The sequence below is a fragment of the Paenibacillus sp. BAC0078 genome, from assembly GCF_054483875.1.
Window position 1 is genome coordinate 691,232 of record NZ_JBTLRW010000001.1, and the last position, 57,427, is coordinate 748,658.

General features: G+C 46.2%; 57 protein-coding genes and 2 pseudogenes (1 of these 59 only partly in view). 21 read left to right on the forward strand and 38 right to left on the reverse strand.

The genetic code is table 11. The features are described 5' to 3' along the window. Positions 1 to 160 precede the first annotated feature (160 nt). Together ACX1DY_RS03170 and ACX1DY_RS03175 are read right to left on the reverse strand one after the other, a co-directional pair. Positions 161 to 1,633 (reverse strand): protein adenylyltransferase SelO, encoded by a 1,473-nt coding sequence (locus tag ACX1DY_RS03170; RefSeq protein WP_458962722.1) that lies wholly within the window; start codon positions 1,631 to 1,633, stop codon positions 161 to 163. A gap of 96 nt (positions 1,634 to 1,729) precedes the next feature. Next, positions 1,730 to 2,653, reverse strand: coding sequence for a DUF7638 domain-containing protein (locus ACX1DY_RS03175; protein WP_458962723.1), 924 nt, complete (start codon positions 2,651 to 2,653; stop codon positions 1,730 to 1,732). Between the two features lie 181 nt (positions 2,654 to 2,834). Between ACX1DY_RS03175 and ACX1DY_RS03180 the strand changes: the two genes are divergently transcribed. Together ACX1DY_RS03180 and ACX1DY_RS03185 are read left to right on the forward strand one after the other, a co-directional pair. Further along, on the forward strand, positions 2,835 to 3,686 hold the full coding sequence (locus ACX1DY_RS03180; RefSeq protein ID WP_458962724.1) for an AraC family ligand binding domain-containing protein: 852 nt from the start codon (positions 2,835 to 2,837) through the stop codon (positions 3,684 to 3,686). Then, positions 3,686 to 4,606: a DMT family transporter gene (locus ACX1DY_RS03185; RefSeq protein ID WP_458962830.1), complete on the forward strand. Its 921-nt coding sequence runs from the start codon at positions 3,686 to 3,688 to the stop codon at positions 4,604 to 4,606. The genes ACX1DY_RS03180 and ACX1DY_RS03185 overlap by 1 nt, the downstream gene beginning before the upstream one ends. A 53-nt stretch (positions 4,607 to 4,659) precedes the next feature. Here the strand turns inward: ACX1DY_RS03185 and ACX1DY_RS03190 are convergent, their stop codons facing one another. From ACX1DY_RS03190 to ACX1DY_RS03220, 7 genes are all read right to left on the reverse strand, one after another. Continuing rightward, positions 4,660 to 6,708 (reverse strand): beta-xylosidase family glycoside hydrolase, encoded by a 2,049-nt coding sequence (locus ACX1DY_RS03190; protein WP_458962725.1) that lies wholly within the window; start codon positions 6,706 to 6,708, stop codon positions 4,660 to 4,662. Positions 6,709 to 6,750: 42 nt separating this feature from the next. Further along, a complete protein-coding gene (locus ACX1DY_RS03195) occupies positions 6,751 to 8,652 on the reverse strand; it encodes a carbohydrate-binding protein (RefSeq protein WP_458962726.1) in 1,902 nt (633 codons plus the stop codon). Positions 8,653 to 8,875: 223 nt separating this feature from the next. Continuing rightward, on the reverse strand, positions 8,876 to 9,916 hold the full coding sequence (locus ACX1DY_RS03200) for an ABC transporter substrate-binding protein (protein ID WP_458962727.1): 1,041 nt from the start codon (positions 9,914 to 9,916) through the stop codon (positions 8,876 to 8,878). Positions 9,917 to 10,009: 93 nt separating this feature from the next. Beyond that, complete coding sequence (gene yjfF / locus ACX1DY_RS03205; protein ID WP_458962728.1) at positions 10,010 to 10,978, reverse strand: galactofuranose ABC transporter, permease protein YjfF; 969 nt, start codon at positions 10,976 to 10,978, stop codon at positions 10,010 to 10,012. After that, on the reverse strand, positions 10,968 to 12,008 hold the full coding sequence (locus tag ACX1DY_RS03210; RefSeq protein WP_458962729.1) for an ABC transporter permease: 1,041 nt from the start codon (positions 12,006 to 12,008) through the stop codon (positions 10,968 to 10,970). The genes yjfF and ACX1DY_RS03210 overlap by 11 nt, the downstream gene beginning before the upstream one ends. A gap of 7 nt (positions 12,009 to 12,015) precedes the next feature. Beyond that, the gene (locus ACX1DY_RS03215; RefSeq protein WP_458962730.1) at positions 12,016 to 13,527 is read right to left on the reverse strand and encodes a sugar ABC transporter ATP-binding protein; all 1,512 of its coding nucleotides are present in this window, start codon (positions 13,525 to 13,527) and stop codon (positions 12,016 to 12,018) included. A gap of 83 nt (positions 13,528 to 13,610) precedes the next feature. After that, positions 13,611 to 14,657, reverse strand: a complete 1,047-nt coding sequence (locus tag ACX1DY_RS03220; RefSeq protein ID WP_458962731.1) for an ABC transporter substrate-binding protein — start codon at positions 14,655 to 14,657, stop codon at positions 13,611 to 13,613. Between the two features lie 263 nt (positions 14,658 to 14,920). On the opposite strand from ACX1DY_RS03220, the gene ACX1DY_RS03225 reads away from it, so the two are divergent. From ACX1DY_RS03225 to ACX1DY_RS03265, 9 genes are all read left to right on the forward strand, one after another. Continuing rightward, a complete protein-coding gene (locus ACX1DY_RS03225) occupies positions 14,921 to 16,711 on the forward strand; it encodes a sensor histidine kinase (protein ID WP_458962732.1) in 1,791 nt (596 codons plus the stop codon). A gap of 1 nt (position 16,712) precedes the next feature. Further along, the gene (locus ACX1DY_RS03230; protein ID WP_458962733.1) at positions 16,713 to 18,311 is read left to right on the forward strand and encodes a response regulator; all 1,599 of its coding nucleotides are present in this window, start codon (positions 16,713 to 16,715) and stop codon (positions 18,309 to 18,311) included. Continuing rightward, a complete protein-coding gene (locus ACX1DY_RS03235) occupies positions 18,308 to 19,270 on the forward strand; it encodes a sugar ABC transporter substrate-binding protein (protein WP_458962734.1) in 963 nt (320 codons plus the stop codon). The genes ACX1DY_RS03230 and ACX1DY_RS03235 overlap by 4 nt, the downstream gene beginning before the upstream one ends. 278 nt (positions 19,271 to 19,548) lie before the next feature. Continuing rightward, the gene (locus ACX1DY_RS03240; protein ID WP_458962735.1) at positions 19,549 to 20,925 is read left to right on the forward strand and encodes a radical SAM protein; all 1,377 of its coding nucleotides are present in this window, start codon (positions 19,549 to 19,551) and stop codon (positions 20,923 to 20,925) included. A gap of 71 nt (positions 20,926 to 20,996) precedes the next feature. Then, positions 20,997 to 21,131 (forward strand): hypothetical protein, encoded by a 135-nt coding sequence (locus tag ACX1DY_RS03245; protein WP_458962736.1) that lies wholly within the window; start codon positions 20,997 to 20,999, stop codon positions 21,129 to 21,131. Between the two features lie 62 nt (positions 21,132 to 21,193). Next, a complete protein-coding gene (locus tag ACX1DY_RS03250) occupies positions 21,194 to 22,564 on the forward strand; it encodes a radical SAM protein (RefSeq protein WP_458962737.1) in 1,371 nt (456 codons plus the stop codon). A 28-nt stretch (positions 22,565 to 22,592) separates the two neighbouring features. Then, on the forward strand, positions 22,593 to 24,548 hold the full coding sequence (locus tag ACX1DY_RS03255) for a B12-binding domain-containing radical SAM protein (RefSeq protein ID WP_458962738.1): 1,956 nt from the start codon (positions 22,593 to 22,595) through the stop codon (positions 24,546 to 24,548). Positions 24,549 to 24,588: 40 nt separating this feature from the next. Beyond that, positions 24,589 to 25,836 (forward strand): MFS transporter, encoded by a 1,248-nt coding sequence (locus tag ACX1DY_RS03260; protein WP_458962831.1) that lies wholly within the window; start codon positions 24,589 to 24,591, stop codon positions 25,834 to 25,836. A 147-nt stretch (positions 25,837 to 25,983) separates the two neighbouring features. Next, positions 25,984 to 26,406, forward strand: coding sequence for a CDP-alcohol phosphatidyltransferase family protein (locus tag ACX1DY_RS03265; RefSeq protein ID WP_458962739.1), 423 nt, complete (start codon positions 25,984 to 25,986; stop codon positions 26,404 to 26,406). A 97-nt stretch (positions 26,407 to 26,503) separates the two neighbouring features. Here the strand turns inward: ACX1DY_RS03265 and ACX1DY_RS03270 are convergent, their stop codons facing one another. The 7 genes from ACX1DY_RS03270 to ACX1DY_RS03300 form a co-directional block, all read right to left on the reverse strand. After that, positions 26,504 to 27,532 (reverse strand): hypothetical protein, encoded by a 1,029-nt coding sequence (locus ACX1DY_RS03270; RefSeq protein ID WP_458962740.1) that lies wholly within the window; start codon positions 27,530 to 27,532, stop codon positions 26,504 to 26,506. A gap of 99 nt (positions 27,533 to 27,631) precedes the next feature. Further along, the gene (locus ACX1DY_RS03275; protein ID WP_458962741.1) at positions 27,632 to 28,189 is read right to left on the reverse strand and encodes a cysteine hydrolase family protein; all 558 of its coding nucleotides are present in this window, start codon (positions 28,187 to 28,189) and stop codon (positions 27,632 to 27,634) included. A gap of 19 nt (positions 28,190 to 28,208) precedes the next feature. Further along, a complete protein-coding gene (locus ACX1DY_RS03280) occupies positions 28,209 to 29,321 on the reverse strand; it encodes a copper amine oxidase N-terminal domain-containing protein (protein WP_458962742.1) in 1,113 nt (370 codons plus the stop codon). A 119-nt stretch (positions 29,322 to 29,440) separates the two neighbouring features. Next, on the reverse strand, positions 29,441 to 29,971 hold the full coding sequence (locus ACX1DY_RS03285; RefSeq protein ID WP_458962743.1) for a DinB family protein: 531 nt from the start codon (positions 29,969 to 29,971) through the stop codon (positions 29,441 to 29,443). Then, complete coding sequence (locus ACX1DY_RS03290) at positions 29,972 to 30,817, reverse strand: class I SAM-dependent methyltransferase (RefSeq protein WP_458962744.1); 846 nt, start codon at positions 30,815 to 30,817, stop codon at positions 29,972 to 29,974. A gap of 26 nt (positions 30,818 to 30,843) precedes the next feature. Continuing rightward, positions 30,844 to 31,323, reverse strand: coding sequence for a DinB family protein (locus ACX1DY_RS03295; protein ID WP_458962745.1), 480 nt, complete (start codon positions 31,321 to 31,323; stop codon positions 30,844 to 30,846). 274 nt (positions 31,324 to 31,597) lie between these two features. Next, entirely contained in the window at positions 31,598 to 32,443 is an 846-nt protein-coding gene (locus ACX1DY_RS03300; protein ID WP_458962746.1) for a LysR family transcriptional regulator, read from the reverse strand. Between the two features lie 137 nt (positions 32,444 to 32,580). On the opposite strand from ACX1DY_RS03300, the gene ACX1DY_RS03305 reads away from it, so the two are divergent. Further along, on the forward strand, positions 32,581 to 33,675 hold the full coding sequence (locus tag ACX1DY_RS03305) for a Gfo/Idh/MocA family protein (protein WP_458962747.1): 1,095 nt from the start codon (positions 32,581 to 32,583) through the stop codon (positions 33,673 to 33,675). 277 nt (positions 33,676 to 33,952) lie between these two features. Here ACX1DY_RS03305 and ACX1DY_RS03310 read toward each other — a convergent pair whose 3' ends face one another. Continuing rightward, complete coding sequence (locus ACX1DY_RS03310; RefSeq protein WP_458962748.1) at positions 33,953 to 34,999, reverse strand: SDR family oxidoreductase; 1,047 nt, start codon at positions 34,997 to 34,999, stop codon at positions 33,953 to 33,955. A gap of 115 nt (positions 35,000 to 35,114) precedes the next feature. Here ACX1DY_RS03310 and ACX1DY_RS03315 point away from each other — a divergent pair, with 115 nt between their 5' ends. Beyond that, positions 35,115 to 35,648: a TetR/AcrR family transcriptional regulator gene (locus ACX1DY_RS03315; RefSeq protein WP_458962749.1), complete on the forward strand. Its 534-nt coding sequence runs from the start codon at positions 35,115 to 35,117 to the stop codon at positions 35,646 to 35,648. 349 nt (positions 35,649 to 35,997) lie between these two features. On the opposite strand, the gene ACX1DY_RS03320 is transcribed toward ACX1DY_RS03315, so the two are convergent. The 3 genes from ACX1DY_RS03320 to ACX1DY_RS03330 form a co-directional block, all read right to left on the reverse strand. After that, positions 35,998 to 36,561: an RBBP9/YdeN family alpha/beta hydrolase gene (locus ACX1DY_RS03320; protein ID WP_458962750.1), complete on the reverse strand. Its 564-nt coding sequence runs from the start codon at positions 36,559 to 36,561 to the stop codon at positions 35,998 to 36,000. 235 nt (positions 36,562 to 36,796) lie between these two features. Next, on the reverse strand, positions 36,797 to 38,341 hold the full coding sequence (locus ACX1DY_RS03325) for an MFS transporter (RefSeq protein ID WP_458962751.1): 1,545 nt from the start codon (positions 38,339 to 38,341) through the stop codon (positions 36,797 to 36,799). Next, positions 38,338 to 38,475: a hypothetical protein gene (locus tag ACX1DY_RS03330; protein ID WP_458962752.1), complete on the reverse strand. Its 138-nt coding sequence runs from the start codon at positions 38,473 to 38,475 to the stop codon at positions 38,338 to 38,340. The genes ACX1DY_RS03325 and ACX1DY_RS03330 overlap by 4 nt, the downstream gene beginning before the upstream one ends. A gap of 177 nt (positions 38,476 to 38,652) precedes the next feature. Between ACX1DY_RS03330 and ACX1DY_RS03335 the strand changes: the two genes are divergently transcribed. Together ACX1DY_RS03335 and ACX1DY_RS03340 are read left to right on the forward strand one after the other, a co-directional pair. Then, positions 38,653 to 39,105: an Lrp/AsnC family transcriptional regulator gene (locus ACX1DY_RS03335; RefSeq protein WP_458962753.1), complete on the forward strand. Its 453-nt coding sequence runs from the start codon at positions 38,653 to 38,655 to the stop codon at positions 39,103 to 39,105. A 391-nt stretch (positions 39,106 to 39,496) separates the two neighbouring features. After that, positions 39,497 to 39,937, forward strand: coding sequence for a RidA family protein (locus ACX1DY_RS03340; RefSeq protein WP_458962754.1), 441 nt, complete (start codon positions 39,497 to 39,499; stop codon positions 39,935 to 39,937). A 169-nt stretch (positions 39,938 to 40,106) separates the two neighbouring features. Here the strand turns inward: ACX1DY_RS03340 and ACX1DY_RS03345 are convergent, their stop codons facing one another. From ACX1DY_RS03345 to ACX1DY_RS03370, 6 genes are all read right to left on the reverse strand, one after another. Beyond that, on the reverse strand, positions 40,107 to 40,715 hold the full coding sequence (locus ACX1DY_RS03345) for a chloramphenicol phosphotransferase CPT family protein (RefSeq protein WP_458962755.1): 609 nt from the start codon (positions 40,713 to 40,715) through the stop codon (positions 40,107 to 40,109). A gap of 105 nt (positions 40,716 to 40,820) precedes the next feature. After that, positions 40,821 to 41,180 (reverse strand): histidine phosphatase family protein, encoded by a 360-nt coding sequence (locus ACX1DY_RS03350; RefSeq protein ID WP_458962756.1) that lies wholly within the window; start codon positions 41,178 to 41,180, stop codon positions 40,821 to 40,823. 168 nt (positions 41,181 to 41,348) lie between these two features. Further along, positions 41,349 to 41,744: a VOC family protein gene (locus ACX1DY_RS03355; RefSeq protein ID WP_458962757.1), complete on the reverse strand. Its 396-nt coding sequence runs from the start codon at positions 41,742 to 41,744 to the stop codon at positions 41,349 to 41,351. 378 nt (positions 41,745 to 42,122) lie between these two features. Continuing rightward, complete coding sequence (locus ACX1DY_RS03360; protein ID WP_458962758.1) at positions 42,123 to 42,773, reverse strand: MBL fold metallo-hydrolase; 651 nt, start codon at positions 42,771 to 42,773, stop codon at positions 42,123 to 42,125. Positions 42,774 to 42,795: 22 nt separating this feature from the next. After that, positions 42,796 to 43,998 (reverse strand): multidrug efflux MFS transporter, encoded by a 1,203-nt coding sequence (locus ACX1DY_RS03365; RefSeq protein ID WP_458962759.1) that lies wholly within the window; start codon positions 43,996 to 43,998, stop codon positions 42,796 to 42,798. A gap of 16 nt (positions 43,999 to 44,014) precedes the next feature. Further along, a complete protein-coding gene (locus tag ACX1DY_RS03370; protein ID WP_458962760.1) occupies positions 44,015 to 44,581 on the reverse strand; it encodes a cysteine hydrolase family protein in 567 nt (188 codons plus the stop codon). 123 nt (positions 44,582 to 44,704) lie between these two features. On the opposite strand from ACX1DY_RS03370, the gene ACX1DY_RS03375 reads away from it, so the two are divergent. Further along, on the forward strand, positions 44,705 to 45,307 hold the full coding sequence (locus ACX1DY_RS03375; protein WP_458962761.1) for a TetR/AcrR family transcriptional regulator: 603 nt from the start codon (positions 44,705 to 44,707) through the stop codon (positions 45,305 to 45,307). Positions 45,308 to 45,472: 165 nt separating this feature from the next. Here the strand turns inward: ACX1DY_RS03375 and ACX1DY_RS03380 are convergent. From ACX1DY_RS03380 to ACX1DY_RS03415, 8 genes and pseudogenes are all read right to left on the reverse strand, one after another. Further along, positions 45,473 to 45,610 (reverse strand): annotated as a pseudogene (locus ACX1DY_RS03380) (DUF6262 family protein); the annotation flags it as partial. Further along, positions 45,610 to 46,042, reverse strand: a pseudogene (locus ACX1DY_RS03385) (tyrosine-type recombinase/integrase); the annotation flags it as partial. The pseudogenes ACX1DY_RS03385 and ACX1DY_RS03380, both read right to left, overlap by 1 nt. Before the next feature lie 11 nt (positions 46,043 to 46,053). Continuing rightward, on the reverse strand, positions 46,054 to 46,941 hold the full coding sequence (locus tag ACX1DY_RS03390) for an alpha/beta fold hydrolase (RefSeq protein ID WP_458962762.1): 888 nt from the start codon (positions 46,939 to 46,941) through the stop codon (positions 46,054 to 46,056). Between the two features lie 144 nt (positions 46,942 to 47,085). After that, positions 47,086 to 47,472 carry a hypothetical protein gene (locus ACX1DY_RS03395; RefSeq protein ID WP_458962763.1) on the reverse strand — a complete coding sequence of 129 codons (387 nt, stop codon included), beginning with the start codon at positions 47,470 to 47,472 and terminating at the stop codon, positions 47,086 to 47,088. A 30-nt stretch (positions 47,473 to 47,502) separates the two neighbouring features. After that, positions 47,503 to 47,835: a hypothetical protein gene (locus tag ACX1DY_RS03400; RefSeq protein ID WP_458962764.1), complete on the reverse strand. Its 333-nt coding sequence runs from the start codon at positions 47,833 to 47,835 to the stop codon at positions 47,503 to 47,505. 157 nt (positions 47,836 to 47,992) lie between these two features. Further along, positions 47,993 to 48,805, reverse strand: coding sequence for an ABC transporter permease (locus ACX1DY_RS03405; protein ID WP_458962765.1), 813 nt, complete (start codon positions 48,803 to 48,805; stop codon positions 47,993 to 47,995). Beyond that, a complete protein-coding gene (locus ACX1DY_RS03410) occupies positions 48,802 to 49,827 on the reverse strand; it encodes an ATP-binding cassette domain-containing protein (protein ID WP_458962766.1) in 1,026 nt (341 codons plus the stop codon). The genes ACX1DY_RS03405 and ACX1DY_RS03410 overlap by 4 nt, the downstream gene beginning before the upstream one ends. 239 nt (positions 49,828 to 50,066) lie before the next feature. Then, a complete protein-coding gene (locus ACX1DY_RS03415; protein WP_458962767.1) occupies positions 50,067 to 51,632 on the reverse strand; it encodes a DNA-binding protein in 1,566 nt (521 codons plus the stop codon). A gap of 247 nt (positions 51,633 to 51,879) precedes the next feature. On the opposite strand from ACX1DY_RS03415, the gene ACX1DY_RS03420 reads away from it, so the two are divergent. From ACX1DY_RS03420 to ACX1DY_RS03430, 3 genes are all read left to right on the forward strand, one after another. After that, positions 51,880 to 52,704, forward strand: a complete 825-nt coding sequence (locus ACX1DY_RS03420) for a lipase family protein (protein ID WP_458962768.1) — start codon at positions 51,880 to 51,882, stop codon at positions 52,702 to 52,704. 138 nt (positions 52,705 to 52,842) lie between these two features. Further along, positions 52,843 to 53,316, forward strand: coding sequence for a MarR family transcriptional regulator (locus ACX1DY_RS03425; RefSeq protein WP_458962769.1), 474 nt, complete (start codon positions 52,843 to 52,845; stop codon positions 53,314 to 53,316). 7 nt (positions 53,317 to 53,323) lie between these two features. After that, complete coding sequence (locus tag ACX1DY_RS03430; RefSeq protein ID WP_458962770.1) at positions 53,324 to 54,157, forward strand: DUF6544 family protein; 834 nt, start codon at positions 53,324 to 53,326, stop codon at positions 54,155 to 54,157. On the opposite strand, the gene ACX1DY_RS03435 is transcribed toward ACX1DY_RS03430, so the two are convergent. Next, a complete protein-coding gene (locus ACX1DY_RS03435) occupies positions 54,151 to 54,558 on the reverse strand; it encodes a hypothetical protein (protein WP_458962771.1) in 408 nt (135 codons plus the stop codon). The two genes, ACX1DY_RS03430 and ACX1DY_RS03435, sit on opposite strands and share 7 nt — an antisense overlap. Positions 54,559 to 54,742: 184 nt before the next feature. Between ACX1DY_RS03435 and ACX1DY_RS03440 the strand changes: the two genes are divergently transcribed. Continuing rightward, positions 54,743 to 55,195 (forward strand): VOC family protein, encoded by a 453-nt coding sequence (locus ACX1DY_RS03440; protein ID WP_458962772.1) that lies wholly within the window; start codon positions 54,743 to 54,745, stop codon positions 55,193 to 55,195. 542 nt (positions 55,196 to 55,737) lie between these two features. On the opposite strand, the gene ACX1DY_RS03445 is transcribed toward ACX1DY_RS03440, so the two are convergent. Beyond that, positions 55,738 to 55,995 (reverse strand): hypothetical protein, encoded by a 258-nt coding sequence (locus tag ACX1DY_RS03445; protein ID WP_458962773.1) that lies wholly within the window; start codon positions 55,993 to 55,995, stop codon positions 55,738 to 55,740. A 36-nt stretch (positions 55,996 to 56,031) separates the two neighbouring features. Then, a complete protein-coding gene (locus tag ACX1DY_RS03450) occupies positions 56,032 to 56,319 on the reverse strand; it encodes a DUF6809 family protein (protein WP_458962774.1) in 288 nt (95 codons plus the stop codon). Positions 56,320 to 56,431: 112 nt separating this feature from the next. On the opposite strand from ACX1DY_RS03450, the gene ACX1DY_RS03455 reads away from it, so the two are divergent. After that, positions 56,432 to 56,650: a helix-turn-helix domain-containing protein gene (locus ACX1DY_RS03455; protein WP_458962775.1), complete on the forward strand. Its 219-nt coding sequence runs from the start codon at positions 56,432 to 56,434 to the stop codon at positions 56,648 to 56,650. A 323-nt stretch (positions 56,651 to 56,973) separates the two neighbouring features. On the opposite strand, the gene ACX1DY_RS03460 is transcribed toward ACX1DY_RS03455, so the two are convergent. After that, a protein-coding gene (locus ACX1DY_RS03460; protein ID WP_458962776.1) for a DUF5071 domain-containing protein crosses the window boundary here: on the reverse strand, positions 56,974 to 57,427 show its 3' portion. The gene runs 185 nt beyond the window's last position; 454 of the gene's 639 nt are visible here — the last part of the coding sequence; the start codon falls outside the window, past its right edge; the stop codon is at positions 56,974 to 56,976.

The window sequence follows — 57,427 nt, forward strand, 5'->3', positions numbered from 1 at the left end:
CTTATTGTACAGCTCTGAATTTTCTTTTTTCTTAACTGAATCTTACAATTACCTTAAGTTGTTCTTCATGAAAAAAAACACCTTAAGGGGAAGGTCCCCGAAAGATGTTCATTAGAAATTACGAATATAACATAGCACGGTAACCAATTATATAATCAAATCACGTACCGCAAAAGGTTCGATACGGACTGTCACATGCCTCAGGCAGTGTCGAATACTCAGCTTGTTCCACAGAGTACGCATAAGGATTCGAAAGAACTCCAAGCAGCCGTTCCATCACGCTGTAGTCTCCTTGCTTCACCGCGGCCTCCAGTGCTTCTTCAACCCGGTGGTTGCGCGGAATGACCGCAGGATTGCTGCTGCGCATCAGTTGCCGTGAAGCGTCTTGTGATTCCTCTTGTCTGCCCAGTCTCGCCCGCCATAGCTCCTGCCACTGGGTAAATTCCTCAGTACCAGACAGGACCGTATCTTCCGGCTTGCCCAAAGTTAAGGCACGGAAGGTATTGGTGTAGTCCGCACGATGCTTGTGCATCATGTCAAGAAGTCCTTCAATAAGAGCTTCATCCTCCAGTTCTTCGTTAAAAATCCCGAGCTTCGCCCTCATTCCCGTGAGCCAATTGCGTTGAAACATCACTCCAAACTCTGAAATTGCATCCTCGGCCAGCTTGATGGCCTGCGGCTCGTTATCATGCAGCAGCGGCAGCAGGGTCTCAGCAAACCTCGCGAGATTCCAAGCGGCAATACGCGGCTGGTTGCCAAAGGCATAACGGCCCTGACGGTCAATCGAACTAAATACCGTCTCAAGATCATAAGTGTCCATAAAGGCGCATGGGCCGTAATCAATGGTTTCTCCGCTAATGGCCATATTGTCGGTGTTCATCACCCCGTGAATAAAACCGACGAGCTGCCATTTAGCAATCAGGTCTGCCTGACGTTTAATTACTTCCTGAAGCAGGAAAAGATAACGGTTCCCGTCAGCATCCGCTTCGGGATAATGTCTGTGTAACGTATAATCTGCCAAAGCCCGGAGATCCTCTTTTATCCCCCTTGCTGCAACATATTGAAAGGTCCCGACGCGCAGATGACTGGCAGCCACACGGGTCAGAATGGCACCCGGCTGCTCAGTCTCCCGGATAATCGGCTCACCGGTTGAAACTACCGCCAAACTGCGGGTTGTGGCAATTCCCAGCCCATGCATGGCTTCGCTGATGATGTATTCGCGGAGCATCGGCCCAAGCGCCGCCCGGCCATCGCCCCCGCGAGAATAAGGCGTTCTGCCTGATCCCTTAAGCTGAATATCAACCCGCTCACCCTGCGGAGTGATCTGCTCGCCAATCAGCACTGCCCGGCCGTCACCTAACATGGTAAAATTCCCGAATTGATGCCCTGCATATGCTTGAGCAAGCGGCTCAGCACCTTCAGGCACCGCATTGCCTGCAAGAACCGCTGCCCCCTCATCGCTTCGCAGCGCCGGGCCGTTCAACCCTAGAGAGGCTGCCAATGGATCATTAAAAATGACCAGCTTCGGCAAGCGGACAGGAGTTGGCTTGAGCCCTGTAAACAATGCTTCCGGCAAATTAGCATAACTATTGTCGAAGTTCCAGCCTGTATGTATTCCTTTTTGCTCGGTCATAAGGTCTCCTTTTTTGGGGTGCAGCTTGGGTTTCCATGTAGTGTCTGCTGTTGTTTATTTATTTATCCGCTTTATAGCGCAGTTACATTAAGATACCTAAACTTCCCGTTTCTCATTGGGTCTGTATATTATTCGCTGGTAATCCCAGTCTTTCGAATCCATGTCGCCTAAATACATTCTTTCATGCTCAGGCACAAGCTCATATTTCGTTTTTAAGTTCTTTCGATAGAAATCGTTTGGATTTTCTAAATATAAATAATAGGCGGCTCTGCATTCCTCCAGGGTTGATTTTCCCCCGTTCAGTTTCTTGTGAATATCGTAGAGTTCTTTGAGCTTCTCTTCCACTTCGGATGAATAGACGGGTTGGGATAATGATACATCACCTAAATCCATAATACGGATCGGCATGCTAGCATCAAAAGCAGTAAAAAACGTCCCGTTCACAAATAATTCGCTGACTTCTTTCAATTTGGATTCTATTTCATTAGGCAAGTTATATATTACTACTCGGCCATCCTTGTAAACCATAACATTCACTAAATAATTCTCACCTTCGTATTTCATGAATATTGGGAAGCCATTGCCCTCGACTGTCTGATAAAACAATTCTTTTGCGACATAATAATCACTAGATTTAGAGTTATGCTTTACTTTTCTTGCTGTCTGCAGCTCGTACTCCTGATTTGAAATTTCGTATATATTCAAGAATTCAGGATTAAGTAATCTAATAGTCTTCTCAATATGCTCATAATAGCTTTTTTCATTAAATTCCCAGCTAGCTTCCTCTACTATATAGGCGCCTAATCCATGAATGGAAAGCTGATTCCCAACCGGGACCTTCGGAGATAACCAAGTGGATTCAAGTTTTGATTTCAAACCCTGTAGATCTACCAACTCCCAACAATTCGTCATTCCATCTTCATATACATCTACATTAATGTAGAAGTAGTGACCACCGTTATTGATAATCCCGGGAATGGAAGCACCCTCAATTGTTCGTGTTCTGCGAATCGCCTTCATCTGGAACCTCCCGCTATAGACTCAATTACACTCTGGCACCATTATAGCTGACCAGTATATATAAGTATAACACTATGATTATTCCATACCCTCATACACCCTATTAAGCAACATTATCCAAGAATCCTCCGACTGTTCATATTATAATAACCATACATTACTGAAAAAGAAGGTGCAGGCGGTGGCTCGTGAAGTTCGGACGGTCGTTTTTGATGCGGACTTGAGGCTTGAGGCGTATCGGTTTGAAGGGATTATGCAGAAGTTCCCGAACCATTTCCATGACTACTATGTCATTGGTTTTATTGAACAAGGCAAGAGAAATCTCGTATGTAATCTTAAAGAGTATATCCTGAGCAGCGGAGATGTGGTCATCTTTAATCCGCAGGACCCCCACGCTTGTGAAGCGGTAGACGGGAGAGCCCTTGACTATCGGTGCATCAATATACAGCCTGAGGTTATGCGGGAGTATGTGCAGGAAATTACGGGAAGCAATGATTTGCCGCGATTCACACAACCCGTTCTCTACCAGAGTGAGCTGGCGTTGTCCTTGCATGAGCTGCACCTGATGATTTTGGAGAGTCAGTCCGATTTTCAAAAAGAAGAATTGTTCATGTTCCTCCTGGAGCAGCTTCTGAGAGAATATACAGACACAGAACCTCCATGTCCCACCCGGGAGCTTACTGCTGAAATAAAAATCATCTGTGAATATATAGAGTCTCATTATGCGGACAGCATTACGCTGAATCAGTTAAGTGAGCTGGCAGGCATAAGCAAATATCACCTGCTGCGTTTATTTACTAAGCAAAAAGGAATATCGCCGTATTGTTACCTGGAAACCATAAGGATTAACCATGCCAAAAAGCTTTTAGAACAAGGAGCGCCTCCTATCGAAGTGGCCTCTCAGACCGGGTTCAGTGACCAGAGCCATTTTACCAATTTCTTCAAAAGACTGATCGGCTTAACCCCTAAGCAATATATGCGTATATTTATTCAGCCACCGGAACTGAAGCCGTCCGCAGAGGCCACATCATGATGGATCAGCGTAAAGTTACCACTGGACACCTCCTCGCGTTCATTACGATTGTGATCTGGGGAACCACCTTTATCTCCACCAAAATACTGTTAACAGACTTTACCCCCGTTGAAATTCTGTTATTCCGCTTCCTCATAGGGTACGTTGTGCTGTTTCTAATCTATCCGCGTCCCATCCGGACGGCATCGTTTCAAGAGGAAATGCTGTTTATTGCGGCTGGGCTGTGCGGGGTGACTTTATATTTTCTGATCGAGAATATAGCCCTTGTCTATACGCTGGCTTCCAACGTAGGGGTGATTGTGTCCATTGCTCCATTTCTCACGGCGGTGTTAGCTCATTTTTTTTTAGAGGAAGAGAAGTTGAATGTTCAATTTGTTGCCGGATTTGTGATTGCGCTGGCAGGAATTCTATTCATCGGGCTGAACGGCAGTTTCGTCTTACATCTGAACCCTGTCGGAGACTTGCTTGCCTTGCTCGCCCCCTTTGTCTGGGCCATTTATTCTGTTCTGATGCGAAAAATAAGCAAACTCAAGGTTCACCCCATTGGGGCTACGCGCAGAGTGTTCTTTTATGGACTGGTGGGCATGCTGCCTGCTCCATTTCTGTTTGAATTTCATTTTGGCCTGGACAGATTCAGTAAAATCTCTAATATAGCAAATCTTCTATATTTAGGTCTGGGAGCTTCTGCATTGTGTTTTGTGACCTGGAACCTTGTGGTAGGCATCTTGGGAGCGGTAAAAACAAGCGTGTACATCTACATTGTTCCTGTAGTTACTGTCGCGGCCTCTGCCCTTATTTTGCATGAAAGGATCACTTGGGCAACCGTTGTAGGAACTTTCCTCACTCTGACGGGTTCCTATATTTCCGAACGCAAAATCAAAACGATCCCCAAGAAGGGGATCGCTGTGAGAAGGCAGTAGGTATAAGAAATAGTAATTCTGAATATCGGGCTTCGCTTGGCCCCCTCAACTCATCACTCCAAGCGTAAATAATCAAAATCAACATATCCACCCGGTGATTTGGTAGCATAATTGAACAAAGCAAAACGGTAGCCCATAAAGTGAGGCAAGGTGTAGGACATCTGAAGCGTATTGCCTATAGCCGTCCAATTAATGCCGTCAAGACTGTAGGAGAAGTAGGCTTTATCTGTCTGATTGGTGAAGTCGCAGAGAAGCTTAAGGTATACTCTGTTCTGGGTGACAGGAATGCTGGCCGCTTCCGTCATTGTGCCTGAGGTGGCGTTCACCATCACGATGGATTTGGAGGTGCCGGACATTTTTACGCCCACAAATCCATATTTCGCCTGGAAGGCGGCCAGACCGGCATAATCGCCGTCCTTCATTCCGCTAGTTTCCATAGCAATGGTTCCGGTGCTTTTCGGTCCGAAGGTTCTTTGGGTCAGCGTATTTCTGGCATCCAGAATACTTGTGCTCACTTTGCCTGTAGTCAGTCTCATAAATCCGGGACGCTGCGTGAGGGACCAATTCGTATTGTCTGGATTGTGGTTCCACTGCCACACCTTAGCAAGAGCCGCTCCCGACGACGATGAAGCTCCTGCAAACGAAACATCATCCACATAGAAATTCATCAAATCATTGGTCGCGTCTGGAGTAGAACTGTAGGGTGTCTCTATAAAAAGAAACGTTTGAGAGAGATCGGCGCTTGCCGGGAGTGTATACGTACCTTGGATAGTACCCCATTGGCCCTTGGTCAAGGTAGCGGACCCAAGAATTGAGATCCCTGTGTAGCTTGGGCCATTCTGGATGTCGAAATTGAATGTCTTGGTGGCTGGACCTGTGGTGTATTTCACTTTTGCAGAAAAAGCATACGTTCCGCCGTTAGTCACTTTTCCGGTAATGACCTGTTTGAGACCTGCCGCGGTTTGTTGTCTGCCGCTTACAAGCAGGCTTTTGAAGCCGCTGAAATATTCCGAAGTGGTTGCTGCAACCGTTGCGGTGTTATTGTTCGTCCACAGGCTTAGGGTGGAATCCTCCATTCCTCCGTTCACAATAAGCTCGCTGGAGGCTTGAGCAGATGTGAACTCATCGGACGCATACACCTTCTTAACCGGATTGCCTTCCACGGGAATATTCATCGTGAGCGGGGCTTTACCGCCCACGCCGAATACCGGCCAATTGTTGGACCATGTCACCGGAACCAGATACGGCAGACGCCCGATGGCTCCGCTGTCCTTGAACAGCATGCCATACCAGGAGCCCGAAGCCGTATCGACAATGCCTCCCTGGGCAATACCTGAATCTTTAAGTGCAACCTGTCCTGTATACAGCCCTGTCAAGCTGCTGGCACGGTAAGTCAATTGTGTGCGTCCGCTTCCCGATGGCCAGACGATAAGGAACACATAGTAGTAACCGTTGATCTTCTGGATATGCGCGCCTTCGGCCTTGACGATGAAGCTTGTACCGGCGATATTGCTGGAATTCGGGATAATTACCTGACTCAGTCCGCCGGATTTGATCGCTTTTGCATCGGCCGTAAGCTCGATAATGCTGATGTTATCACTGCCATAGACCAGGAATACACGTCCATTGTCGAACAGTAGCGAAGCGTCATGATAGTAGCTTCCAAGCACTGAGTACGTCCATGGGCCTGTTTCGATATTGCTCGTTTGATAGATATAGGTTTTGCCAGTCGAATTGGAACCGAAGGACACATAATAGATGCCGTTATTGTATCTGAGGCTGCTTGCCCATGATCCCCTCCCATATTCGTTCTGCCCGTTGTTCAGATTCTGCGCGTCATTGCTTGCATAGGTATCGTAAACATAATTGACGATCTCCCAATTTACAAGATCATAGGATTTCATGATTGGAACTCCGGGGTTCATATGCATGGTCGTGCTGGACATATAATATGCATTGCCTACCCGGATCACATCGTTGTCTGGAACATCAGCATAGATAAACGGATTTGTAAAAGTAGTAGCTGCAAACGCCGGAAGACTGGACAGCGTGCTCATTAATAATGCGAAAATCAATGATAGTAAACCTATTCTCTTCCGCATAATCATTTTGCTCCTATTCCTCAAGCTTCAAATCATCAGCCGTTAATTAATTTCGATATAATCCACATAGGCATCCCAACTCCCGTTATCCGTGGTTACGAGCAATTTGACCTCCTGATCTCCGGTTGCATGAGTGATGCCTGACAAGGTCTGGACAGTCGGCGTTGTTCCGGTGAAGTTAAAGGAACCGACTGTCGTCCCGCCAATCTGCAAATCTACTCTGGCAGTGCCGGAATTGTTCGAGGAGCCCCGGACAGAAAAAGTATGGGTAGCGTTGGCAAAATATTGATTGTACGCCGCATAGTCATTGTTCGCGTATAAAGCGACTCCACTGAAAGGAGAACTGATCTTCCCGGCGTATGAACCGCCAAGCGTCATGTTCTCAGCTTCAACCCTGGTTCCAGTGGAAGCCGAATTTGAGCTGAACTGCCAGTAATCTAAATTGAACAAGTTGCTGGTTCCTGTTCCGGTAAATACCAAGAACACATTGTGAACCCCTGTAGCATTGCTTACAGCCGTTTCAATTCCCTTCCAGGTTTGCGCGCCTCCAGTAGAGCTGACATTAAGCGTTCCAACAAGAGGACCTGTTGCGCTGTCGAGCCGTATTTCTATTTTGCCGCCCACCGTTGAGGCTACATTCGCTTTGAACGTCTTGGCTCCGCCTGAACCAAAGTCAGCATTGCCTACAGCAATCCAGTCACCATTATTGATATTGGTCACATTCATATTACTGGTCGGTCCGCCTGTTGCTTGCGTAGCCTCGGTTGCAATGCCCGCATTCCATCCTATGGTTTCCGCCTCTGTTCTAATGTATGGATTGAGATTGGCAATCTGGGCGATTCCCGCCATATTTCCCTGAACCTCTTGTATGGTTCCATCGGCATTATGCACAAGCTTGTTGATATGCGGGGAACGGTAGCCTTTTCCATCTCCTAACATGGCTTTGCTGACAGTCTGGGCATGGTACACTACATACCACTGGTTATTGAAGTTAAACACCGCATGATGGTTGTTTCCGCCCACTCCGAAGAAGGTATATGGATTTTTCAGAAAATGCCCTGTGTAAGTAAAAGGTCCCATAGGGCTGTTGCTCACCATGTACCCGATTTCACCTGCAGGATAAGCTGACGGATGTGTGCCGGAGAAATTGATGCAATAAGAGTAATAGTATTTGCCGTTGTACTTATGAATTGCGGAATCTTCGAACATATAAGGGGCATCAATCGTTGAAGCGCTTCCAATAATACTGGTCATATCTGCGCCCAGCTTTAACACTCTGGCTGTTTTGGGATTGGCGACAGACGCCGGATCTGAGGTATTGGGTATCCCCCCGCCGGAATACAGATATCCGGTACCATCATCATCCACCAGTACTGCCGGGTCAAACAGCCATGTAACTCCGGACATTCCAGGGGTGCTGAGGGTGACGAGAGCTTTTCCTAGCGGATCTGTCCACGGACCAATCGGAGAATCCGCCGTTAGCACACCGATTCCAGAGGCTCCGTTCGCGAAATACAGGAAAAATTTATCCTTACCGTTAATTTTTTTGGTTGCCACTGAAGGAGCCCATGAGAGTGAGGCCCATTTGGCAATCCCCGCTCCATTATTGGCATTATTCGCCCCTGCGACCGGAATGGCACCGTGGTCTGTCCAGTTCACCATATCCGCAGATGAGATGACGTTTATTTTATTAAGCGCACTGAAATCATTGTCTTTAATTGATCCGTCACTGTTGTATACATACGCATCGCTCGACATATACACATAGACTCTGCCATTATAGACCAGCGCAAAGGGATCGGCTCCCAGCTTGTGGTCCATCAGAGGATTAGAGTTGCCTGGAAGCTTGGCAAGCGGACTGTTGGCCGCAAGAGCAGACCGCATGGGTAAACAGCTCAGCAATAATGTAAAAGCTAATGCGAACACCGCGAACTTTTTAAGCATGTACAGATTACCTCCCATTTTGATTTGATTGTATTCCGAGTTTGTGATACCGCTTTCAAATCATGAGATTGCCAGCATAATGAAATTAACCTTCCCTCCCCTCGTTTTATATTAGTTTCCAAATTTTGATAATATTCGCTAACATGACCCATTTTATTATACTAACACCCCTAGTACAATGTAATTTTTTATTCGAAAGGTTTAATTTTTTTCGTATTTTCATTTAGTATTTGCGATTCTCCACTTCCATGCCTGCCAGCTCCTGAGTGAAAATGTCTTCAGGCGTCACCATTCGCTTCGGCAGTGTCCGGCCGGCCATGATTTCTTTTACCGCCTGCATCAGCAGTGGCCCAAGCAGTGGATTGCACTCAACTACGGCATTAATATTACCCGCCGCCATTTGCTCGAACGCTCGCCGTGTACCGTCCACTGAGACAATAATAATATCACTGCCCGGCTTGAGGCCCGCCTCCTTGATCGCCTCTACCGCACCGATTGCCATATCGTCATTGTGGGAAAACAGCACCTCAGGCCACTTTTCCTTGGGCTGCTGTAAAAATTCCTTCATAACCTCACGCCCGCCGCTTTGTGTGAAATTTGCAGGCTTGCTCTGTGTAATCTGGAGATTCGGTTTATTCTGGAGCATCTTCCGGAACCCCCGCCCCCGGTCAATCGACGGCGTCGAGCCCACTGTACCCTGCAGCTCAGCAATGGTAATGTCTTCGGACTGATGGCGCATTTTATCAATCACGTATTTGGCCGCCTTCACGCCTTCTTCATAAAAGTCAGAGCCGATAAAAGTAACGTAAAGCGAGCTGTCCTCTATGTTAACGGAACGGTCCAATATAATAACCGGAATACCCGCCTGCTTGATTTCCCGAAGGATGGATTCCCATCCGGTCTCTACCACGGGAGCAATCGCAATAATATCAACCTTACTGCGGATAAAGGAGCGAATAGCCTCGAACTGCTTCTGTTGGTCTTGCTCGGCGTTCTTCATTATGAGGGTGATTCCGGCCTCAATAGCGGCTTCCCGGATCGAAGCGGTGTTCGCCTCCCGCCAGGTACTCTCCGAACCAAGCTGGGAGAAGCCCAGCACCACCGGCTTTACCGCATCGGGATCTGCGGGGGGCAGCAAACCGGTCACCACAGGACCCTCCTGCTGCATGATCGGAGCCTGCGTATTGTCGTTTCCGCCGCCTGAGCAGCCGCTGATTAGCAGCAGCACCACCAGCAGCACCAGACACCATTTGACCATTCTCATCCCTATCCCTCCCCGCAATGTTAACGTTTACAATTATATAACAAAAGCATTGGGAAACAAGAAAATTTTGTCTCCCAATGCAGGCTGTTGCAGTTATTGTTTTAGCGTGGGGCGCCCCGAGCTTAACACCCGCTGCAGCAGGATAAATACGAACAGCAGCAGGCCGATGACAATCTTGGTCCACCATGAGCTCAGCGTGTCCTCGAAGCTGATAATCGTCTGAATCACTCCCTGAATGAGTACCCCAAAGAAGGTACCCAGTACATAACCTACACCTCCGGTCAGCAGTGTGCCGCCGATAACGACCGCCGCGATGGTATCGAGTTCAAAGCCGACGGCATGAAGCCCGTACCCCGACAGCATGTAAAAGGTGAAGACCACACCCGCGAGCGCCGAGCAAAATCCGCTTAGTGTATAGACCAGCACTTTGGTCCGTGCCACCGGGAGCCCCATGAGCAGAGCGGAGTGCTCGCTGCCCCCAAGCGCATACACATTGCGCCCGAACCGGGTGTAATGGGCAGTGAAAATAGCGCCGGCGACGACGATCAGAGCAATAACGGCGCTGATGGACAAGAAGCTTCCGCCCGGAAGTGCGAGCTTGGTCTGGGCAACGGCCGTGTAGAAGGAATTATCAATTGTAATGGTATCAATGCTGATCACATAACACAGACCCCTAGCCAGGAACATTCCTGCCAGCGTCACAATGAATGGCTGAATTTTGAAATAATGAATAATGGCCCCCATCGCACTCCCGAAAGCGGCGCCCATCAGGAGCACCAGCGGGATCACCACCGCAGGCGGCCAGCCATGCTGCTGCACCAGACTGGCGGAGATCATCGTGGACAAGGCAATGATGGAGCCGACAGACAAATCAATCCCGCCCGACAGAATCACAAACGACATGCCTACAGCCGTTATCAGCAGGAAGGCATTATCGACCAGCAGATTCATTAGCACCTGGAGCGAGAAAAATCCGGTATACCGGAAGGAACCGGCAGCGAACATAAAGAGGAACAATAGAATCGTGACGACAATCGGAATGTACTTGCGGTTAAGAGACATGACGGGCGCTCTCCTTCTCTGCAGGGTAATGCCGCGTTCTCCAGCGCGAGGCAATGGCGGCACGGAAGGTATCCGATTGAATCAGGCAGACCGCCAGGACAACGAAGGCTTTGACAACCAGCGTGATTTCCGGCGGAACACCTATCATGTAGATGGTTGTGGTCAGTGTCTGGATAATCAGGGCTCCGATCACCGTACCCGTAAGATAAAAACGTCCGCCATTCAAAGAGGTTCCGCCGATGACAACCGCCAGAATAGCGTCAAGTTCATACCACAGGCCAGCGTTATTGCCATCTGCGCTGGACACGTTGGAGCTAAGCAGCAGTCCGGCAATGCCCGCGCATAAGCCGCAGAATAAATAGACAGCCAGAATGACCCCATTTGAGCGGATGCCTGTCATCCGGCTGGCTGTCGGATTGCAGCCGACTGCCTCAATAAAGAGGCCCAAGGCTGTTTTTCGGGTTAACAGCAGAGCAATGCCCAGAACCAGGGCTACAACAAAAATCGAAAACGGCAGCGTAGCAAGGGAGCCGGAGCCGATATAGGCATATTTGGCGCTGGTTACGGTAATAATCTGACCGCCGGTAATCAGTTGGGCGATTCCCCGTCCGGCGACCATCAGGATCAGTGTGGCGATAATCGGCTGTATACCGGCTCTGGAGACCAGCATGCCGTTCCATGCGCCCAGTACGAGCGATACACCGGCCGCAAGCAGCACGGAGGTCAAGATTAGTCCCAGCGCATTTTGATCTGAGCCTTTGCTGATGCTAAGGCAGGCAATGGCTCCTGATATCGCGACAATGGAGCCGACGGACAAGTCAATGCCCTTGGTAGCCACCACCAGTGTCATCCCGATGGCCACCAGAATAAGCGGCGCGCCGAAGTTGAGAATATCAATCAGGCTGCCGTACAAATGCCCTTCATGCATCGTGATCGAGAAGAAATCCGGGGAGTAGAACAAATTGAACAGCAGCAATGCGGCCAGCACGCACAGCGGCCAGAATAAATGATGTTGGGCTATTTTTCTCATAATTGTTTCAGCCTCCTGCAATGGCCTGCATAATTTGCTGCTGACCCATGTCCTGCTCCGAAATTTCCTTCACCTTGCGGCGGTCGCGCAGGATGGCTATCCGGTCACTCACCCGGAGCACTTCCTCAAGCTCGGAGGAGATGAAGAGGAAGGACATCCCCTGCCGCGAGAGCGACAGCACCAGCTTTTGAATTTCCGCCTTTGCGCCAATGTCGATGCCCCGTGTCGGCTCATCGAGAATGAATAGCTGCGGCTCAGTCAGGAGCCAGCGGGCGAGCAGCACCTTTTGCTGGTTGCCGCCGCTTAGATTCTTGATCAGATGGTCGGGGCTGGGAGGATTGATGTTCAGCATGCGGATGTATGTCTCGGCCATCTCCTCCTGCCGCTTACGGGAAATGGACCTAAATGTCCCGTACTTCGCCTGCAGGGCAAGAATAATATTCTCCCTTACCGTCAGATCGCCAATGATGCCTTCCGTCTTGCGGTTCTCAGAGCAGAAGGCGATTCGCTGGCTGATGGCTTCACGGGGAGTATGCACTGCTCCTTGCGATTCAGAGAGAATCAGTTTCCCCGAGTCCGCTTTGTCGGCTCCGAAGAACAACCGCGCTGCCTCCGTCCGTCCTGAGCCTAGCAGCCCGGCCAGGCCCACTACCTCGCCTTTGCGGATGGAAAGATCAAACGGCTCGATTCCGCCTTTGCGTCCAAGACCTTCAGCCCTAATCAGCTCATCGCCTATAAGCACCTTGTATTCTTCCGCCAGACTGGGCAGTTCCTCCAGCAGATTAAGATCCTTTCCGATCATTTTCAGCACCAGATCCAGCCGGGTCAGCTCCTTGGTCAAATATTCACCGACACATTCACCGTTGCGGAGGATAGTCACCCGGTCGGAGATCTCGTACATCTGATCGAGGAAATGTGTAACGAACAATATCGACAAGCCATCGCTTCTCAGCTTCCTCATAATCCGGAACAGCTGCCCGACTTCATTCTGGTCCAGACTTGAGGTCGGCTCATCCAGAATCAGCACCTTGGCTGAAATATTCAGCGCTCTGGCGATTGCGATTAGCTGCTGCACAGCTACCGAATACATATGCAGCGGCTGGGTAACGTCGATCTGCAAATTCATCCGCTCCGAAAGCAGCTCGGCCGCAAGCCGGTTCATCTCCCTCCATAGAATCCGTCCGAAGCGCCGCGGCTCTCTTCCAATGAAGATATTCTCGGCCACCGTCAGGTTAGAGCATAGATTGACCTCCTGGTACACTGTACTGATTCCCGCATTCTGCGATTCCAGCGGGCTGTGTACCGAGATTGGAGTTCCCTCCATTTCCACGCTGCCCTCATCAATCGAATACACACCGGTCAGCACTTTGATTAGCGTTGACTTCCCGGCGCCATTCTCCCCCATCAAGGCATGCACCTCGCCCGGGAACAACCTAAGGTCCACATCGCTCAGCGCCTTGACGCCCGGAAACCGTTTATGAATTTTCGTCATTTGCAGTATGGGGCTCTGCGTGCTCATTATCGCATTCACTCCTCATTGTTCAGAAGCCACTCCCCCGGCAAGTTGCCTTCGGCAGAGTGGCGTTGCGGATTTCCTTGCAATTAATACTGGCGGCTAGGCAGGGCCTCCTTCGCCTGCTCGGACGTGAAGGTTGTTTCTTCGGTCACAATCCGGGCCTCTACGGACTTGCCGTCCACGACATTCTGCACGACCTGCATCAACTGTGGCCCAAGCAGCGGATTGCACTCTACGATGAAGTTGATTTTGCCTTCACTGGCCGCCTGTATTCCGTCTTTGACGGCATCGACGGAGATAATTTTAATATCCTGGCCGGGTTTAAGTCCTGCGGCTTCAATCGCCTGAATCGCACCAAGCGCCATATCATCGTTATGGGCATACAGGACATCGATATCTTTATTCGCTTTCAGGAACGCCTGCATAACTTCTTTGCCTTTGGCCCGGGTGAAGTCACCTGTCTGTGAAGCGATCACCTTGAGATGCGGATTGCCCTTGATTACTTCGGCAAACCCCGCCATACGGTCATTGGCCGGTGCAGAGCCAGTAGTTCCCTGCAGCTCCACAATATTAACGTCCTCTGTGGCATCTTTGTACTGCTCCGACAGCCACTGCCCAGCCTTCCGGCCTTCCTCCACGAAATCGGAGCCGAGGAAGGTGACGTACAGCGACGTGTCCTTGGAATCTACAGCACGGTCGGTCAGAACCACCGGAATTCCCGCGTCCTTGGCCTCCTTGAGCACGGTATCCCAGCCGGATTCCACAACTGGAGAGAATGCAATAACATCAACCTTTTGCTGGATAAAGGACCGGAGTGCCTTGATCTGATTTTCCTGCTTCTGCTGCGCATCTGAGAATTTCAGCGTATAGCCGGCTTCTTTTGCAGAATCCTGAATGGATTTGGTATTCGCACTGCGCCAGCCGCTCTCAGCGCCGACCTGTGAGAAGCCCAGCGTTATATCCTTTGCCTCCGTCTTGCTTCCGCTGCTTGCGGCCGGCGCTTCCGTAGCCGTCTTTCCGCTGTTCCCCCCATTTGCCGCCGTGTTCCCCCCATTATTGCTGCCGCATGCTCCAAGCATGACCATGGATAAGGTGAGTGCAAGTACTGCCCCTATTTTTCTGGATTTTTTCATTACCATCTTCCTCCCCTTTTTCATTCACCATCGTTTGGTGTTGGAATGATTATAGAACGCTTTCAAATTTCTTATATACGGGCAGCCTTTGGCGTTTGTTTTCTATTTTTTTGTTTTTTCAGTATCCGGGATGATTTTGTGTAATTTTTTATTTAAAAAGTGTGAATTTTGATTGTATTTTCTTTTTTGTATCTTGCATACCTTTTTTGTTATAAACTATAAATTGAAGCCAAATATATGCTATTTGTGAAAGGGTACTACCGATGATACGGATCATACGATGGATCTCCTCCAGCCTGAGGGCAAAATTGCTGGCTTTGTTTATTGTGCTGTCCACGACACCGCTGATGGCTGTTGGTCTCATTTCATATCAGAAATCCTATCATTCGATTTCCAGTCACAGCAAAGCTTCAAGCATGCTCCAGGCAGACCTGCTGGGGACGAACATTGATAACCTGTTCAAAGACACCGAGCGGCTTCTGGAACTCAGCAATAATCCCCAGGTCATTCACTTTCTCTTCTCACAATCTGAAACCTATCAGGAAGCTAAGAATATTCTTCAGACCTTCGCCCTTTACCGGGAGACCTACAAATATGATAATGTACTGAACATCAGCCTGATTAATCTATACGGCAAAGGCATTAGTGAACGCAGAGGTATCTTTCAATCCAATATCAATCCGCTGCGCAATCCGCATTTCCAGACGCTGGCCCAAGACCCGGATATCATCCTCCGCATTCCTCCATCTACTATCTCCGGCTATGACCGGGTCGACGGTTTTACTTACAAGGATCAGGGTGTGATCTCGATCATGACCGCAGTCAAGCAGCGGATCACGCACGAGGTGATCGGATTTGTCATTGTGGACCTGGACGATTCGTTCATTAAGGAGTTCTGCGATAAGGTGACTATCGGTAAAACAGGGTTCTTCTACATTCTGGATCAGCAGAACAACCCGATCTATGTCCCTCCCGTCAGTGAGACAGATCTGGCATTAATCCAAGAAGTCTCCGGTCTGAAGGGAAGCGACAGCTTTGTGCTGCAAACCGCTGGTCCGCCCCGTTTCATTGTTCATACTTCCTCTGTCTCGACGGGCTGGACGATTATTGGAATGGCACCTCTGCAGGAGATCGTTGCCGAAGCGAACCGGATCAGGCAGCTAATTATCGTCAGCGTATTGCTGAGCATCGTTTTTGTGATCACTCTCCACTTTCTGCTTACGAAGCGGCTGACCCGGCCCATTCAGCTTCTGCAGCACAAGATGCGGCTGACCGCAAGCGGCTATCTGGAAGCCAAGGTCAAGCCGGAAGGAACTGATGAAATCGCCGACCTCGGTCAAAGCTTCAATATTATGGTGGAGAAGATCAAAGAGCTGCTGGAGCAAAGCATCCAAGAGCAGCAACAGCTGCAAAAAGCGGAGCTGCGGACATTGCAGGCGCAGATTAATCCTCATTTTTTGTACAACACCCTCGATTCTATTGTATGGATGGCTGAAGCGGGTAAAAACGATGGTGTCATCCGTATTGTGAAAGCGCTATCTGACTTCTTCCGGCTCAGCCTGAATAAAGGACGCGACTGGGTACAGATCCGCTCAGAGCTTGCTCATGCGCAAAGCTACCTGATCATCCAACAGATGCGTTACCGTGACATTCTTGAGTACAGGATTGAGGTTGCCGAGGAGCTGCAGGAATACCCGATTCTGAATATGACGCTACAGCCCTTGATAGAGAATGCTCTATATCACGGAATTAAAAATAAACGAGGCAAGGGGATCATCAGCATTGGCGGTTATGCGGACGGGAACTCAGTTGTGCTTACCGTATCCGACAATGGAATTGGCATTCCCGGGGAACGGCTTGGGCTTCTCAGGGAGCAAATACAGCATCCGATTCAATCGGAGGGCGCTGATACCGCTCAAAGCGGATTTGGCCTCCAGAATGTGCATCAGCGGCTGCAGTTGTATTTCGGGGAAGAGTATGGCATCCGGTTAGACAGTACGGAAGGCATTGGTACGCAAATTAGGGTTCGCATACCCAAGAATAGGGGGACCTGACATGAAAAAGGTAATGCTTGTAGACGATGAGATTTTGATCCGTGAAAGTATACGGGAATGTGTGGATTGGGAGAAGGAAGGTTTTATCTATTGCGGCGACGCTCCCGATGGCGAGCTGGCGCTCCCGATCATCGGCGAACAGCTCCCGGATATCCTCATTACCGATATCAAAATGCCTTTCATGAACGGACTGGAGCTTAGCTCGGTTGTCCGCCAAAGATTCCCGAATATCAAAATCATCATTTTGAGCGGTCACGATGATTTCCAGTATGCCCGGACAGCGCTGCGGCTTGGGGTTGAGGATTATTGCCTGAAACCGTTCAGCTCTGCCGATCTGCTGCAGCTGCTCCGTAGTGTCAGCGCCAGAATTGATGAAGAACTGCGCCTGAAGCGCAACTATGCCCGCACGCCCGAGAAGCTGTTCGCTGATCTGTGCGGAGGTCTGATCAGCACCGCTGCCGCCATCGAATCGGCGGAACAGCTTGTTCTGCCGCTAATGGCCCCTTATTATGCAACTGCCATATTCACGTTAATTCCTTCAGGAAGTGAAGAAATCAAGGATAGTCCCTCTCCTGTGACTAATTCTGAAGAACTGCTCGCAAGCATGCTAAAAGAGTTGACGGATGCCTTCGCCTATAAGCGCAGCCGAACTGAAACTGTTCTGATCATTAAAGGCAACGATCCGGAGCAAATGAGCAGAAGCTTGAAAGATACTTGCGAGACATTCATGCAAAAGCTGAGAAAGGCCTGCGGCTGTGAGCTGTCCGTCAGTCTGGGCGATGTGCGGGAACGCCTTCAGGGAATTCATCTTTCCTACCTTGAAGCCGAAAACGACCGGATGTTTAAAAAAATGTCCCGCCAGCATTCTGAGACGCTGCTCGATGCTTATTTTGATCCATCAACCGATGGTGTTCTGCTCGACCGGAACCGGCTGATCCAGTTTCTGAAGCTAGGGGATAGCAGGCAAGCTTCCGCATTTCTGCTGCAGCTCTCTGCGGACCTCGAAACGATGAATTGGAGTTCAGTGTACGCCTACTACCTGATGAACGACATCACCCTTGAGCTGGTGCAGACGGCCAAGAGCTGTTTTCGTGCGTCCGCCAATCCTGCGGAGATCATCAAAGAACTGCAGCAGCAGTTAAAGTATGTTTCCAATACCGGCGAATGCCTCGATTATTTGAAAAGGCTGTTTGAGCGGCTTTGGGAGTGGCGGTCAGAAGGTTCGGATAAATACCGGGAGCTGATTGATAAAGTACAACATTACATCCGGGAGCAGTATGACAACGAGCAACTCTCTCTTAACGACATTTCCAGGCAGGTCGGAGTCAGCCCCAGCCATCTAAGCAAGATATTCAGCCAGGAAACCAGACAGACGATTACTGAATTTCTAACCGCCACACGAATGGATAAAGCCAAGGAGCTTCTCAAGACGACGGGACATAAAACGTTTGAGATTGCATATAACGTAGGCTACAACGATCAGCATTATTTCTCCAATCTGTTCAAAAAAGTAACCGGGATGACCCCCATGGAATATCGGAAGCACGGAAATCTGGAGGATCGGCTTAACCCCATTCAAAAAGGGGCGGGGTATCTGTGAACTCTTTCAGAACGCAGACGGGGCTTTTCCCGATCATGCTGCTGATAGCAGGCCTTCTTCTCAGCGGCTGCTTCCATTCGGACGAAGCGATGAACTTGCCAGCACAGAAAGCAGGAGTCGCTTTGTCTTCCCAAGGCGAGGATCAACCCCTGACCTTCGGCATTATCTATCCAATGGTGAATGCCACCTACGAGATGATTACGGAGAAGGCCGAAGCAGCAGCAAAAGAACATAACATTCAATTGCTGGTTCAAGCGCCCGATGAAGCAAATCTGGAGCAGCAGGTTCGGATTATGGAGATGATGATCAAGCGGGGAGTTGATGGAATCGCCATTGCCCCGGTGGATTCTGACGCTCTAGTTGACGTTATTAATAAAGCGGTGGCCCAAGGTATTCCCGTGGTCTGTTTTGAATCGGATTCGCCTGGCAGCAGAAGAGAAGCATTTATCGGTGCTGACAATAGACAGACCGGTGCTGTGATTGGTCAGACTGTGGATCGCCTGTTAGGCGGAAGAGGGATGATCCTCGTTGAATCCGGGATGTCCCGCATGCTTGGACTTGAGGAACGCCTGCTGGGACTCCAGGAATATCTAGGCGGGCATACGCAGATTGATGTGCTGGAAATCCGCCATAATGACGGCAGCGAGAACAGTGCTGCATTACAACTGGAGCAAATGATATCCAACCATCCCCATTTCAGCGCCTTGGTAAGTCTGGATTTCGTCTCCAGCTCAAGCTCTGTGCTTGTCTGGAAAGCCAAGGGCCTGAAGCGTTACAATATCGCGCTTGGCCTCACCCCGCCCTTGCAGCAAGCGATGGACAACGGACAGATCACACGTGTAATCTCACAGAACGAGCAGAGCTGGGGAGAGAATATTATAAATGCGCTGCTGCTAAAAGCCAAACACAAAGAGGTTGTGAAATGGATCGATACGAAAATTACGATTATCGGTGACTAGCTCATCCAGCTCATCCCGCATTAACCGCATAAATAAGCGCTCAAAGTATGGCAGCACATGCTTTGGGCGCTTATTTTATCTGATAGTCTGCCCACTTTAACTTTAACCGGTAATTAAGGATTCTATAAGCTAAGATTTCCGTGATATGACACATTATTTCATTTATTATTACATTTTCTATTTTATGACTTTTTTCATAGTTATTAATTGGAAATAGATTTACTTTATTTACAAGCTAGTTGAATACAACTCTATCAGTCCTGGGGAGGACGAGGCGTATGAGATTATCTAAGTATATCTATAAACACAGATTAAATGATGATGTTCTGCTGATTATGAATACTTTAACCGGTGCTGTGGACTTGGTTGAGCATAAGGTAGCCCGTATTTTTTTTAACAAAAGGCTGCTTCCAATGGACGACTTGGATCTTGAGACCAGAACACTGCTAACGAGCAGAGGTTATCTTACGGAAATGAAAGAAGAAGAATATGTACGTGAATCGCTGGAAACATACTACACCTCGCATCCGACCTTACACTTCACGATTTGCCCAACCTATAAATGCAACCTCTCCTGCCCTTACTGTTTTCAATCGGGTATTCATCAGGACTCACCGACACTAGAGCTTACACAGATCAATGAAATGTTTCAGGCTATGGATCAAATGGTTCAGAAGCAGCCCAATGCGGCTATCCAATTCGAGCTTTTTGGCGGCGAGCCCTTCCTGGCCCGCAATCAATCTCAGGTTGAATACATATTGCAGCAGGCGATTCACAGAAATTGGCCTATTCTCTCCATCACGAACGGAACAGAATTGAACGCTTACTTCTCTTTTCTCCAGGAGCATTCCGAGCATTTCCATCATATGCAGATTACTCTTGACGGCCCCAAAGAGATTCATGACCAGCTGCGAAAATATATGGACAACAGCGGCAGCTTCGATCAAATCTGCAATAATGTTAATTTCCTTCTTGAACATCATATTCCGGTAACGATCCGAATCAACACAGGCAGAGATAATGTCCGATATTTACCGGAAATGTTCGATTTGTTCGAACGGCTTCAGTGGACAAGCTCACCTGATTTCTCCTGCCAGATCACCCCGATTAACGATAATTTCAATACGGGGAATGTAGCCGGTTTTCAGCCCGAATATGAACTGCTAGTGCAGCTTCATGCTATCTTTCCGGATTGGGAAGCAACCCGCGACAGGTATACGGCCAGCTTGGGCTATTTCATGGAGAAGAAGCTGCGGATTCTCCGCAAAGCCATTTTTGATAAAGACGATGATCAATATTACTTCGATTTATCCGGCTGCAGTGCTTCCAAGCTTCATAATCTCGTATTTGGTGCAGACGGGCTACTGTATCCTTGTGTGGAAACGGTTGGATTCCCGGATTATTCGATTGGGAGCTATCTTCAAGGGCTGCAATTGAATGAAGAGAAATGGCAGAGATGGAACCGGGATATCGTAGTGAATGAGAAATGCAGCCGGTGCAATCTCGCTCCTTTATGCGGGGGCGGTTGTGTTCTGAAAGGAAGCAGCGATGGTGAATTGAAGGACTTTGAATCGAATTGCAGCTTTACGAGGCAATGCCTTCAGACCTATCTCGAGCTTCACCGGGATCGTCTGCTTAAAAGCTACTACCAGTGAGCTCCATTAACACCTGATGCCAAGGTATCCGCCTTGTCATAAATATCTTTATATGAGAGGAGGAAATGTAAATGAAATCATTGACTAAGGATAGCGATCTCTGGACTAATCTCTCAGCCAAAGAACTCAAAGAAATTCCGGTTCCCTCAGCCTGTTGTCTAAAAGATGTACACCAAATCAGCAACCCTAACAAAAAGGTCAGCTAATGTAATAGCGGGAAGAGCATCGCTTATGCCTTCCCGCTATTCTTACTATGGGAGGGTAAACCATGTATATTTCGAAGTATATCTTTACATATAGATTAAGAAACGGACAACATCTGATCTTTAATTCTTTATCAGGAGCAATGGACATTGTTGAGGAACACATCAGCCATTTCCTCACAAATGTTCAACCTCCTGCACCCTCTCTTTTGGATGAAGAACAACAATTTTTGTTGTCCAGAGGCTATCTTTTTAGGGAACCTAAAGAGGAGCAGAGTCTTATCGACCGGTATAAAGAATACCTGGATCATCATGGCTCAAGTGAAATTTCATTTGTGTTCTGTCCATCCATGACCTGCAATTTAAAATGCGTCTACTGCTTCGAGTCTCAAGAAATCCGCTCCAGCAATGAACGGATGACCGAAGATCAGGTTCATGCCGCCTTCCTGGCAATGGATCAGATCATACTGGACCACCGTTCCTCCAGTCATCATTTCTCTATTTTTGGCGGGGAACCTCTCCTTCCCCAGAATCTCGCTATTGTCGGACTTATTCTGAAAAAAGCCAAAGAACGGGAGATTTCCGGCACCATTATATCGAATGGTGTGTTTCTGTCTCACTACCAGGATTTGCTGGAGCCCTATAAGGATATGATAAAAATCCAGCTAACCATCGATGGCCCTCAAGCGATTCATGATCAACGCCGTATCACCCAAGCCAACCAAGGAACGTTTCTGAAAATAACAAATCAGATTGACTGGTTTTTAGAGCATCAATTTGATATCGCCATTCGTGTCAATCTGGATGGTGAGAACATAGAGCATCTGAATGAGCTTCTGGATTTTTTCGAGGGTAGTAAATGGAATAAACACTCTAATTTCTCAGTTGCACTATCTCCCGTTGAAAATTATGCAGGCAATGCCGCTCCGGGCCTGCTTCCAAATTATCAGATCACAGAATCTATCAAAAAGAATGTGCCGAACGAAAAATTAAGAAGGATGAATACTACTTTAAACAGTGATTTAACCAGGCTCTCCTTGCCGTTTGAAAAGGTGTTAAATACCGGCATCGCCACGAATAACTATTTCCCCAATTTTTATTTTTGTGAGGCTGCCGGAGGGAAAACGTTCACCTTCTCACCGGATCATCAGGTCTACCCATGCTCCAGCATTATAGGCGACAAAAAGTGGAGTCTCGGAACGTATTATCCGCAGCTTGAGCTAGATGAACAGAAGCTGGCATTATGGAATGGGCGTCATGTCTTAAATCAGCCGGAGTGCAAATCATGCAATATAGCTTTTCTATGCTCAGGGAATTGCCCTGTTCAAGCCGACAGAAAAACAGGTTCTATATTAGGCTCCTACTGCGGAAATGTGAAGCGTGATCTTGGCGATCATCTTGAACTTTTGAATTCTTCTTTCGTTGCCTTAAGTTAAATTCTTCTCTTACGTGAGGTGATTGGAAATGATCCAATTGATATGTCCGCCCTATAATGCAGCCGTGGATACCGTTGATCCCCCGCTCAACCTTCTTGTTCTGGGTGCTGCTCTCATCGACGCGGGTTACGAAGCTTGCCTCACTGATCTGGCTTTACTTTATTCAGGCACCAGCCAGTTTGATGCAGCAGCCCTTGCCGATATCGCACAATTAATCATCAGTAAGCCATCCAGGTATCTCGGTTTGACGGCGATGTGCTGCAATTATTCCATAGCTCTGAGGATTGCAGAGGAGTGCAAGCGGCTGGACCCGGACAAAATCATTATCTTTGGCGGTCCCCATGCGAGCTTTGTAGCCGAAGAAACTTTAGCCCACTTCCCGTCTGTTGATTATATCGTTATTGGGGAAGGTGAGCTTACGCTGCCGGAGCTAATTACAGCCTTGGAGTCTGAACATCCTGTTACAGGGGTTGAAGGGCTGTCCTACCGGGCGGAGGGAGAGATTTGCACAAATCCGCCACGGCCGATCCTGAAAAATCTGGACGAAACTCCGTTTCCCGCTTTCCATTTAATTGATGACATTAATGCCTATTTCACAAGCTCAGAGCCTAAATATTTTCCGATTGAAGCTGGCCGCGGCTGCCCCTTTAATTGCAGCTTTTGCAGCACATCGGTATTTTTTTCAAGAAGATACAGAACAAAGAGTCCCGCGCGGATTATTGCTGAGATGAGATACGTCCGGGATCAATGGGATATTACCCATTTCAGCTTAACGCATGACAATTTCACCGTGAATCACCAGTTTGTCAGACAATTCTGCCAGGAGCTTATAAAGTGCAACGAGTCCTTCACCTGGAGCTGTTCCTCCCGAACCGACCACGTAAATAAAGAACTGTTCGAACATATGATGCAGGCCGGATGTAATGGCGTCTTTTTCGGGATTGAGAGCGGCAGCCAGTCCATTCAAAAGGCTATTGGCAAAAAACTCGATTTGAATCAAGCCTATGAACTGCTCCGGGAACTTCATCAGCTTGGTCTTTCGTGTACAGTCTCATTTATTACGGGATTTCCTGAAGAAACGAAGGACGATATCAATCAGACCCTGGATTTGATTGTCCGATTAATCTCCATTGGGATCGTTGATGTGCAATTGCATCACTTATCGCCTTTTCCCGGAACCAAATTATATGATACAGAAAAGGACAGCCTGGTGCTTGCCGATCAATTCTGGAGCACAAACGATATGAACAGTGATTTCAAGCTATCCGGGATCGAAAAGGAATGGATCGCCAGATACCCGCAAATTTTCAGTAACTATTACTCAATGCGGTCTGTGGATACTCCCATCCTGCACCGGATTAGAAAACTCTATTATCCGCTAGCACACTCTTTCTTTCGCACCTTGTATTATCTGAATCATCTCGGTGCAGTTTCATACACCAATACGATTGATTTTGTCTCCGCTAGGTTAGTTTTGAACGCAGCTCCCCCGCAGGAAGCCATTGTGGCCCTAATAATTGAGGAGCTTATCCAAAGTCTTGAGCCGGATGCAGGACGCATTATCAAGGATTTCTTTTCTTATGAACAGGCTGTAATGGAATTAATGCAACAGGCTGCAAGACCGCTTAACAGGGACAGCATCAAGCCGGCAAAAATCCTCCAGCCGCATTATTCGATCCTTGAGCTGAATCTGCATAACCCTTTGCCTGCGGAAATTCAGCTTCTGGAAGGAAATGAGGAATGCATTTTACTCGTACTGGAGAGTGCTTCAGCTCTTGAGGGTCATAAACGTTTCGTCCGGGTCATGAGCATGGACGATTTGAGCCTTTCGATTATTCAGCGGATGGATAACGGAAGCGACTTCCACACGGTTGTACATAACCTGTCACTAGAGAACCCGTTTGTCTCCAGCGAGGAAGAACGGCAGGATTGGATTGGTTATGTGTACGATCATTTCTATAATCATCAATTGCTAACTTCCTAGATGAAAATACCGATAGAGAGGTGGCCTTTTCTTGTGGAGTATGCTGAGAAACAGAGTCTTTCGCCGATTATGGTTCACTCAGACATTATCCTCTGTAGGAGATGAAATCAGAAATTGGGCCATCCTATTCTGGGTATTTGCGGAGGCGGATCAAGCTGTCTTTTATCGGACGGCTCTTTTGTTCGCTGAAATGCTTCCAGTATTTATAATGGCTCCCCTGGCCGGGACATGGGTAGACAGAAGAAATCCAAAGAAAGTGCTGCAAGCGACTCTCGTCATTCGGGCGTTGATGTCGTTTGTTCTTGCAGGACTAATTTGGTTTGAGCAAGTTCCACTTTTGTTAATTATGCTGGCCTTTACTTGTACAGTTCAACAATTTTTCCAGCCCGCCATCAGTAAGTTAACTGTCGCTGCCGTGGACAATGAGGATTATGGAACAGCCCGTTCTTCTGTGCGGACTGTGGATACGCTGATAAGTCTTGCAGGGCCAGCTATTGGAGCTTTTGTCTACCAATGGTGGGGGGCATCTACTTCTTTGATTGTAGACGGATTTTGCTTTTTCTTTGGCTTCTTGCTTATTTTGAAAATAAGTATTGCACAGGCGCCGCTGGCAGCTCTCTCCGATTCTGATCCGGCGCCATCTTTTTGGAAGGATGTTCTGGAAGGATTTCGATTTATACTCTCTTCCCATCTCACCAAACGGTTATTTGTCTTATTAGCGATTATGGGGATGAGCACAGGGGCCATCAACTTGTTAAACATTTATTTTGTGGTTAATGAGCTTCATTTAGACCAGAATTTCTTAGCTTGGGCAAGTACCGCTGGCGGGATCGGCATGTTCGTGGGGGCGCTCGGTCTGAACGTGCTTGGAGCAAGATTCAAGAATTACATTAAAATCAACATTTGGGGTGCAGCGATCATGACCCTTGGGCTGTTGCTGCTTACGCTCTCCTTTAGTTCTATTTCCATGCTGTTTAGCCGGGTAATTATTGGGATCGGGGTATCTCTTCTAAGCATAACGCTGTCTACATTATTAATGACCTATGTTCCAGAGAACTTGCTTGGCCGCGTCGGTTCCGTGTTTGAAGGGGGGCCGCTGGCAACCAATATGCTGTCCTATGTTTTTTTCGGGTGGCTATATGTGTATACCGGGGCCAGGTTTATCTTTGGCATCTCCTTTATCCTGTTCTGTATCGCTTTCCTTCTGGCTATAAGCCTTCAGTCTTTAACATCACCCTCCAAGAAATTTCATTCAGACCAAAAAGAGTTCATCAGCCACTCCCAATAACAGCATAAAAAAGCGCTCAAAGTATGGCAGTACATGTTGAGCGCTTCTTTCTTTTATCATCGACAGCTTGATGTTTTATGTTACATTCATCTTATTCATCACAATAGTATACTAATAATATATCCCTGCACAAAGGCGGTGCCCTCGATGAAGGCGGTACCTAACTGTATAACGCTTGGCAGAATCGGTATGGCACTCATACTGTTATTCCTCGAACCGCTAGGCCCAGCTTTTCTTGCTGTCTATATTTTGTGCGCATTCACCGATCTGTTGGATGGGCATATTGCGAGAAAGACGGGTACAACAAGCCGGTTTGGGGCAAAGCTGGACTCCGTTGCCGACACTTTAATGGTTGGGGTCTCATTATTTACACTATATCCGTTTCTGGGACTTACCCGTGGAATCATCCTATGGATCTTAATCATCGCGATCATCCGTACAGCATCGGTCATGACAGCCCTGTACAAATTCAAAACCTACGCGAGTATTCATACATACGGCAATAAGCTCACCGGCATTATTCTTTTCATCACTCCCCTGTGCCTTCCCTGCATCTATACTTCCATTTAGACAACTGTTGTCTGTGCGATTGCAACCTTATCCGCTGTAGAGGAATTAATCATACAAACAACATCAAGTGAGTTGCAGCTTAACCGAAAAGGTTTGTTTATAAAATAGGAAAAGTATAATTAGAATTTCCATGTCTCAAACAACCAAACAAGTAGCACTTGGTTTCGGTTTGAGGTGTAACCGTGATGCTTGGGCGATAATTAGAGGTCATGATTTTTTCGAATCCTTTTAAGAAGGCTTGCTTATCAGCCTCTATTTCCTTCATGCACCTTTGGCGGTCTTCTAAAGTAAATTCTTCATCGTCATCCTGCTCACAATCCTGTATCCGCTCAGCAATATGCAACAAAACCTTATCCCTTAGCTCATTCGACTTCCCCAGATAATTACATTGAATTAAGGAATAAAAGTAGGGAAGCACCCAATCCGGGCTATACCATAATTTTGTATCTTCATACGCAGCTACAACCTTTGAGAACTGATTCATTTCATAATAGATATTAGCTAACCTGTCTTTATCTACTGCTGTGAATTTATTACCCAGAGCATCTTCCAGCTCCAGTATTTCTTGTTCAGGAAAACCGCCTAATTTTATTTGGCATGTTACGTAATAATACAGAGCAACATAATCGTAGTTATCACTTTTTAATAAATGAACCCTCCAAAAAAGTTTTGAAGCTTTATCCAACTGTCCGAGCTGGTACAATACCGAGCCCAGATTATATAAATTCTCAAGTGTGGGTTTAACCTGAATTGATAGCTCCAAGGCTCTTTTTGCCTCTGTCCATCTCCCGGTATCGGCTAAAATCTCTCCAAGCAAAGCACTTGGAATCTCAGTAGCCGGACTTAGCAATAAAGTCTTTTCCAGGAGTCTAATTGCTTCTTCTTCGCGATTAATCCATCTACCATTTTTATTATCTGGCTCCCCCTCAGCAAAATAAAAGTAAGCCATATTTGTTAATGACTCAACACAAGGGTTAAGTTCTGAATTCATCTGAAAGAGTCTAAAAGCTTCATAGTAATCATTTATCTCCATGCAGGCGATAGCCAATTGATTTATTACATGTGTATTTGTTCTATCTTGCTCAAATTCAAGTTGTAGCTGATGATGAATAGCCTTATAATCCAACATATTTCCCCTTTCTATGGTTTACTGATAATGATAGGCTACTAACCCCACAAGCATTTATACCTAAGGCATTTAGCTCTACCTGCAGCACCTTTCCTATTATCTGTAAGAGTCATGTGTTGGATCAAAGAGTGATTCATCAGACCCTCTGACCACCGAAAAGTGTTCGACATTGTAGTGTCCATGTAATGCACTGTTATGATGCTTGATGATTTGTTCTGCACTTAACACATCGTTGTCCGTTGTAGAATGTCCATCACCGACTAAGGTAACATCCATATTGCTAACGGTAGCAGTTCTGACTGCGGTATCGATACAATACTGTGTTTTACAGCCCATAATAACCACATGCTCAACCTGTTGATCTTTCAAATATTGCAGCAGTCCGGTCCCGTGAAAAGAATTAGTTGCCAGCTTGTCAAAAACTTTGGCCTCCGCAGGCACATTGATTTCATTGTGCACTTGAAAGCCAGCACCTTGTCCTTCAGCTACATCGAGATCCCTTACAAACACAACTTCGACATCGGCCTCTTGTGCTTTTCGAATCACTTTATTAATATTCTTGATAAGCTGTTCCTTGTTAAATACCGCACTTTCCTCCTGGTTCCCATCTATCAATTCTTGCTGCGCATCAATGATAATTAACGCTTGATTCAAATGGTTTGCCCCTTTCCTTCTACTTCAAAATATATTTATAAATCTTACCGTCCCGCACATACTCATTCGTAAAAAGCAGCGCATCCCCATCACGCTTCACGAATTTCAGATTGTCTCCATAGAACGGGAGGTCATTCGTTTCTGCATACTCTTGCTGCTCGGCGTCGAGGAGCTTTTGATACAATAGTGTCTGTTTTCCTGTCTTGCGTTCGATCAGCTTGAGGATGCCCTTCTGATTCGGACGAATCAGCAGAAAATCATCATCCATTCCTTCGATCAAATACGTATCGGCATCGCCGCCAAGCTTGACTAAGTCAAGCGTCTCCGTCACCTTTCCCGTTCCGTCTTCAATCAGCCGGAGTTTTTTGCCATCTGTAAGCACCAGGGTATTGCTGTACATTTTCACATTATCTCCATAACGCATCCAGTATTTGACGCTATCCTGGCGGATCACCATTCCATCCTTGAGGATCAGCGTATACCAGGCGTTGTTGATGTGCGGCTCTCCATAAACATCCGTAATTGTCAGATAGATCAGGCCCTTTGAGGTCTTTTTGAAATCAAACTGAATCATATCATAAAGCTTAGGCCCAAGCTTCGTGAGTAATTTGGGCTTCCCCGATGGATCGGTGACATAAAGGTTCCCGGTTTGTTTATCAACGGTATACTGGGTTCCAGCATAGGTTGCACTTGCGCTGTCAAATGTCTTAAGCCCTTGTGCAGTATAGACGCCCTGCGCTGCATCCCAGCTCACTGTAGTGCCGCCCAGGGAACGAACCAGGAAACGGGCTGGTACATACAATTGTTCACCATATACAAAAGGAATACCTCCAAGATCAACGATAGCACCGTCGAGAACCCCCTTTGTACTCCCTAGACGAACACCAATCTTTTTGTTCCAGCCTATAAACTGCGCCTTTTGGTGGGCTTTATCCCATGTGACCCGAAGCCCTAACGACTCATAGTGACTGGTTGGTACATAGGTAACTCCATTCTTAAGCAGCGCCGAACTGGTACTCTCACCCCCACCCTCCAAAGTGTACTTGAAATAAGCAGTTGAAGCAGCATCTGTAATTGGGGCTAGAAGCAATGAAGCGGCAAGCATTGGGGCGATCAGCCATTTTTTAACCATTATCGTCCGTCCTCTCCGGTTGTAGATATCGAAGCCTTATTCCTGTGATGTATAGACGCAAATTTCTCCGATAGGTTTCATATTTTTTCCATTTCACTAAAAAAGCAGCCCATCGGCTGCTATATATGATCACATCTTTTTCGGAGGATTCGAATCTGTCCTCTGTGGTTAATCTCATCTTCAAAAACATGAAACCACATAAAATAGTGATTCGCCGGCTGGTTGCCCCAGAAAGGTTCCTCCGCATATAACCACTCGTCATCCACAGTCTGGAACCATTCAAGCGTCTTGCGTCTGACTGTATCCAGCTCCTCCAGATAGTAGCTCAAATCATTGCCCTTGATCTTCGCCCGTCCTTCTTCACCTAAGTTCAAGGCTGCTCCCCATCTGACCATTTCTTCTTCCGTTAATTCTCTCTTCTCAAAGGTTTCCACTTGATAGGCATATTCTACAGCGGCAAAATGTAGTAATAACGCCCCGATTGAATTGCTCCCCGGATCAAGCAGAAAATCCAATTTCTGGGTGGATAGACCCTTAACCGATTCAAGAGTTGTATATCTTGCGTAATTCATCATAGAGAGCAAACGGCTGATTTGTGGTGAATATCCTGGAATATCAGTGATCAGAAAGAGCTTATCCATGTTTACCATTTATGATCCTCCCTTTCTTGCCAGAACGCACATCGTCTCATGCTCCTCGGTATAAGGTGCACCGGAAAAATCGTTATAAAACTCCATACCGACAAAACCAATTTTCGCTAAGATGGGGCTAATTTCAGCTTTTGTATAGGTTTTATCCCATAGGTTGTATATTTCAAAATCATTCATTTCATCTACAATAATATATTGGCTCAAATGAACACCTGCGTCTTCGTACCAATAGCTCGAACTCAAATTGATATGGGGGTTAGGTCTCCAAAAGCCTCCGCCCGATACATCCCAGGTTTGTGTTTCTGTATAATCCTTATAGTAATTTGGACGGAATACATCAAACACAAATACCCCGCCGGGTCTTAAAGTTTCATATATCTTCCCAAGTAACACATCTCTGCTCATCTCGGGTAAAACTCCAAAATCACAGTAAATCATAAAAATGGTGTCATATTGTTCCTGGAAATGATACGTTACATAGTTCTCATTTAAATAAGTAACCGCCAAGTCTGAAGCATCTGCTTGTTGCTTGGCATATTCAACCGATCTTTTCGAGAAGTCAATACCTGTTACAGTGTAGCCTAATTTGGCTAACCGCTGCGTGTAGAGGCCCGGACCACACCCTAAATCAAGAATTTCTTTGGAACGAGTGTTCTGACACACATAATTATCGAGCCAATGAACCGTCCTGTCGATCACTTCCGGTCTCCGGCTTGCTGCATCCGACATTGGATCAAGATGAGATGCTAATAGCTGCCCAGATATGTAATCATCCGTCCACATTTGGGAGCTTCCCTCTTGAAAAATGCCAGGCTTGCCACATTCCTGTATCAGTTTGCTTATCACTATAGCAACTCCTCACGTAATTTGCTTCAGAAGCTTCTCCGGCTCTTCTGCAGTTTACGAATGTAAACGATCTGGCCAATATGATAGGCGTTGTGGGTCGCTACATTCGCTATTACCTGCCACCACCTGCTATCTGCAGGAAATCCCTTTACCGCCGTATCAAGCTGCTCCTGTGTCAGCAGCTGCTCCCACCGAAGAAGAACCTCTGTCAGCCGGGTGATCAGTTCATTCCAAGACAGGCCGTGAGGTACGGTAAAAGTATCCGCGTTGTCGCTCACAGCCGGCACGGCTGCAACATCTGCTGCTGTATACCGGGTCTGCCACGTTTCATTCCAGTACAGCAGATGGTGAACAAGCCCGGCAATACTGCTGCTGTCTTCGCTTGCTGTCCACGTTGCTTCTTCTTCGCTCAGATCTTTTACCGCTTCCGCAAAAGGCATATACCAGCTCGGGTCATTCGCATTCGCAAGCAGTTGGTCAGTTAGCACTTCATAGGCGTCAGCCACTTATTCTCCCCATTTCACAATGTGTATTTAATACTAAATTATCATATGGAAGCGGGGAGTGGTCAGGAAAGAATAATTATAAGTAAGGATTACATTTATGCACTATGTGTCCAAAGAAAATAAAGTTACAGACTGCCGCTGTGTTGTTCAGCTAACGTTTCCCGTTAGTTCAATGAGTGGTTTTACCGCTCCCAGCAGATCCTATGATATGTATTTTTCTTAGGGCAAAATTGTATAATTCGACCATTCAATCTAGCCTCCATGCAGATATGAACTATAAGCTCTGGCTAATTTTGAAAAACTGCCGCTCCAAAGGCGACAACTCGTAATTTGTTCGAGTAACTAAAAATTTATCAATGTACCGATATTCCTGCGGAAGCTCCATGAAATCGGTAACTCCAAATTCTCTGGCATTGGTCTTGGAAATAAGAGCGACGCCCATGCCTAGGCTTGCAAGACGAAGCAGCGTTTCCAATACACCGACCTCTGTTTTAGAAGCCAGATGAATGCCGTGAGCCGAGTAAATGCGCTGCAGAATCGAGGCGTACAAGCAATTTTTGGACAGGATAAGCATGGTTTCGCTTTGCAAACATTGGGCCAGACTTGCTGCAGTCTTGGCTCTTTTGCCGACCAGAACCAGTTCTTCACTGCCAATTGGCCAGTAATGGAGCTGCTGCAAGTCCGATTTGCCAAAGGTATAGGCCAGGTCAATATTGCCTTCGATCAACTCACCCTCCATTTTTTCGGTGGACCCGGTTATGAGCGTAACCGACATGTCAGGGTACTTTTCGTATAAACTGGAGAACGCTTTTGTGATGTTTTCGCTGATTATGGATTGCATGATGCCTAAACGCAGTTTTAACTCCCGGTGATTCATTTCCTGCTCGGTCTCTTCCCACAGCAGCAGCATTTTTTTATACTGCCTGTACAGCTTTTCTCCCTCAGGCGTCAATTCCATTCCGCGGGAGCTTCGGAAGAACAGTTGCTGCCGGTAATGGTTTTCGATCTTTTTTATTTTGGACGTCATGTTGGACTGCAAATGATTCATGCTCACAGCTGCTGCGGAGACACTTTTCAGCTCGGCAACGGTAACGAAGGCAAGCATATTTTCAATATCCACGAACATCCCCCTATTTAAAAAAATGATATCTCCATCTCAAATATACATTATTCTTGATGAGAATTCTCCTCTATACTTGCATAGGCAGGCGGGTTACATTGCCGCTTTTATGAAGATCAGAACAGGAGGAGTACGGGATGAACGGTTCCATTATTAAGACTGGAATTATCGGAGCGTCGTTGAACAATCATTGGGCAAGTCAAACACACGTTCCTGCACTCCAGATGAGCGCCAAGCACCGCATAACGGCGGTTGCAACCTCCAAAATGGCAAGTGCTCTGGAAAGCGCTGCCGCCTTGGGCGGGGCTCAAGCTTTTATAAACCTAAACGAATTATGCGAAAGCCCGGAGGTGGACCTGGTTGTCGTCAGCATCAAGGTGCCTTTTCATTATGAGGCTGTCAAAGCAGCTATTGGAGCGGGCAAACACATTTACTGCGAATGGCCGCTGACAGTAACTGCGGCTCAAGCCGAAGAATTGGCGGTGCTTGCCGATCAAGCCGGCATTCATCATGCCGTCGGTCTTCAGGCTAGACAATCCGCTGTCATCCAAGACATCAAGCAGCGGATCGAATCCGGTGAGCTTGGCAGGGTTTTATCCTGCAATATGCGCTTATCGACCACCAGGGGGAGTGTTACGAGCCGTGACAGTGCCTATCTGTTAATGGAGGAAAACGGCGCAACGCTCCTATCCATCAACGGTGGACACTCGCTGGATGTGCTTTGCCGCCTGCTTGGAGACTTTAAGGAGCTGTCTGCTATCATGATCTGTAATTACAATGAGGCTGCGGTGTTGGAAACAGGTGAAAAGGTTGCCAAAGACGCAGCCGACCAGATCATGGTTGAGGGGATGTTAAGCAGCGGTGCCTCCGCGTCAATCCATATTCAGGGCGGAACTTATCCCGGATTTCAATTGGATATTTACGGAGAAAAAGGTATGCTTCAATTGAAGCAGTTTCATTCTGTCGGCCATGTACAGTTTGGCAACCTGCAGGTGTACCAAGCATTGTATGCTTCCGGCATCCCGGCAGCGCATGACGACAAGCACTTCACGGCACTTCCTGCAGAGGAAGAATCAGCGAAGTCTCTTGTTTCGAAGGCACACGAGCGTCTCGCAGCAGATATTCTTGACGATACTTTTCATTCACCTAGCTTCCATGACGCGGCCCGTTTGCATCGGCTGCTGGAGACCATCAAGCTCGCGGCTGCTACAGGCATTAGACAGAAGCTATAAGCTTCGAAACGGCTGGCCATTGAGGAAGCCATCCGAGTAAGACTAGGGGAAGAGAGATATCACCTTCCCCTTTCATTCCTGAATACCATACTGCCCAACATCTTCCTTAGCGACTCTTACACCTAATTTTTCTACGTCACTTGTGATAAGGTTCGGCTTAACCGTCATATCGGCGAATAGTAAAAAGGCACCCGATCGGGAGCCTTTTGGTGATTCATAAACGCCTCTTAAATGATTACTACTTCATAAGTTTCGAGAAGCTTTATTCATTATATTTTTACGACTTCTTCTGCTCTTTAATGATCTTTATCATGCTCTTACCCGTTTCAGCTATGGCTTCTTCCGCCGAACGCGGTGTCCATCCAAGTAAACGTTTGGCCTTTTGATTGCTAGTTGACATATCTTGTCCCAGGAGCGTTGCTATCATTCTTAATTGTGGTTTGAAGATCGCGATCGCACGAACCAAAATATTTGGAAGTTCACCTTTTGGCGCGTTTTTAGCGTCTTCGCCCAAATGTTTTCTTAAAATATTCGCAATATCCAACATTGACAATGTCTCTGCGCTAGAGGCGATAAAACGCTCTCCATTTGCTTCGGGACGCAACATGGCCAATAGATGCAAACTGGCAACATCACGGACATCTACATAATCGGAATAAATTTTAGGGACATACTTTTGATTGCTTTCCAGCATCTGTCGAATGCTACTGTTTGAATGAGAATAATCATTACCTAAGATCGGCCCCATCACGCCAACGGGATTTACCGTTGCCAGTTCTAAACCGTTTCCTTCCTGGCGAATAAATTCCCAGGCGGCCTTTTCGGCAATGGTTTTGGATTTTTGATAGGGATGAATGTTCGCGTCCGTTTTCGACCAATCTTTTTCGGTGAAAGGTCCTTTATGATTCTTGTGGCCCACGCCGATCGCTCCGAAAGCGGAGGTTAAAACAACTCGTTTGACTCCCGCGTCACGCGCGGCTCTTAGCACGCGCAAAACGCCATCGCGTGCGGGTTGAATCATTTCATTCTCGTCTTTATACACTTTATTGGGCGTCGGGGAAGCAACATGAATGACATATTCCGCTCCTTTAACAGCATCGCCCCAATTATGATCATTAGATAAATCCGCTTGAATAAACGACAGGCCTTCAAAACAGGTAACTCCGCCTGATCTTAGCATATCTCTTACTTCATCTTGTCTACTCATGGTACGAAGCGATGCCCGAACACTGTAACCTTGCTCGAGTAATTTCAACATAATATGAACCGCGATAAATCCTGAACCGCCGGTCACAAGCACTAAGGGCTTGTTACTCTCCGCCATCGTGAATGCTCCTCTCATTGACGTTACACTTGTAACAGTTGTACACTATTTTAAAGCTGAATATTCTCTAAAACAAGTGGAAGACAGACATCTGTGACAAAATGGAGGAAGTGTAATGGCAGCGACGGAACACGCCCAAAACATAAAAAAAGACACTAAAGAATGGATTGCTTTTGCATTGCTGGAGCTTTTAAAGACCAATCGACTGTCAAAACTAACCGTTTCAGAAGTCGTCAAAAAAGCCGGCGTCAGTCGAATGGGATTCTATAGAAATTACGAAAACCTTGAACAAGTATTGAAGGAATACTACGAACCTAAATTCGCGGATATATTTAATAAAATCGCCTTTAAAAAAAGCCATGAACAGAAAATAGCCGATCTAACGAGCTTTTTTCTTGACCTATCCAAGGATTTTCACATGGCGATCGAAAGCGATTATATCGGGCTGTTTTATCAAATTTTTAAATCCCACGTTGCTCAGCTTTACGATGAGATTATTCCCTTTCCGGACTGGACGGGAGCGAAACGAAACTATTGGATCGACTTTATGAGTGCGGGCGTTTTTGAAATTTGGGTGATGTGGATTAAAAATGGGCAAAAAGAATCCATTGTAGAAATCTCGACGCTTATTCGGTTATTTCATAAATAAAATTTAGGAAAAACCCATCATGATCGAAACCGATCATGCGAAACATTGGCTTTCTTGATAGCCCAAAAATCCCCCTTGAGATTATCTCTTGAGGGATAAACATACTTCTATGACACCTTTCTTCAAACTTATGAAGGCCTCCTCCCTTCTTGTCACTCCTTCTATCGGCCCCTTCTCTAATTTCTCCATCCTCCAGGTAAACCTCAATCTTTTGGTTCTTTTGTAAAGCAGGGAAAAACTTAATAAACTCTCAATATCAGAAGAAAATAAAAAATTAACCATGAGCCGCTTTTTTACGAATAGCCTGTTTTATTATTTAGTACCCTTTAGTACAACAACCTTGCCAAGTTCATAATGTAACTTGCTTGTTCATGCATACATCAAGAATCCATGGCCACGGACCGTAGCCCGCTTCTACGTTGATGTGTCCCATTTTAGGCAACATAACGCAAGGCACCCCTAAAACCAAATAAAATGAAGCATCTTCCACTGAGCAATAATGATCTGTTGAGGATAAAACAAACAAAGTTTTTTCGGCAACATTCGCGATCTCATCTATATTTTCTGGTACAGGAAAAAACGTCATCACTGGCTCATATTCCAAAAATGGCGAGGGTGGAGCTACAAGAATGGCTCTCTGAATTTTTCGTTTCGGAGTTGAAGCCGCATAGTGAAACCACATGATACACGCTAGACTATGGGCCACGACGATGACATCTTCATCGTGTGGAATTTCTTCAAAAACACTAGATAAATGGTCGAGCCAAACATTCTTGTCAGGTTGATCCTTGTCTGGAAAGTCGGGAAATCGGACTGTTTCACCTCGTTTTACCAGCTCTTGATGTAACCAAGTTTGCCAATGATCGGGGCTACTGCCGCCGACTCCATACAATATTAGAAAACTTCTGCTCATATTGAGGACACCTCGACTATGGTAATTGCAAATGCATGTATGCCACTTATAATTCACTCTCTACTATTTTCAAAAAAGAAAGTACAGCAGCTTTCATCTGCTCTAACCCCGGCTGTTCAATCGGAAAATGACCAGCACATAAGTACCCTTTATTGTAACACAGTGTTTATTGAGAATTTTATTATTTCTCTGACCAACAAAAAAATACATTATCTAATGATGGCTTTTTTATGGGTTACATTGCCTTGAAATCTTCTCTAGCTGCTCTCTTGGATCCAAAAATCATAAAACTGATCGCGGCCAAAACCCACACGCCAATGCCACCATAGAGCATCACCAAGCCAAAGCCGTGCACAAGTGCAGCATGGACGACGGCTCCGGAGGCATCCAGAGAGGATAGTTCTGGCAAACCCTGCTTGAGAGATGTAGTGTTTCCAGCGGCTATTTTCTCGGCCAAAGTCCGCAATTGCGTTATATCGAGAGTCCCAGGAAGGAACCGCTTCAAATAAGACAGGATGCCTTCCTGTAAAATGAAGCCCATCACGGCGATGTTGATGGCTAGACTGATCAATCTGGCGCTCGTGTCTATGCCGGAAGCCATGCCTGCACGGGTACTCGGAACCGAGCCGGTGGTCGTATTGGTCACAGGCGTGTTGGTTAAGCCAAGCCCAATACCAGCCAACAGGGAACCGGGGAGCATGGTCAACCAGTTGGCGTGATCGCCGCCGCTGCCAAATTTCATCAAAATGAAGCCTATGCCGATGATGAACAGACCCGATGGGATGACTATGCGCGGCTGATAGCGGAGCGAAAGGCGCTCTGCCAGAGGCGGAATCACCAGGGTGGGCAGCGTATAAGCCAAGAGAGACAGCCCAGCTGCCACGGTGCCGTAACCAAGACCGCTCTGGAAATAGATCGGCAGATAGATCATGAACGGCCAGAAACTGAAATTCATGCCGATGGAGCCAAAGAGCGCGCCGGAAAAATTACGTATCCTGAACACGGAAAAGTCGAACATCGGATGGGTGCTGAGCTTTTCCGCAAACAGAAAAATAATGAAACATGCTGCCGTTGCAACAATGGTGCTGATGGCGGCTATGCTGGTAAAGCCGAGTTCCGGCCCTTGCGTGATAAAGTATACCAGCCCAAAAACCGTCAACGAAAGCATGACAATGCCGATAATGTCCAGCTTTTTCGCCTGCGGATCGCTGGACTCCTCCACGCTGCCTAAAACAAAGATCAAAGTGAGGAAGGTCAGCGGGACGTGGACTAGGAAAACCCAATGCCAGTTCGAAACGGCCACAATCATGCCGCCGATGATGGGTCCAAAACCGAGGCCGATACCGAACACGATCCCCCATGCGCTAAAGGCTTTACTTCGTTCTTTTCCTTCCTGAAACTGATGCGAAAGAATTGCTATCTGGCAAATCAGCATCGCGCCAGCACCCACGCCTTGAAGAAACCGGCTGACGATCAGAACTGACGTGCTTTGTGCCAAGCCACAAATCAAGGATGTAATGCCGAACAAGACGAGGCTGATAATAAAAATACGCCTCCTTCCAAACCGGTCAGCCAGCGTTCCAACAGCCATTAGAACTGTCGTACTAGCAATGGTGTAGGCGTTCATAATCCATTGCATATCCTTGAGATCGCCATGCAATACCTTTTCCAGGGGTGGAAGTATTACTGGCACACTGGAAATTTCGAGGCCGAACATTAGCGCGGACAAACATATCGCGGCCAATGCTATTATATTTTTGCTGGAATGGGAGAGAGTCATTGAAAGTACCCTCCAAACTTAGATTGGATAAAAGCACCAGCCAGCTTTTTTTCGTCAATTGTACAATCAACGACCTCATCAATACGTGCCTGTAAATCTTCTGTACCTGCCTTATTTAAATCGTATTTGCTCATTACTTCCCCTTCCTCTCTGACTTCTTATGTGTGAATCGCCCTTATTCACGTGAGTCATATTATATAATTAAAATCTTTCATTTTACATAACACATCAAATCAAATATGATGATTATACAAAGAAATAAAAGTTATTTGTTTAAAATACCTTTAATTTAAAGGAGGATAACACTCAAAGTGGATCATGTAGACAAACAAATCCTCTTCTATCTTCAAAACCAGGCAAGGATTTCAATGACTGAACTGGGTAAAAGCGTGGGATTGTCCCAACCCGCTGTAACGGAACGAGTTAAGAGAATGGAAGAAAAGGGAATAATCGAAGAGTATCGTACCGTCATTTCTCCTGAAAAAATTGGGAAGCATACGGCAGCCTATATGTTGTTTCGGACTAGAGACTGCTTGGCGTTTCTTGATTTTGTCCATGCATCTCCTCATGTTGCCGAGTGCCACCGCATAAGCGGAGAACACAGTTATTTATTAAAAGTAGTGACGGAATCCACACGCACGCTCGAAGCGTTTGGCAATCAGTGCGATAAATATGGAACCTATACAATCCTGATTGTCATGTCTTCACCGATCGATCATAATCTTCTAATTCATTCTCCCAAAGAAGCAAATGGAGTTGACTAATGCTATCACGATGGAAGGCCCCTAGAGATCGACAACAACCGCAGCGAACGAGCGATTAAACCGTTTGTCATTGGCTGAAAGATGGCTGTGTTTAAGGCTGACTAAAAGCATAAATAGCCCTCATCTTGATTACAAGGTGTGGGCTATTTGATGCTTACCTAATTCACTGACGCCTTTGTTCATGTTGTATTGATTTGCAAGGAGATTAATTGTTCCAAATCTCTTAATACTAGCAAAAATTTATGCAGTCAAAATAAGCCCCCGAGATGTATCTGTACCGATACAGATGTATGTTTCTTATATTGTAGTACATGGCTTGATCGCAATCGAAATTGCACCAGACGGATTCAAACCGTAAATTCCAGATTTCAAAAAGGAGGCTTTATTTAAAATGAAAAAAACGATTGTTTTGCCTGGTTACGTTGACGATATGCCATTTTCATTAGGTTATGAAGTGAAGCATGGAGCAACAACCTTATACCTCTCGGGTGCTACGGCCTATCCTCTGTATTACAGTCACCCCTCTTTTGGTTGGGTTCCAAAGTCCGAGAGAAGTGATACGGGTATGTCCCTGCCGAGCTCGATTAAAGAACAGACGCAAATTGTTCTTGAAAATCTCAAAATTGTCGTGGAAGCAGCCGGAGGTACGATCAACGATATTGTTAAGACAACCATCTTTAATAAACGTATGGATCTGCAAAATGAAGTAAACGAAGTCTATAACGCCTTTTTCAATGGACATAGACCGGCTCGTTCTCACATCGGAGTGTCTGAACTTGTCAGTCCTGATCTTTTAATCGAGATCGAAGCGATCGCCATCTTGGAAAAATAAGTTTTAGACTGATCCAATAAAAGAAGCAGCGGCAGCCCAAGACTTTATAAATAAAGTCTTAGACTGCTGCTGTTGTTGTAAACTAACGTTTCCCGTTAGCTTAACAGGACCGAGAGCCGAATGGCCGGAACGTGAATATGATGTTAGTTGATGATACGCCTTCTTTGAACTACTTACTTCCACTTTTCCCCTTAATCAACTTCTTAAAAGCAGTGTATTCTTTATTTGATCTTATAAAATTTAATATCTCATTGGCACACTCACTCGATCTCATTATTTCAGTATTGAATTCAAGATCATATTCATTAAAGCAATACACGTTATCGTATTGTGAACTTGCTAAACCAATCTGCCTGTCTCCTCTAAGTTGTTCTCTTCTAGCAAGTTCTTCCTTTGAACATTTAACTTCTACGAATATGACAGGGTGATCTGATAATAATTCAATACAACTATTGAACCATTTATCATTACCTATAACAGAATCTACAACTACGTTATTTCCCATCAATGAAAATAGTTTTATTGTCGAGTAGTATAATGAAATCAACGGATCTGCAAGAATTTGATTTACTAATTGTCCATCCTCTGCACCATTTGTTTCAATATTCGGATATGTACTGTTAATGAATTCTTTATAACTATGAAATAGCCCATTAATAAAATTATCAATTGATAAATGTTGAAATGGGATATCAGTTTGAGTTAATAATTTATTAGAAATGCTTGTCTTTCCAGAACTTGAAGTACCATTAAGAAGAACTATAATCCCTGGCTTCAATGGAATCCGCCTTTCATCATTTTATTTTTTGCGCATCTTTCACGAACATTATCCATTTTAATATTAGCGAAGTTATGGAACAATCCTGCCCGTTAACTTAAAGCGCTATGCCCTTTTTTTATAATAATCGATAATTGAAGCAAGTGGAATCTCGCCAACTTCCCCTACCAAGGTACGAAAAGCCATTCCGTGTCCAGTAATGATCACCTTTTGAAATTCGGAATATTTGTCTATTACATTCTCCATGCGGTTTTTCAACAGCTCTTTAGACTGCCAAAGCTTGGTTACTCCAGGAGGATAGGCTCCATGATTAGCATCATAATCCCTTAAATCGAATTCAACCATTATTTCTAAACCAAGTTCCTTTGATAAAATAGCAGCCGTTTGAAGTGCTCTTGGGTAAGGAGAAGAGACAATAATTTCAGCTTCTTTTAAACGCTCAGCTTTTGCTATCGAATATACCATGGCGGATAAGATAAAACTGAGTCATTGAAATCCCCCATACAATCATTTTCAGATTAATCCATTCGCTTCTTGTACTCCGCTATTGAACATGTTTTGCCAGCAACAAGCGTATTCTCGAAATAACCATCAATTTCAAATTAAAGTTTTCCGATAGTTTAGATTGTTCTATTAAAAGATTAACTCACAATCTTTATGCTCCCATACATCAAATAAGTTTCCATCTAGGTCCTCAAAAACGAAAAACTTGCCGTATATGCCTTCATTACTTATTTGTCTAGTGTTAACTCCTTCTGATGTTAGTCTCGTGTATAATGATTCAATATCATCTGTAAAAAATGTTATAACCCACCTTGACCGTCCGTTTACTTCAAAGATCGCTCTTGTGTCATTATCAGATTCAATTAAATCAATAATTGGACGGTTATCCCTGAATAAACTTATATAATTACTTCTATCGTTTCGGATGTTAAAACCAAAGTGACTGACAAACCATTCTGCAGATTTTTTCGCATCTTTTACCGGAATTACATTATAGGCAATACCTAAGATTCTCCCATTGACCATACTGCTCAGCCCCTGTCATAAATGTATATCTAATACTTATTTCAAGGTAGCTTCCATATTATCCTGCCCGTTAGCTTAATGAAGCGCCGCCAGTCTAATATTTTATTTTCTCAGTCTACTACTTTATTATCCGAGTTTATCAAGACCTAATTTTAGGAAAGTCAGATATAATAAAGGGTTCCACATATTATACATGACTAATATGTGGAACCCTTTATGTTTAACTATCGTATCCGTTAGTGTAACAAAATACTTCACACTCATTTTGAGCGGTTAAGGCAAAAAAATCGCCCTACTTATGGTACGGTTCACCGTATCCTTTTTAGGGCGAATTCAAAAGGGCCCCCATTTGTCTGGGCACCCTTCTCTCTTACTCTTCTATTCATACTGCATAGTAACGACGCCTGCATATTGGTCAAGGCTTTCCTTGGACACGTTCAATGTCTTCACGTCTGTCGTCCGTGTCCCGGCAGCCTCGAGGAATTTGTTCACCTTAGCGAAGATTATCCTTCCGAGAATTCCTAATGCCTTCGTACTATAATGCATCGGAATCGCTACAGTCGCTTGCAATTGACGCATCACTTGAACGGCCTCTGTCCCATCGAGCGTCGTCCTTCCTCCTACGGGCACGATGAGAACGTCAACTTTGCCGATTGCATTGACTTGTTCCTCTGTAAGCAGATGCCCCAGATCCCCGCAGTGACAGATCGTCAGTCCGTCAATCCGGAAGCGGAAAATAATATTGGATCCTCTTTTCTTGCCGTTCACCTTATCGTGGAAAGTCTTGAACCCGTTAATGCTCACATCGCCGCGGCTGTATTCTTTCGGCTCGTTTACAAGCAAGTAATCGCCCGAGGCGGCGTTAACTTTATTGTGATCGCCATGATTATGTGTAACCACGACAACATCCGATTCAACCGGAACCGGCATGCGGTAGCCAAGAAACTTAAAGTAGGGATCGATGAGAATCCTCATTCCAGCATCCGAAGTCAGCAGAAAAGAAGAATGGCCATACCATTTAATCTGCAAAGTAACATACTCCCTTCAGTTATTAAAATGACAGCCGTTTGCCCTCCAGTTTCTTAAACACTTTAAAATAAACCCACGCCGCATTGATCAGCAGCAGCGCGCCCGTAACTATAAATACGTATCTGTTGCCTAGCAAGGCCGCCACCTGCCCGCCTAAGACGGAACCTCCAAATACGCCTAAATACCCTGCCGACATGGTAAAACCAAAAACTCGTCCTGTAATAGCAGACGGCGTAATCTTTTTGATCAAGATATTGACTGATGGGGTCAAACCAGCCGCTGTTAGCCCCAATAAGAATCGAAGGATCATTAACTGCCACGGATTATTCACGAAGGCTTGCGGTATGAAAATGATTCCTGCTGCGACAAGGGAAATCAACATCACCTTATGCGCCCCTATTCTGTCAGACAACTTTCCCAGCCTTGGAGCTGAAACGATATTGGCCAGTCCCGAGGCCGAGAACGTGATTCCCGCAATTAGAGCAATATGACTGAGATGATGGGACAACTGGGTAATATAGACGGTAAGGATCGGCTCAACCGAATATAGCGCCACAGATAATACAAAGAAGGTCACAAATAGGGTTATCGTCAAACTCTTCTCCGGAATAAGAGTCCAGATCACTTTGGCGCTCTGCATCTGTTTATCTTCGCGCGTGAATGTTTCTTTTACGAATAAGGCAGTTGTAAGGAAAGCGATCAGCAGCAGCGCGCCTGTTACAAAAAATACATTTTGCATGCCGAAATTCTCTTCCACAAACCCGCCAATCATGGGTCCAAGCAAGGAACCTGCAATGCTTGCCGTTGACAGTGTACCTAGTGCGTAGCCCGCGTGTTCCTTATCCGTCTGAGTTGCAATTAATGTCGTACAGGCTGTGCCATACCCAGTTATTACTCCCTGCAATAGTCTAAGACCGATCAATACGTACACATGATGCGCAAAGCCCATGCAGCCAATCACGATAGCCATGCCCAGGCTTGCTCGCAATAACATGGGCTTACGCCCGAATCTATCGGCAGCCGCACCCCAAATGGGGGAGAATATAGCTGAGATGATGAAGGTAATACCAAAAGCAATTCCGGAAAATCGGGCGACTGCACCTGAATCATTAACGCCAAGATGTTGGATAAAAAGCGGCAATACAGGCGCAATCTGACTCATTCCCACTCCGGTTACAAACATCCCGAACCAGCAAACGATTAAATTTCTTTTCCAAATCGGCATTACGTATGCGCCTTCTTCACCTCAAAGTATCGATCCATGCGTCTACCGTCACCACATCCGCCCGCTTGGTGAACACCTTCTCGATCAGGACGCGATGTAGTTCCGGATCGGGATCGAAGCAAGCATCGGATAGAACCATAAGCTGATAATCCTTGTCCGCCGCTTCCGTCAACGTAGACAGCATTACGCCGCCCGTGGAAATGCCGCTCAGAATGAGCTTGTTAATGCCCTTGGCACGAAGAATCATCTCCAAATCGCTGCCGGCAAAGGCGCTGACGCGCTTCTTGGTGACCAGCGGCTCCCCCGGCTGAGGTGCCAGAACCGGATGAATCTGCGTCGCCTCGTCCGTAAGCGTCATGCCGCCGTGTTGGGCCGCAGCAGCGAATGCTTTGTTCAACGGGCTAATCTCAGGGTAGCCTTCACGAAAGGCGACTCGTACAAAGATGACTGGGATCTCGTGTTTGCGCGCGGCCTCCACTGCCTTCCTGTATGGGAGCAGCGCTTTCTCGCTGTCGCCAAGATGCTTGGCGATACCGTTCTGCAAGTCCATGACGAGCAGAGCGGGGTTGTTCTGAATGGTCATTGATTGTACACTCCTTAATCTTATGATAGTATAAGAAGCGGATACATCTCCACTTAATACTAAACGGAGATATCTCCGTTTGTCAATAACAGTTCGCTAACGAATTGGAGGAAGTGATAACCCTTGAAGGATACAGATGTCTCCCCCGCCCGTTCCGAACGCCGAGATGCGGCGGAGAATCGTCAACGTATATTGGATGCGGCGCTTCGGCTATTCGAACAGAATGGCGTCGAACAAGTCAGCATGAACCAAATTGCCGCGGAGGCGCAGATCGGTCCAGGAACGCTTTATCGCCGCTATCGCAATAAAAGCGAACTATGTCTGGATTTAATGAAAGAAAACATCGTTCTCCACTTCGAGAATATCGAGGAGTACTTGAAACAAAACCGGACATCTCCGCCAAGCCAACGATTGAGAGGACTTCTCGACTTATTTATCCGTTTTAGGGAAAAAAAGTCCCAGTTGCTTGCAGGAGTCGAGGAATCCGCGTCAACCAATCGATCTAGATCTCGAACGCAGAGCCCTCTGTATGTCGAACTGCATCAGCTGTTGGTCGAACTATTCGACGAAATGACAGTATCCGGGCAGCCCCAACCGAACTGCGTCTTCAAGGCGGATATGCTATTGATGGCTTTAAGCAACGATTCCTACTCCTTTCAAAAAAACGAGCGCGGCTATTCCCCCGAGATGTTTTTGGAACAGATTTGTTTAACATTTCGTTTGTAACCGTGAGTATGCATGCTCGTTTATTGTTCGTTAAACATTATGTTTGTGACTGACGCTTGCTCTCAAAAAAGCGGCAGACTTGAACGAAAAAGTCCAAGGCTGCCGCTTTTTTATGGTCTCGCTAAATCTCGCAGCATCAAGTTTCGCCCTATTTGTGGTAAGGAACTTAAGTTGTTCTCGCAACTTTTTATTTTCTTCTTCGAGCTTCTTCATCTTTCGTTTTAACGACGCAATGATGGCGTCCTTGTTGTTTTCATCCATTTCTCGCTTAATTTGTTTTGGTGTCGGCACTTGAGCTTGCTGCCTTTCTTGATCGTCTCATAGATGCTGGTCAGACGATCAAGGTTCTTTTGGTTTTTCTCCGCAATTTCGTCGCGGCCGTATTGTTTGGCAACTTCTATCATTTTTGAGGTGGATTGAATATGAATTTCGTACTTAGGTACGTCCATATCAGAGAGACCTGCAGCTAAGTCTTTACAAGGGCTGCCGCCGTTACAAGTTAAACAGGGGGGCTTCCGCGTATGGACAATTACCATTTACACGGGCCCGACAGGAGCCGCAGGGATTATCGATCGCATTTAGCTTCTGATCACGCAAGAGCGTTTCCAGGATATCGTATGGGATTTCCTCATCCTTATGGATCTCATGGATTTTCCCATTCATATCAAAGCTAAATACGCCTTGTTTGACAACTGTTTCAAAGGCTTTGCGCTTAGTATTATCCAGAAGTTTGGCAGTCTAAAACTTTATTTTCTTCTGATACTTTGCTTACCTATAAATCGCTTGGCTGCTTCACCCGCTGCTACCGGAAGCAGCAGCCAGACATAGGCATGGATAGAATTTTCTATAAGTTCAATTTCGTGTTCATCTACTAGACTAGCGAATGCATGCATGCTGCGATTAATTTTCTCGTCCGCCCACTCTTCTGCGCTGGGAAGAAATAGAACAGGGCATTGAACCTTTGAGTAATATTGTTCGAACTTTAGATCCCAATATTTTTGAACATACTCTGTCCTAACGCGGTTTAAGAAGCAATATGTATACTCACCGCTTGGCAACTGCTGCAGACTATTTTCAAAGAAGGCTAAGAAGTTATCATTCCATAACCCTTCCTGGGTCAGCTCCGCCCGTTCCTCTTCGACATACTCTTCTTTCGTTGTAAATACACGCTCCACCCTTTCAGCCAGTCGAATTCGTTCTTCTTCTTTGCGGTGCTCGATTTCTTCTGTGGTTCCATTGAAAATCCCATATTCTCCGAACTCATTGTAGAGTGCCCCCTCACAGATAAAGGAACGCACAAGCCCCGGATGTGTCGCGGCTAGACTTAGTCCAACCTCAGCCCCCATCGAGCTGCCTACAATATGGCATTGTTCTACGTTTAACCGCTGCAGCAGTAAGTAAATGTCGTTCGCCATATCATCAATATGATATCCCGTTAAGGGTTTGCCGGATTTACCGTGTCCGCGAATATCCGGAGCGATAATGCTGTATTCCTGTTCAAAAAGCGGGATAATCCCGTCCCACATATGCAAATTCCCGCCGCTAAAATGCAGAAATAAAACAACCGGCTTGTGATTTAGTGCATACCGCACATTAATTCCAATATGTTCTAGATCAACGATTTCCTCAATCATTTTGTGCCTCCTGGTGCTTGGTTGGATTTATTTGTTTAAGCCTTATTTTGTTACAAAAGTATCAATAACTCTGTGAGATTATGTATGGTGGATAAAAAAAGGTCAATCATGGCGGTACCTACCATAATCGACCTGTATTAATGCTTACTGTATAATGGTTTTTGTTATACCGCTTTCTCTATCCCAAAACACATAAAATATAGCATCATGATCAACCCTACCTGTATTGTATTTTATCTCTAATTGTCCAACAAATGTCATAGGCCTGCTATTATTAAATTGCCATTCAGGATCTTGAATCCATTCAGGCTTTTTATCTACTGCTTCAAAATCTTTGGAAACAACAGACTTCAACAAATCCTTTAGTTCATTATCATTATTGCCTTGATATTTTTCTAGTAGCTTTATAAAGTATTTTTCACTCTCAATAGAAGAAAGGGGGTCAAAAGAAAACTCCTTTCCTAATTGTAATAAAATTCGCATCTTATCCAAAGGTATCTCTGATGTAAAATCATCTACATATTCACTCATTTTTTCGCCTCCGTTATCGTCAATAGAATTCTATTTAAATCTAATAAAATCATAATTTAATCTTCTCCCTGGTGGTAGAAGATTTTCATGTTCCCAAGGCCATACTTCTCGAAGATTTACCGGCTCATCAAATCCAGGAATACCACGATTTCCATTTGCATGATGAAGTTCTTTGCTAACAAGTTTTTCATAGATTTCCCCCGTGTTCCTATCCTTTACTATAACCCTTGCTTTAGGTGCTAATCCTTCCTTCATTCTTCCTTTATTTTGAGGGCTAAAGCTACTTGGATCTAGTTCAGCTCTACTCTTCCAATATCTTTCACGAATTATATCCCACGATGGATATTTTCCCTCAGGTGTCATCTTAGTGATTGAATCTCCCAGTTTCCAGAATGGTAAATTTAGGGGCGAATTCACAGCCAAGGTGGGATATTTTTATATTTAAAAATCAATCAGCTAAGCTATATAGCAAAAAAAAGGCAACCCCCGTCAACAAGGGTTACCTGATGATTTCTTGCTATTACGTCCGGCGCATGTATGCACGCACAGTGATAGGTGCAAAGATCGCTACGATAGCTGCGGCACCAACGAGGGAATAGACAATATCTGAGCCCATCGTTCCTGCGTTAACAAGATTCCGGACAGCCGAGACCAGATGCGAAATAGGGTTCATGTTGACGAACCACTGAAGCCAGTCCGGCATTGTATCAACCGGCACAAAGGCATTCGAGAGAAAGGTCAGCGGGAACAGCACAAGCATGGATATTCCCTGTACACTGGAAGCGGTACGCGCGATTACACCGAAGAAGGCGAAGATCCAGCTTACAGCCCATGAGCAGCCGATCACGAGCAGAGCCGCGAGAGCAACATATCCGAGTCCGCCTTCAGGACGAAAGCCCATGATATATCCCATTACAAAAGTAAGTACAGTCGCAATGGTATACCGGATCGTATCTGCCAGCAGCGCTCCCGCAAGTGGAGCAATCCGCGAGATCGGCAGGGACTTGAACCGGTCAAACACACCTTTTTCCATATCCTCGCGTAGCTGGACGCCTGTCACAATCGAAGTGCCGATTACGGTCTGGACGAGAATCCCCGGAATGATCACCGGCAAATAATTCTGGACATCTCCAGAGATCGCCCCGCCAAAGATATAAGTAAACATCAGGGTGAAAATAATCGGCTGGAGTGTGACGTCAAACAGTTGCTCCGGTGTGCGCTTGATTTTCAGCAGGCCCCGGTAAGCCATCGTAAGTGAATTGCGTACCGCCTGACCGAAGCTTGTGCGGTTTTTCAGTTGGCGTGTGGCGCCTGGCTTAATTAAAGTACTCATACGATTTGTCCCTCCATTTGAATTGATTTGGCGGACGGAGAAGCTGATTGTTCTGTTGCCCCGTGACCCGTAATGCTCAGAAACACTTCATCGAGCGTTGGCTTTTGCACACTCAGCTCCGCCAAAGAAATTCCCATCTCACGAAGGGCAATCAACAAATCGGTGACCCGATCGGCGTTCCCCATGGGCGCAGTAATCTTTGCGGCTTCCGCAGATATACTGCTCTTTACTCCTAGCACCCGTTCAACCGTCTGCCTTGCTAATTCCATTTGCAGCGGATTCTGCACTCTTAATTGTAAGGACGAGGTACCGACTGATGATTTCAGCTCATCTACCGTTCCCTCAGCGACCACCCGGCCATGATCGATTACGGCAATCCGGTCCGCAAGCTGATCTGCCTCTTCAAGATATTGTGTGGTTAGCAAAACAGTTGAGCCAGCTTTAATCAAGCGCCGAATCGTATCCCACATCTGATTGCGTGTTCGCGGGTCGAGCCCCGTTGTCGGTTCATCAAGGAAAATGAGCGGCGGCTGCGCGATCAGGCTTGCGGCCAAATCGAGCCGCCGGCGCATCCCGCCGGAGAATTTCTTGAGCGGGCGTTTGGCCGCTTCGCTGAGACCAAATTCCTCCAGCAAATCTGCTGCCTTGCGGTATGCTTCGGCTCGGCCCAGCCCAAGTAACCGGGAGAAAATCACCAGATTCTCGGTTGCACTAAGCGACTCATCCACTGACGCGTATTGTCCGGTCACACCGATCAATTGACGCACGACCTGCGGCTCCTTCACCACATCATGACCGAAAATCCGCGCGTAACCGGCATCCGGTCTTAGCAGCGTTGCCAGCATTCTGACCGCTGTAGTTTTCCCCGCTCCATTCGGCCCAAGCACGCCATAAATTGAACCCGTAGCCACCTGCAGGTCCACACCATCTACCGCCCGATTGTCCCCAAAGACTTTGACAAGCCCTTGGGCTTCGATAGCCCAATCTCTTGATTGTGAACCAGCTTTCGAGTGTTGACTCATTTGTTACTCCTCCTAAACGTTCGTTATGCAAGGATCATAAATGGCTAATTTAAACTGAATATAAACTTGCCAGTTACTCCTTAGTGCTGCTTCATTATAACTCTAAGGAATAAGCGGCTTAACGGTCTCCAAGCGCATTTATGTCTCGGTCCCCGGACGTAGGAGCCAGCAAAAAAAGGCTTGAGATAAGGCGTTTAGCCATTACCTCAAGCCTTGGATATTATTGATCCGCTTTGGAACTACTCAACTGGAACGTTTGCTATCGTCACGGGTTCGGTGTATTTTGCCGTACCGTTCAATCGGAGCCGCATATTGGCCGCACCAGTGGTGTTCGGATTGATGGTTACGGTAAAGGTCTTGGTGGCAACACCGCTGGAATTGGCCGTCAGCGAGAAGGTTGAGCTATAGCCATAGGATGACGGCCACGAACCATCGCTGTTCTTAACCTTCGCGACTTGCGTCCCGGAGCTGGTATACACTCCCAGACTATAGCCGGAGGTCGTTGAGCCGGCCGTAAGACCGGTAAGGGTCACTACTACCGGGAACTCATATTGATTCGGAAGCGTCGCCTGATGGCCGAATGCATACGCCGGTGTCGGGTTGGAGGTTGAGCTGGCGCCATAAGAGCCTGCCTTGAATGTGGAGGAATCATACCATTTGTAGCCGGCTGCCGGAGCTGCCCAAGGTTCCGGCTGCGGTTCCGTGGAGCTGGCTGGCGCTTCCCAGCTATATAACGAAGTGGCTGTATCCAGCGTAAGGCCGGGTACCGAGGAGAGTGAAGTGTAGCTCTCCGGTGTAGCAAGCCAGTTCACCATGTTGATCAAAAGAGTGGCATCGTCCTGCTCCTTATAGCCATCATATGTTGTTTTGGAGCCGCCTGTCTCTTCTCTCTTGTATTTAGGAGAAGCGTCCTCAACCGGGGAAGAATCTCCAATAAAACCCGCTTTGCCTGCGCTCACCTTGGATACAGCGACAAACGGTCCTTCTGCAACACCGCCGCCGTTATATACTCCGGCATCCACGGCATTAGACCAGGCGGTAGCCGTTGTCGGCACATAGACGATTCCCTTCGCCTTCGTCGGGTCGGTTATGGCGAGTGTTGATCCGGCATGAACTGCCACGCTGGATACCCCGCTTGTAATATTGAACGCTTGCGATGGTGCCACGATGCTGCTCGCCGTCACATCTCCAAGCGCGTTGTAGCGGAATCTTACACCGAAATTGGAGGACAGAAAGTCCGAGCTGGCAACCCCGGACATCGCGGACGAAGCCGCTTCTTCCGCAGTCATGCCAAGCGCGGGATTTGCCCAGGCTCCCCGGCGATAGCCGTTGAACACCTCAGAGGCATCCCAGCGATTTTTGTTCCGGTCTGCATTGTAATGGTCGCTGATGAAGAAAAGGCTGCCCCCGCCTTGCACATAGCTAAGCAGTGCGCTCTGCTCGGAGGTCTTGTACGGGATATTCGCTTCAGGAATGATGAATACGTCGTAGCCGGACAAATCAGATAACGTAATCGGCGTGCTCTTGCGCAGCTCTTTAACGTAGTAGCCTTGGGCTGCCAGCCCGTTCGCGAAATCCGAGAAGCCGCCGTCGATTACCCAATCCGCTGCACCGGCTGTTTGGGCATGCGTATTGTCGAACAGCACCTTCTTGCCGTTCGCCGTAGCTGGGGTAATACTAGGCGCGGGATCGGATGGCCCTTCCGCATTGACCCGGACCGGCGCGATACTTACAGCAGATGCCAGCATAGCGGCAATCGCCAGGCTTGTCCAGGTTTTGCGCAGACGCAGGAAGCTTTGAAACATTCTTCATTCCTCCATTCTCTTCACTCGATTGTAGCCAAGGATGGCTGTGGATAGAATAACATAGAAAATTTTGGAATAGAAGATGGTTTTGCTATTTTTTACAATTTGCGAACATTTTTGACCCAAGAACAACAAAACTTCAGACAAACTGCTGTAGCTTTTTGCTTCCCGGATATGAATTTCACCATCTAGGCACCAATCCAGTAGGTTCATCATACATAGATAGTGGAGAAAGGCGGGGATTCAGGTGAGCAGCACTAATCATTTTCAGGAGAGGGCGATCTTTCTGGCAGCAGTCTGCGAACAGACCTATGCCCAATTTACGAATACGGACGGTGCGTTCACCGTTCCAGCCGGTTACTCGGTCAGCTACACGATTCAAGCAAAGTCGATCACCCAGGTATGGGAGCGGTTTGGGTTCATACTAGAATCTCCGCAAGAGATTATTGTTGCCTTTCGGGGAAGCAGTTCAATGCCTAACTGGATCTCTAATGCCAATGCCTCGCAAAAACAGTTCAAATACATCAAGGAGGATTGCCTGACCCACCGCGGCTTCACCGGCATTTATTCCTCCGCCCGAAACGGAATTCTCTCTCTACTAGACAGTCTGTCGCCCGACAAAACCCTTTACATCACAGGCCACAGCCTGGGCGGCGCACTTGCAACCTTATGTGCCGTTGATATTGCCGCCAACTCTTCTTTTACCGCACCCCGCCTATACACCTTCGCTTCACCCCGTGTAGGCGATCCGGCGTTTGCAAAAGCCTGTGCCAAGTATGTCCAGACCAGCTACCGCATAGCCAATCCATTCGACATTGTCACACATGCCCCACCTTCGATTTACAAGCTGCCAAGACGGGAGAAACGGTACTACTACAGCCATGTGCAGTCCCTCTCCTCCCAGCCATTCCAGAACGGGGCCATTAACCTCAATCACATCCTCAGCAGCTATTTCGCCAAGCTCTCAAAACCTGAACCGGAATTCACCGAAGCGTTATGTACTTCGAACCCTGGTTTCTGTCCAGTTGTTACAGAGCAACCCCATAATTCAAGAGAGCTATATGCAGAATGACGGATTTTGAGGAAAAAGGAGCACTTTAACGAAGTGTGGATATGACCAGCACTGGTGTCGTTAAATAAAGATAGACAAAAAGGTAACCTATTACGTATAATAAAAAACGTAATAGGTTACCTTTTTTAATGTCAGGAGATGAACGTATTGGACGAAAAAGAGCAGCAAGCTTACATACTGGGCGCTATTCTTACTCTCGCCAACCGCCTGCAAGTGCTGGGCGACAAATTGGATGACCAAGTAACGATGAAGCAGTGGCTGCTGATCGCCATCATTTTGAAGAGCGGTTCCCCCGCCCCCACCTTAAGCGATGTTGCCGAAATGATCGGCAGCTCCCGGCAAAACGTCAAGAAGATGGCTCTGATTCTGGAGAAACAGGGATTTGTCACCCTCACCAAGGATAGCAGCGATGCGCGTATGGTCCGGTTGCAGCTTACCGAGAAATGTATGGCTTATTTTGCGGAGAGAAGTGCAACGGAAGATCAGTTCATGGATGCTTTGTTCCACTCCTTCGATGCTGAGTTAACTCGCGGCCTATACAGCGGTTTGAACCTGCTCACTGACAACATCTCCCGAATGGAGACTGATGCTTCCGATGAAGAAAAGGAGTAGAAAAATTATGATTCTTCTGTTGATATTTCTAGCCACTTTCGTGATTGGCATGATTATTTTTTGGGGCATTCCGTATTCCAAAACGAAAGCAGAATTCCGGCGGATTGCTAACGAGCAGCTTGCCCATGCTGAAATAAAGAATAGTGTGTTCACAAGCGAAGACTGGAAGGCACTGCCTTCCCCTGTCAGGAAGTATTTTGAAACTGGCGGATTTACCGGCAAACCTAAAATGTCTTCGATGAACATCATTTTTTCAAAGGTAGACTTCATTCTGTCCCCCAAGAAGCCTGCAATTTCCATAGATTACACACAATACAACTTCGCTCAGCAGCCAACAAGAATTGCCCTAATTGATACAACGATGTACGGCATTCCCTTTCAAGGCCTGGATTCCTATGTAGACGGAGTAGGTGGCATGAAGGGCGTCTTAGCCAAAATGTTCACCCTCTTCAACCAGCAGGGCGAGGAAATGGATCAGGCTTGTCTGGTTACTTTTTTGTCGGAAGCTCTCTTGCTGCCGAGTGCAGCTATACAGAGCTATATCACTTGGGAACCCATTGACGATACCCATGCAAAGGCGACCATTTCCTACCATGGTATTACAGCGGGTGGAGTCTTCAGCTTCCGCGACAACGGAGAATGCCTGTCCTTCACAACGGACGACCGCACCGCCATCGGAATGGACGGCTCCAAGCAGCGGGTGCGGTGGTCAGCCTACATGGAGGATTACAAGCTTATTGACGGCGTTAGACAACCCACCCACCTGAAGGCCGTGTGGCATTATGACAGCGGGGATCTCGTTTATTTTGACAGCCGGAATTTCAAGGTGAAGTATCAATAATCAAGTCCATAATAGCTTTTATAGCCGTCCATCCATTCTTTTTTTGAAAAATCCTCCAAATCATAAGGCTCACACTGCTGCAGGTATACTAATTGCTTCTGAGCTTCTTCATTCGGCTGAGCCTGCAGATATTTCATAGTCATCTTGACGCCTGCGCCGCAGAGAAGCTGAACGTCGATATACGCGCTGGCGTCGAAGTTTTTCCTTTTTGCTACCCATATCAGCAGAGTGTCCTCAACGGCTCCGATGGAGAACAGCAGGATGCACAGTGCTTTTAAATACTCATTGTCCTCCGAAGCTTCATTCTTGATTTCTGCCTGTAAAAGCTGCCGGATGCTGTCTCGATGCTGTATTTCCGGCTCTATTCCGAAGCGTTCGAGGAGTTCCTCTACATTGTTCATGTTGTTCACTCGTTTCTTTATATTATAATAAAAACCAAATTTCACATTTTACTATACTGTGACTTTTCTTTGTTATCATAAACTGTGAAAAGATGTTGATCATTTGGAGTGAATTGGTAATTCTTGATAGAATAAATATGAAGATGCTCAAGTAATAAATTTGTACACATAAGGAGATAAAACTATGGCAAACAACAAATTGCTAAGAATGGACAATGTTGGCATCGTTGTAGAATCCCTTGATGACGCAATCTCTTTTTTCGAGGAGATTGGTTTGAAGCTCGAAGGGCGGGCTACTGTCGAAGGTAAATGGGCTGGCCGTGTAACCGGGCTGGGTTCACAGTGTGTAGAGATTGCTATGATGGTTACCCCAGATGGCCACAGCCGACTTGAACTTTCGCAATTTCTCACCCCGCCTACTATATCAGATCACCGAACTGCTCCTGTAAATGCCCTCGGTTATCTACGCGTCATGTTCGCCGTTGAAGACATTGACGAAATGGTATCCAGACTCACTAAGCATGGTGCTCAGCTCGTTGGCGAAGTGGTGCAGTACGAGGACTCGTATCGGCTCTGCTACATTCGTGGAATTGAAGGACTTCTAATCGGTTTGGCGGAACAACTCGGTAATAAATAAGTGACGTTTAAAAGAAGGAAGAAATTTCCAGGACACATCCGCACCAACTAACTGCATCGCGGCCGGCAGTAAGCTGCCTTAACTCGGTGGGACAATAAGCCGCCTCTTCAATGAGGCGGTTTTCTTATTGTAAAGATCAACATCAGGATATAACATAGCCTTGATTTCAGATTGAAATATAAAATATACCTAAAAGTGAAGCAGATAAAAACGACAGAATACAGTACAAATATCTTTTAGACCAAACTAAAGATAGAATAAACATCAACAAGCTTACCACAAGAATCCATATGTGCGTTATCATAGCTTCTTTATCTTCTGCAAAATATCCCCCTCCAGCATTGAAACTGTACCCTATGAATGCAGAGGGGATCATGAATCCCGATATTAAGCTTGCACAAATAGAAATAACAACTTTTATATATTTTCTAATATAGAACATCCTTTCGATTTATTTGATTACATATACATATTAATCGGATTTTTCCATGTTTTTAATAGATGAATTATTAGCATTTAACAAAAAACCAAGCCTTAACGGATCAATCCCCGCCCTGGCTTGGTTTTACTTGTGTATTTAAAAACTCTCGTTCTGCCTTAGTTAACAATTTCAGTGAATTTTCAAAAGAATAAAGGTATGTAGCACGAAGCAGCTTCAATTGCTTAATCGCTTTTTCCGTTATCCCCTCTTTGATAGCCGGAACCATTTTCCTATGAATGATAGCGAAGTTCTCGCAAGTCAGAATTTCGTCAATCAATAGTTTCTTTTGATTCGCTTCATCTTGTTGTACAGATGCCATCAGCGATCCCTCCAGACTGCTTTTATCTATTAAAAGCTACTTAGGGCCAGTTTCCTTCTCCTCACTGAATACTTCAATCATCATTAAAGCACCCGTTCGAAAACCATGAATAAATGCCGCAGTGGAATGAAGAGAGTTGGACTCACTTAATAAGTCAAACAGCTTTTCAATCTGCTCAAAATTATCTTCTGACACATTCTCTTGAAGAATATTCAAGGAGTCATTGATTTGCTGATCAATCTGCTGAAACTTAGGATCACTTGATTTTATCAACTCATTCGGCCGCCATCTCCCATAATATAAATCCTCCAAAATGATTTTCATTAAGCCTCCCTTTGAAGAGGAATTTTTCTCCATGTTTAGATTTTATGCGAAAACCGCATAAATATCAATATGCAGTTTTCGCATAAAGTAAACTTGGCATGGGTGATGACCAATGTATAAAAGAATCCGTGACCTACGTGAAGACAAAGACCTAACTCAACAACAAATGGCAGAGTTATTACATATTACACAAGCGACATATTCCCGGTATGAGAATGGAAATTTAGATATACCAAGTGCCCTACTTATCGAATTAGCCAATTTCCACAAAGTGAGTATCGACTATCTACTGAATCAGACAGATAATCCAAAGCGGCTGACTGGAAAATAGGATTGGTGCTCAAATAAAAAGCTTCCGTGATGTTTCACGGAAGCTTTTTATTATTCAAGTTAAATTAGAATTCATATCCTGTTACCATTCCAAAAACTATATAATACAGTAATAATCACCTTTCTTATCAGCATAAAAAAAGAAATAGGCCGCCCTCTACCAGGATAGCGACCTATTTCTGTGGGTAGTGCCTGTATAAAGCCGCCGCCCTTAAAAGCGGCTATTGCACCGGAGAGTCGTGTTAGAGCATGACTCTCTTTTTATTGTACCCAATACTATTAGTACCGTCCATTCCGATAATGATTGGGTTCGTTCACCTTTTGTCACAAATTAGAGATTCTCTTTATAGATTCCTCAATTTCTTGCTGACGGCGAAGCAAATTTTCGTACTGGTCTTTTTGATTCAAGGACTTACTATGTTCCTTTACGTAATTAACGATTCGATTACCTTCTGTGTTTAGAATATCTAGCAATTCATTCTCTAACTCCGAAAACATGACTTTTTGTTCTGCTGTAAAGTTATTGAGATAATCTTCTGTTTCACTCCGTTTCCTTGCTAAAAGTGCTATTGCTTCATTTGCCTCCATCAGACGGTGAGTGTTTAAAATTTCGATGGACAGCAAATCCGTATCTTCATAGTTATCCATAGTTTGCGCCAGTTCCTGTAAGCTTGCAGACAATCTTGAGACGAGCTCTGTATCCCATTTGTTTATCAGATGCATAAGGATGTTATATGTCCAGCCAGTTTCATGCTGAGCAAGAATAGTTTTGACATGC

Excerpts from the sequence above, each read along its gene's own strand:
- ACX1DY_RS03170 (WP_458962722.1), bottom strand. The coding sequence starts at position 1,633 with ATGACCGAGCAAAAAGGAATACATACAGGCTGGAACTTCGACAATAGT.
- ACX1DY_RS03175 (WP_458962723.1), bottom strand. The coding sequence starts at position 2,653 with ATGAAGGCGATTCGCAGAACACGAACAATTGAGGGTGCTTCCATTCCC.
- ACX1DY_RS03185 (WP_458962830.1), top strand. The coding sequence starts at position 3,686 with ATGGATCAGCGTAAAGTTACCACTGGACACCTCCTCGCGTTCATTACG.
- ACX1DY_RS03190 (WP_458962725.1), bottom strand. The coding sequence starts at position 6,708 with ATGCGGAAGAGAATAGGTTTACTATCATTGATTTTCGCATTATTAATG.
- ACX1DY_RS03195 (WP_458962726.1), bottom strand. The coding sequence starts at position 8,652 with ATGCTTAAAAAGTTCGCGGTGTTCGCATTAGCTTTTACATTATTGCTG.
- ACX1DY_RS03200 (WP_458962727.1), bottom strand. The coding sequence starts at position 9,916 with ATGAGAATGGTCAAATGGTGTCTGGTGCTGCTGGTGGTGCTGCTGCTA.
- yjfF (WP_458962728.1), bottom strand. The coding sequence starts at position 10,978 with ATGTCTCTTAACCGCAAGTACATTCCGATTGTCGTCACGATTCTATTG.
- ACX1DY_RS03210 (WP_458962729.1), bottom strand. The coding sequence starts at position 12,008 with ATGAGAAAAATAGCCCAACATCATTTATTCTGGCCGCTGTGCGTGCTG.
- ACX1DY_RS03215 (WP_458962730.1), bottom strand. The coding sequence starts at position 13,527 with ATGAGCACGCAGAGCCCCATACTGCAAATGACGAAAATTCATAAACGG.
- ACX1DY_RS03220 (WP_458962731.1), bottom strand. The coding sequence starts at position 14,657 with ATGAAAAAATCCAGAAAAATAGGGGCAGTACTTGCACTCACCTTATCC.
- ACX1DY_RS03225 (WP_458962732.1), top strand. The coding sequence starts at position 14,921 with ATGATACGGATCATACGATGGATCTCCTCCAGCCTGAGGGCAAAATTG.
- ACX1DY_RS03230 (WP_458962733.1), top strand. The coding sequence starts at position 16,713 with ATGAAAAAGGTAATGCTTGTAGACGATGAGATTTTGATCCGTGAAAGT.
- ACX1DY_RS03240 (WP_458962735.1), top strand. The coding sequence starts at position 19,549 with ATGAGATTATCTAAGTATATCTATAAACACAGATTAAATGATGATGTT.
- ACX1DY_RS03245 (WP_458962736.1), top strand. The coding sequence starts at position 20,997 with ATGAAATCATTGACTAAGGATAGCGATCTCTGGACTAATCTCTCAGCC.
- ACX1DY_RS03250 (WP_458962737.1), top strand. The coding sequence starts at position 21,194 with ATGTATATTTCGAAGTATATCTTTACATATAGATTAAGAAACGGACAA.
- ACX1DY_RS03255 (WP_458962738.1), top strand. The coding sequence starts at position 22,593 with ATGATCCAATTGATATGTCCGCCCTATAATGCAGCCGTGGATACCGTT.
- ACX1DY_RS03260 (WP_458962831.1), top strand. The coding sequence starts at position 24,589 with ATGCTGAGAAACAGAGTCTTTCGCCGATTATGGTTCACTCAGACATTA.
- ACX1DY_RS03265 (WP_458962739.1), top strand. The coding sequence starts at position 25,984 with ATGAAGGCGGTACCTAACTGTATAACGCTTGGCAGAATCGGTATGGCA.
- ACX1DY_RS03280 (WP_458962742.1), bottom strand. The coding sequence starts at position 29,321 with ATGGTTAAAAAATGGCTGATCGCCCCAATGCTTGCCGCTTCATTGCTT.
- ACX1DY_RS03285 (WP_458962743.1), bottom strand. The coding sequence starts at position 29,971 with ATGGTAAACATGGATAAGCTCTTTCTGATCACTGATATTCCAGGATAT.
- ACX1DY_RS03305 (WP_458962747.1), top strand. The coding sequence starts at position 32,581 with ATGAACGGTTCCATTATTAAGACTGGAATTATCGGAGCGTCGTTGAAC.
- ACX1DY_RS03310 (WP_458962748.1), bottom strand. The coding sequence starts at position 34,999 with ATGGCGGAGAGTAACAAGCCCTTAGTGCTTGTGACCGGCGGTTCAGGA.
- ACX1DY_RS03315 (WP_458962749.1), top strand. The coding sequence starts at position 35,115 with ATGGCAGCGACGGAACACGCCCAAAACATAAAAAAAGACACTAAAGAA.
- ACX1DY_RS03320 (WP_458962750.1), bottom strand. The coding sequence starts at position 36,561 with ATGAGCAGAAGTTTTCTAATATTGTATGGAGTCGGCGGCAGTAGCCCC.
- ACX1DY_RS03325 (WP_458962751.1), bottom strand. The coding sequence starts at position 38,341 with ATGACTCTCTCCCATTCCAGCAAAAATATAATAGCATTGGCCGCGATA.
- ACX1DY_RS03330 (WP_458962752.1), bottom strand. The coding sequence starts at position 38,475 with ATGAGCAAATACGATTTAAATAAGGCAGGTACAGAAGATTTACAGGCA.
- ACX1DY_RS03340 (WP_458962754.1), top strand. The coding sequence starts at position 39,497 with ATGAAAAAAACGATTGTTTTGCCTGGTTACGTTGACGATATGCCATTT.
- ACX1DY_RS03350 (WP_458962756.1), bottom strand. The coding sequence starts at position 41,180 with ATGGTATATTCGATAGCAAAAGCTGAGCGTTTAAAAGAAGCTGAAATT.
- ACX1DY_RS03355 (WP_458962757.1), bottom strand. The coding sequence starts at position 41,744 with ATGGTCAATGGGAGAATCTTAGGTATTGCCTATAATGTAATTCCGGTA.
- ACX1DY_RS03365 (WP_458962759.1), bottom strand. The coding sequence starts at position 43,998 with ATGCCGATTTGGAAAAGAAATTTAATCGTTTGCTGGTTCGGGATGTTT.
- ACX1DY_RS03370 (WP_458962760.1), bottom strand. The coding sequence starts at position 44,581 with ATGACCATTCAGAACAACCCCGCTCTGCTCGTCATGGACTTGCAGAAC.
- ACX1DY_RS03390 (WP_458962762.1), bottom strand. The coding sequence starts at position 46,941 with ATGATTGAGGAAATCGTTGATCTAGAACATATTGGAATTAATGTGCGG.
- ACX1DY_RS03395 (WP_458962763.1), bottom strand. The coding sequence starts at position 47,472 with ATGAGTGAATATGTAGATGATTTTACATCAGAGATACCTTTGGATAAG.
- ACX1DY_RS03400 (WP_458962764.1), bottom strand. The coding sequence starts at position 47,835 with ATGACACCTGAGGGAAAATATCCATCGTGGGATATAATTCGTGAAAGA.
- ACX1DY_RS03405 (WP_458962765.1), bottom strand. The coding sequence starts at position 48,805 with ATGAGTACTTTAATTAAGCCAGGCGCCACACGCCAACTGAAAAACCGC.
- ACX1DY_RS03410 (WP_458962766.1), bottom strand. The coding sequence starts at position 49,827 with ATGAGTCAACACTCGAAAGCTGGTTCACAATCAAGAGATTGGGCTATC.
- ACX1DY_RS03415 (WP_458962767.1), bottom strand. The coding sequence starts at position 51,632 with ATGTTTCAAAGCTTCCTGCGTCTGCGCAAAACCTGGACAAGCCTGGCG.
- ACX1DY_RS03425 (WP_458962769.1), top strand. The coding sequence starts at position 52,843 with ATGAACGTATTGGACGAAAAAGAGCAGCAAGCTTACATACTGGGCGCT.
- ACX1DY_RS03430 (WP_458962770.1), top strand. The coding sequence starts at position 53,324 with ATGATTCTTCTGTTGATATTTCTAGCCACTTTCGTGATTGGCATGATT.
- ACX1DY_RS03435 (WP_458962771.1), bottom strand. The coding sequence starts at position 54,558 with ATGAACAATGTAGAGGAACTCCTCGAACGCTTCGGAATAGAGCCGGAA.
- ACX1DY_RS03440 (WP_458962772.1), top strand. The coding sequence starts at position 54,743 with ATGGCAAACAACAAATTGCTAAGAATGGACAATGTTGGCATCGTTGTA.
- ACX1DY_RS03445 (WP_458962773.1), bottom strand. The coding sequence starts at position 55,995 with ATGGCATCTGTACAACAAGATGAAGCGAATCAAAAGAAACTATTGATT.
- ACX1DY_RS03450 (WP_458962774.1), bottom strand. The coding sequence starts at position 56,319 with ATGAAAATCATTTTGGAGGATTTATATTATGGGAGATGGCGGCCGAAT.
- ACX1DY_RS03455 (WP_458962775.1), top strand. The coding sequence starts at position 56,432 with ATGTATAAAAGAATCCGTGACCTACGTGAAGACAAAGACCTAACTCAA.